Origin of the sequence: Burkholderia sp. Ax-1719, assembly GCF_011753055.1 — a bacterium.
Lineage (GTDB): Bacteria > Pseudomonadota > Gammaproteobacteria > Burkholderiales > Burkholderiaceae > Paraburkholderia.
The window spans coordinates 1-57,503 of sequence record NZ_VWWJ01000026.1 but is presented as its reverse complement, the minus strand read 5'-3'; the positions used below and the strand labels follow the sequence as shown (position 1 = coordinate 57,503).

General features: G+C 64.3%; 50 protein-coding genes and 1 rRNA gene (1 of these 51 running past the window's edge). 13 read left to right on the top strand and 38 right to left on the bottom strand.

The genetic code is table 11. The annotated features are described in order from the left end of the window. Positions 1–182: the 3' portion of an acyltransferase family protein gene (locus tag F3J17_RS30500; RefSeq protein WP_167068293.1), read on the top strand. 1,006 nt of this gene lie to the left of the window's left edge; 182 of the gene's 1,188 nt are visible here — the last part of the coding sequence; its start codon lies off the left edge, out of view; it ends in the stop codon at positions 180–182. Between the two features lie 40 nt (positions 183–222). Continuing rightward, positions 223–1,266, top strand: coding sequence for an acyltransferase (locus F3J17_RS30495; RefSeq protein ID WP_167068289.1), 1,044 nt, complete (start codon positions 223–225; stop codon positions 1,264–1,266). Positions 1,267–1,297: 31 nt separating this feature from the next. Here F3J17_RS30495 and F3J17_RS30490 read toward each other — a convergent pair whose 3' ends face one another. From F3J17_RS30490 to F3J17_RS30480, 3 genes are all read right to left on the bottom strand, one after another. Continuing rightward, complete coding sequence (locus tag F3J17_RS30490; protein ID WP_205195035.1) at positions 1,298–4,882, bottom strand: hypothetical protein; 3,585 nt, start codon at positions 4,880–4,882, stop codon at positions 1,298–1,300. 65 nt (positions 4,883–4,947) lie between these two features. Continuing rightward, positions 4,948–5,481 carry a DapH/DapD/GlmU-related protein gene (locus F3J17_RS36510; protein WP_275692934.1) on the bottom strand — a complete coding sequence of 178 codons (534 nt, stop codon included), beginning with the start codon at positions 5,479–5,481 and terminating at the stop codon, positions 4,948–4,950. Continuing rightward, positions 5,478–6,797 carry an oligosaccharide flippase family protein gene (locus tag F3J17_RS30480; RefSeq protein ID WP_167068283.1) on the bottom strand — a complete coding sequence of 440 codons (1,320 nt, stop codon included), beginning with the start codon at positions 6,795–6,797 and terminating at the stop codon, positions 5,478–5,480. The genes F3J17_RS36510 and F3J17_RS30480 overlap by 4 nt, the downstream gene beginning before the upstream one ends. A 114-nt stretch (positions 6,798–6,911) precedes the next feature. Here F3J17_RS30480 and F3J17_RS30475 point away from each other — a divergent pair, with 114 nt between their 5' ends. Beyond that, a complete protein-coding gene (locus F3J17_RS30475) occupies positions 6,912–7,325 on the top strand; it encodes a hypothetical protein (RefSeq protein ID WP_167068280.1) in 414 nt (137 codons plus the stop codon). Between the two features lie 34 nt (positions 7,326–7,359). Here F3J17_RS30475 and F3J17_RS30470 read toward each other — a convergent pair whose 3' ends face one another. From F3J17_RS30470 to F3J17_RS30405, 14 genes are all read right to left on the bottom strand, one after another. Next, positions 7,360–7,914, bottom strand: a complete 555-nt coding sequence (locus F3J17_RS30470; RefSeq protein WP_167068277.1) for a putative colanic acid biosynthesis acetyltransferase — start codon at positions 7,912–7,914, stop codon at positions 7,360–7,362. 17 nt (positions 7,915–7,931) lie between these two features. Then, positions 7,932–9,083 (bottom strand): glycosyltransferase, encoded by a 1,152-nt coding sequence (locus F3J17_RS30465; protein WP_167068274.1) that lies wholly within the window; start codon positions 9,081–9,083, stop codon positions 7,932–7,934. Next, the gene (locus F3J17_RS30460; protein ID WP_167068271.1) at positions 9,080–10,231 is read right to left on the bottom strand and encodes a glycosyltransferase family 1 protein; all 1,152 of its coding nucleotides are present in this window, start codon (positions 10,229–10,231) and stop codon (positions 9,080–9,082) included. Before F3J17_RS30460 ends, F3J17_RS30465 begins: the two co-directional genes overlap by 4 nt. Beyond that, the gene (locus F3J17_RS30455; protein WP_167068268.1) at positions 10,228–11,583 is read right to left on the bottom strand and encodes a hypothetical protein; all 1,356 of its coding nucleotides are present in this window, start codon (positions 11,581–11,583) and stop codon (positions 10,228–10,230) included. Before F3J17_RS30455 ends, F3J17_RS30460 begins: the two co-directional genes overlap by 4 nt. A gap of 3 nt (positions 11,584–11,586) precedes the next feature. Continuing rightward, a complete protein-coding gene (locus F3J17_RS30450) occupies positions 11,587–12,801 on the bottom strand; it encodes a glycosyltransferase family 4 protein (RefSeq protein ID WP_167068265.1) in 1,215 nt (404 codons plus the stop codon). Further along, complete coding sequence (locus F3J17_RS30445) at positions 12,798–13,817, bottom strand: hypothetical protein (RefSeq protein ID WP_167068262.1); 1,020 nt, start codon at positions 13,815–13,817, stop codon at positions 12,798–12,800. The genes F3J17_RS30450 and F3J17_RS30445 overlap by 4 nt, the downstream gene beginning before the upstream one ends. A gap of 20 nt (positions 13,818–13,837) precedes the next feature. Continuing rightward, entirely contained in the window at positions 13,838–14,848 is a 1,011-nt protein-coding gene (locus tag F3J17_RS30440) for a GDP-L-fucose synthase (protein WP_167068258.1), read from the bottom strand. Between the two features lie 42 nt (positions 14,849–14,890). Further along, entirely contained in the window at positions 14,891–16,006 is a 1,116-nt protein-coding gene (gmd, locus tag F3J17_RS30435; RefSeq protein ID WP_167068255.1) for a GDP-mannose 4,6-dehydratase, read from the bottom strand. 44 nt (positions 16,007–16,050) lie between these two features. Further along, positions 16,051–18,318, bottom strand: coding sequence for a polysaccharide biosynthesis tyrosine autokinase (locus F3J17_RS30430; RefSeq protein ID WP_240161220.1), 2,268 nt, complete (start codon positions 18,316–18,318; stop codon positions 16,051–16,053). Then, complete coding sequence (locus F3J17_RS30425; protein ID WP_240161219.1) at positions 18,315–19,472, bottom strand: polysaccharide biosynthesis/export family protein; 1,158 nt, start codon at positions 19,470–19,472, stop codon at positions 18,315–18,317. The genes F3J17_RS30430 and F3J17_RS30425 overlap by 4 nt, the downstream gene beginning before the upstream one ends. Before the next feature lie 221 nt (positions 19,473–19,693). Beyond that, a complete protein-coding gene (locus tag F3J17_RS30420; RefSeq protein ID WP_167068252.1) occupies positions 19,694–21,121 on the bottom strand; it encodes an undecaprenyl-phosphate glucose phosphotransferase in 1,428 nt (475 codons plus the stop codon). 57 nt (positions 21,122–21,178) lie between these two features. Then, entirely contained in the window at positions 21,179–22,636 is a 1,458-nt protein-coding gene (locus F3J17_RS30415; protein ID WP_167068415.1) for a mannose-1-phosphate guanylyltransferase/mannose-6-phosphate isomerase, read from the bottom strand. Between the two features lie 304 nt (positions 22,637–22,940). Further along, entirely contained in the window at positions 22,941–23,792 is an 852-nt protein-coding gene (locus F3J17_RS30410; RefSeq protein ID WP_345891269.1) for a helix-turn-helix domain-containing protein, read from the bottom strand. A 322-nt stretch (positions 23,793–24,114) separates the two neighbouring features. Further along, complete coding sequence (locus tag F3J17_RS30405) at positions 24,115–24,333, bottom strand: hypothetical protein (protein ID WP_167068247.1); 219 nt, start codon at positions 24,331–24,333, stop codon at positions 24,115–24,117. A gap of 464 nt (positions 24,334–24,797) precedes the next feature. Between F3J17_RS30405 and F3J17_RS30400 the strand changes: the two genes are divergently transcribed. Together F3J17_RS30400 and F3J17_RS30395 are read left to right on the top strand one after the other, a co-directional pair. Continuing rightward, the gene (locus F3J17_RS30400; protein WP_167068244.1) at positions 24,798–25,508 is read left to right on the top strand and encodes a hypothetical protein; all 711 of its coding nucleotides are present in this window, start codon (positions 24,798–24,800) and stop codon (positions 25,506–25,508) included. A gap of 134 nt (positions 25,509–25,642) precedes the next feature. Then, on the top strand, positions 25,643–26,947 hold the full coding sequence (locus F3J17_RS30395; RefSeq protein ID WP_167068241.1) for a glycosyltransferase WbuB: 1,305 nt from the start codon (positions 25,643–25,645) through the stop codon (positions 26,945–26,947). Positions 26,948–27,103: 156 nt separating this feature from the next. Here the strand turns inward: F3J17_RS30395 and F3J17_RS30390 are convergent, their stop codons facing one another. The 3 genes from F3J17_RS30390 to F3J17_RS30380 form a co-directional block, all read right to left on the bottom strand. Further along, on the bottom strand, positions 27,104–27,259 hold the full coding sequence (locus F3J17_RS30390) for a hypothetical protein (RefSeq protein WP_167068239.1): 156 nt from the start codon (positions 27,257–27,259) through the stop codon (positions 27,104–27,106). Between the two features lie 201 nt (positions 27,260–27,460). Beyond that, positions 27,461–28,495 (bottom strand): hypothetical protein, encoded by a 1,035-nt coding sequence (locus F3J17_RS30385; RefSeq protein WP_167068236.1) that lies wholly within the window; start codon positions 28,493–28,495, stop codon positions 27,461–27,463. Positions 28,496–28,710: 215 nt separating this feature from the next. Further along, entirely contained in the window at positions 28,711–29,397 is a 687-nt protein-coding gene (locus tag F3J17_RS30380; RefSeq protein ID WP_167068233.1) for an MgtC/SapB family protein, read from the bottom strand. A gap of 141 nt (positions 29,398–29,538) precedes the next feature. Here F3J17_RS30380 and F3J17_RS30375 point away from each other — a divergent pair, with 141 nt between their 5' ends. After that, complete coding sequence (locus F3J17_RS30375; protein ID WP_167068230.1) at positions 29,539–30,627, top strand: AGE family epimerase/isomerase; 1,089 nt, start codon at positions 29,539–29,541, stop codon at positions 30,625–30,627. Between the two features lie 79 nt (positions 30,628–30,706). On the opposite strand, the gene F3J17_RS30370 is transcribed toward F3J17_RS30375, so the two are convergent. Next, positions 30,707–32,338 (bottom strand): methyl-accepting chemotaxis protein, encoded by a 1,632-nt coding sequence (locus F3J17_RS30370; RefSeq protein WP_167068227.1) that lies wholly within the window; start codon positions 32,336–32,338, stop codon positions 30,707–30,709. Between the two features lie 296 nt (positions 32,339–32,634). On the opposite strand from F3J17_RS30370, the gene F3J17_RS30365 reads away from it, so the two are divergent. Beyond that, a complete protein-coding gene (locus F3J17_RS30365; protein WP_167068224.1) occupies positions 32,635–33,075 on the top strand; it encodes a PaaI family thioesterase in 441 nt (146 codons plus the stop codon). 82 nt (positions 33,076–33,157) lie between these two features. Here the strand turns inward: F3J17_RS30365 and F3J17_RS30360 are convergent, their stop codons facing one another. The 9 genes from F3J17_RS30360 to F3J17_RS30320 form a co-directional block, all read right to left on the bottom strand. Beyond that, positions 33,158–34,006, bottom strand: coding sequence for an ureidoglycolate lyase (locus F3J17_RS30360; protein ID WP_167068221.1), 849 nt, complete (start codon positions 34,004–34,006; stop codon positions 33,158–33,160). Positions 34,007–34,059: 53 nt separating this feature from the next. Further along, positions 34,060–34,803, bottom strand: a complete 744-nt coding sequence (locus F3J17_RS30355) for an SDR family oxidoreductase (protein WP_167068218.1) — start codon at positions 34,801–34,803, stop codon at positions 34,060–34,062. Between the two features lie 122 nt (positions 34,804–34,925). Further along, the gene (locus tag F3J17_RS30350; protein WP_240161218.1) at positions 34,926–35,789 is read right to left on the bottom strand and encodes an amidohydrolase family protein; all 864 of its coding nucleotides are present in this window, start codon (positions 35,787–35,789) and stop codon (positions 34,926–34,928) included. 8 nt (positions 35,790–35,797) lie between these two features. Further along, positions 35,798–36,853, bottom strand: coding sequence for an aldo/keto reductase (locus F3J17_RS30345; RefSeq protein WP_167068212.1), 1,056 nt, complete (start codon positions 36,851–36,853; stop codon positions 35,798–35,800). Between the two features lie 61 nt (positions 36,854–36,914). Next, positions 36,915–38,222: a UxaA family hydrolase gene (locus F3J17_RS30340; protein WP_167068208.1), complete on the bottom strand. Its 1,308-nt coding sequence runs from the start codon at positions 38,220–38,222 to the stop codon at positions 36,915–36,917. After that, on the bottom strand, positions 38,219–38,548 hold the full coding sequence (locus F3J17_RS30335) for a UxaA family hydrolase (protein ID WP_167068412.1): 330 nt from the start codon (positions 38,546–38,548) through the stop codon (positions 38,219–38,221). The genes F3J17_RS30340 and F3J17_RS30335 overlap by 4 nt, the downstream gene beginning before the upstream one ends. A gap of 31 nt (positions 38,549–38,579) precedes the next feature. Continuing rightward, positions 38,580–39,623 (bottom strand): ABC transporter permease, encoded by a 1,044-nt coding sequence (locus F3J17_RS30330; protein ID WP_167068205.1) that lies wholly within the window; start codon positions 39,621–39,623, stop codon positions 38,580–38,582. After that, on the bottom strand, positions 39,613–41,187 hold the full coding sequence (locus F3J17_RS30325; RefSeq protein WP_167068202.1) for a sugar ABC transporter ATP-binding protein: 1,575 nt from the start codon (positions 41,185–41,187) through the stop codon (positions 39,613–39,615). Before F3J17_RS30325 ends, F3J17_RS30330 begins: the two co-directional genes overlap by 11 nt. Beyond that, positions 41,184–42,251: a sugar ABC transporter substrate-binding protein gene (locus F3J17_RS30320; RefSeq protein ID WP_167068199.1), complete on the bottom strand. Its 1,068-nt coding sequence runs from the start codon at positions 42,249–42,251 to the stop codon at positions 41,184–41,186. The genes F3J17_RS30325 and F3J17_RS30320 overlap by 4 nt, the downstream gene beginning before the upstream one ends. 240 nt (positions 42,252–42,491) lie before the next feature. On the opposite strand from F3J17_RS30320, the gene F3J17_RS30315 reads away from it, so the two are divergent. Beyond that, on the top strand, positions 42,492–43,337 hold the full coding sequence (locus F3J17_RS30315) for an IclR family transcriptional regulator (protein ID WP_167068196.1): 846 nt from the start codon (positions 42,492–42,494) through the stop codon (positions 43,335–43,337). A gap of 6 nt (positions 43,338–43,343) precedes the next feature. On the opposite strand, the gene F3J17_RS30310 is transcribed toward F3J17_RS30315, so the two are convergent. Then, positions 43,344–45,374, bottom strand: coding sequence for a tetratricopeptide repeat protein (locus F3J17_RS30310; protein ID WP_167068193.1), 2,031 nt, complete (start codon positions 45,372–45,374; stop codon positions 43,344–43,346). A 195-nt stretch (positions 45,375–45,569) separates the two neighbouring features. Between F3J17_RS30310 and F3J17_RS30305 the strand changes: the two genes are divergently transcribed. After that, positions 45,570–46,115 carry a hypothetical protein gene (locus F3J17_RS30305; RefSeq protein WP_167068190.1) on the top strand — a complete coding sequence of 182 codons (546 nt, stop codon included), beginning with the start codon at positions 45,570–45,572 and terminating at the stop codon, positions 46,113–46,115. A gap of 28 nt (positions 46,116–46,143) precedes the next feature. On the opposite strand, the gene F3J17_RS30300 is transcribed toward F3J17_RS30305, so the two are convergent. Beyond that, a complete protein-coding gene (locus F3J17_RS30300) occupies positions 46,144–48,507 on the bottom strand; it encodes a GNAT family N-acetyltransferase (RefSeq protein ID WP_167068187.1) in 2,364 nt (787 codons plus the stop codon). 104 nt (positions 48,508–48,611) lie between these two features. Between F3J17_RS30300 and F3J17_RS30295 the strand changes: the two genes are divergently transcribed. Together F3J17_RS30295 and F3J17_RS30290 are read left to right on the top strand one after the other, a co-directional pair. Then, on the top strand, positions 48,612–48,785 hold the full coding sequence (locus F3J17_RS30295; RefSeq protein WP_167068184.1) for a hypothetical protein: 174 nt from the start codon (positions 48,612–48,614) through the stop codon (positions 48,783–48,785). 67 nt (positions 48,786–48,852) lie between these two features. Then, the gene (locus F3J17_RS30290) at positions 48,853–50,028 is read left to right on the top strand and encodes a GGDEF domain-containing protein (RefSeq protein ID WP_167068181.1); all 1,176 of its coding nucleotides are present in this window, start codon (positions 48,853–48,855) and stop codon (positions 50,026–50,028) included. Positions 50,029–50,085: 57 nt separating this feature from the next. On the opposite strand, the gene F3J17_RS30285 is transcribed toward F3J17_RS30290, so the two are convergent. The 3 genes from F3J17_RS30285 to F3J17_RS30275 form a co-directional block, all read right to left on the bottom strand. Then, positions 50,086–51,687 (bottom strand): peptide chain release factor 3, encoded by a 1,602-nt coding sequence (locus tag F3J17_RS30285; RefSeq protein ID WP_167068178.1) that lies wholly within the window; start codon positions 51,685–51,687, stop codon positions 50,086–50,088. 604 nt (positions 51,688–52,291) lie between these two features. After that, positions 52,292–52,591, bottom strand: a complete 300-nt coding sequence (locus F3J17_RS30280; protein ID WP_167068175.1) for an H-NS histone family protein — start codon at positions 52,589–52,591, stop codon at positions 52,292–52,294. Positions 52,592–52,730: 139 nt separating this feature from the next. Then, positions 52,731–52,958: a hypothetical protein gene (locus F3J17_RS30275; protein WP_167068172.1), complete on the bottom strand. Its 228-nt coding sequence runs from the start codon at positions 52,956–52,958 to the stop codon at positions 52,731–52,733. Between the two features lie 414 nt (positions 52,959–53,372). Here F3J17_RS30275 and F3J17_RS30270 point away from each other — a divergent pair, with 414 nt between their 5' ends. Beyond that, positions 53,373–54,575: a helix-turn-helix transcriptional regulator gene (locus F3J17_RS30270; RefSeq protein WP_167068169.1), complete on the top strand. Its 1,203-nt coding sequence runs from the start codon at positions 53,373–53,375 to the stop codon at positions 54,573–54,575. A 55-nt stretch (positions 54,576–54,630) separates the two neighbouring features. Here the strand turns inward: F3J17_RS30270 and F3J17_RS30265 are convergent, their stop codons facing one another. Together F3J17_RS30265 and F3J17_RS30260 are read right to left on the bottom strand one after the other, a co-directional pair. Further along, the gene (locus tag F3J17_RS30265) at positions 54,631–54,918 is read right to left on the bottom strand and encodes a hypothetical protein (protein ID WP_167068166.1); all 288 of its coding nucleotides are present in this window, start codon (positions 54,916–54,918) and stop codon (positions 54,631–54,633) included. A gap of 108 nt (positions 54,919–55,026) precedes the next feature. Beyond that, positions 55,027–55,578, bottom strand: coding sequence for a BON domain-containing protein (locus F3J17_RS30260; protein WP_167068163.1), 552 nt, complete (start codon positions 55,576–55,578; stop codon positions 55,027–55,029). A 191-nt stretch (positions 55,579–55,769) separates the two neighbouring features. On the opposite strand from F3J17_RS30260, the gene F3J17_RS30255 reads away from it, so the two are divergent. After that, positions 55,770–57,170 (top strand): GntP family permease, encoded by a 1,401-nt coding sequence (locus F3J17_RS30255; RefSeq protein ID WP_167068159.1) that lies wholly within the window; start codon positions 55,770–55,772, stop codon positions 57,168–57,170. Positions 57,171–57,387: 217 nt separating this feature from the next. Here the strand turns inward: F3J17_RS30255 and rrf are convergent. Then, positions 57,388–57,501 (bottom strand): 5S ribosomal RNA (gene rrf / locus F3J17_RS30250). Positions 57,502–57,503 lie beyond the last annotated feature (2 nt).

Here is a 57,503-nt window from a genome sequence, read left to right as displayed (position 1 = left end):
CCGACGCACGCGGCATCGCGCTGTTTGCCGCGGCGGTCGTGCTGGTCTACGTCTACTGCTACACCGTTTCGCTGCTCGCCGAGCGGCACACCCCACGCGTGCGTCACGCACTCGATACGCTGTTGCGCGCGCGCCCCGCCTTGCAGGTCGAGCCGTCGCGCGCCCCCGCATCCGAAGCCTGACCAGGCGGAAGCGCGGAGGATCGCTCCAGGAGAGAAAAAGATGGCGCCAGGTACTCTGCGGTTTTTGCTCGCGACCCTTGTCGTGGTGTTTCACTACACCAGCTTCGGCATCGGCCATATGCCGGTCTATCTGTTCTTCGCACTGAGCGGCTATTGGGTCTTCACGATGTGGCAGAACAAGTATTCGGCCACACGCGAGCCCTACACCACCTTCATCGTTTCGCGCGTGTGGCGGCTTGCACCCGTGTTTCTGCTGTGCAGTTTCGCGGCGCTCACGATCTTGTTCGTGCTGCCGCTGGTCGTCGCGCCTGCGGTGCCGGTGACGCCGCCCGACCCGCTCGCGCTGGTCTCCAGCATCGTCATCCTCGGCTATAACACGGCGGTCAACGCACCGCTCGTGCCCGCCTGGTCGCTCGATATCGAATTGCAGTTCTATCTGGTCGCGCCGATCCTGATCGCGCTGCTGCAACGGCGCGCCCTGCTCGCCGTCGCGCTGTGCGCGGGTGTGAGCGTCGCGTCGTTCGCGCTCTTCCACGATCGCGCCGCGACGTCGTATCTACCGTGGTTTCTCGCGGGCATGCTGGCCGCGCGCTTTCCTGCGCTGCTGCCGGGCCGCCGTGTGGCGCTCGCTTCGGGCGCGATCACGGTGGGCGCGATCCTGCTGTTTGCCAGCGTTCCGGCGCTGCGCCCCGTGTTGTTTGGCGGCGCCCATCGCGGCGAGATTTATCTCGCGTGGAATCCGCTTCTCAATGCGGCACTTGCCGCCGTGGCGCTGCCTTTTGCGCTGGGTACGCTGAGCGTGCGAAGCGGCAAGCTCGATCGTTTGCTATCCGACGCTTCGTATTCGCTTTATCTCGCGCACTGGCTGCCGTTGCTCTTCGTTTCGTATTACGTCCCGCAGATCGCGGCACTGTCGCACTTTTCACGCGCGCTCGCTACGCTGCCGCTCGTGCTGCTGGCCTATGCGGCTGCCTTCGCGATTACCGTTTATGTGGACCGTCCGTGCAGTCAGGCGCGCGAGCGCTTCGTCAAGGCGCGGCGTGCAGCCCGCGAAGAACCCGCTGCTGCGACGCTCGCGCGTTGAATTTTCTGTTCGACTGCATGAGCGACTTGCGTTACTGACTCGCCGCATCGACGAATCGCAGCTTGCCCCATAGATTCGGCGTCAGTTCTGCCTCGCCTGGCAAGTCGCTGACCAGGCCACCGGCCTTGTTCGACCAGTAGGCCCGCTGCAGCGTCTGAAAGCCATTGCCGCGCAGCACGCCAATATCGCCAGCCAGCGTGCGCCCCGCCGTCGCATTCAGACCTAGCACGTTCAGCGGCACTGACACCTTGTACAGCACATCCGCCGCAGCTTGCCCCGCAGTCTGGCCATTCGCCGCCTGCTGACGCTCGATCGACACATCGACCTTATCGCTCACCTCGTCGACGCGATCGAAATGAATCGTGCGCAGCGGCGAGCTGTACGTGATCGGCGCAAGGCCATCGGAAGCCGCCACCGGACGATAAAGCATGGCCCGGGTCATATCGTGCACGCGCGAAACCACCAGACGTTCATCGCCTTTCACGGCGTTGCTGCGATTCGGGTCGGCGTCCGCGTTCGCGCCGAGCATCAGATCGATGCCACCGCCCGTGGCGAAGAGATTCTGCAAAGCCTCGCCGCTATTGTCGAGCAGCGTGGGCGTATCCGTCTTCACCGCGATATAAAGCCGGTCGCCGAATATCGCCAGCGCGGCCTTCGTTTCGCTATCCTGATGACCCCAATCGCCCACCTGGACTGATCGCGTGTCGATGCTCGCCCATTGCGTGGCCGAATCGGGCCAGTTCTGCGCACTCGCTTCGGCATGTATCGCGACGTCCAGAACGGTGTTGCCTGCGCTCGCACCGGCCACGCGCGCGGCAGATTCGCGTGATTCGCGCTGCGCGTCCACGAGTTGTTGCGCGCTCAACGTAATCTGCTGATCCGGCAAACGCCGCACACCATCCAGCCCGACGATACGCAGCAATGGCGCGGTAGAACCGGCTTGCATGTAGACGTTGCCGTCATCGGCGCGCACGATGGTCGGATGAAAGCACTCCGGGCCGAGGCTCGTGGCGGCAAGATCGAGACCGCGCGTCGCCTTGGGTGGCGGCGGCGCGGTATCAAGACGCGTGTCCTTGAATAGCGTCGCCACGAACAGGCCATCGGTCGTGAAGAGATAGACGCTGCCCTCGTTGCCGTTGATCGCCCACAGTTGCCCTGCGTCCGAAGGCGCGGGCGCGTCGAACGGATTGCCCAGCACGCGCGTGGTGCCGATCAATTCGCCGGGCTTCGCCGGCACTGGCGCGGCGTGCGAAGCGTGCAAACCCGGCCACAGACTCGGATATGACCACGCGCCACCCCGCGCGTTCATGCCCCCGACGCCTTGCGACGCGAAGGGTGCGGGCGGCGTGGTGAAGATGGTCCAGCCGTCGCGCGCCACCAGCATCTGGCCGCCGCCCGTGCTCACAGGCGCCTGCACATTGCTTGCGAGCGTTTTCGCATGTGCGAGATCGTAGACGGGCACGCCGTGCGCGCCAATCGACGTAGCGGGCACCATCACCGCGGCGTTGCCCGCATAGGCAATCGCGAACGAAAGATCGTCGAGTACCGTGACATTGCCGAGCATCGCCGCGTTGCCGCGCGCTTCGCCTTGTGGCTGCCAGAAGGTCACTTCGTCCGGCGATAGACGACCGTCGCCGTTCGTGTCGCGCCAGAGGAACAGCAACGCACGGTGCTGCGGATCACTGCCGGGCGGCATGCGCGCGCGCATCGCGTCGGTGCCGAAGGCGGGCAGCAACTTGCCCGCGCTGTCGAAGGTACTGCCCGCAGCCGCCACCGCATGCGCGACGCCATCCGCGCCCAGATGCCAGACGATCGCACTCGGCCTGCCCGTCACCTGGGCGCTGTGCGCATTGGTCAGATAGCGCTCGTTGCCACGATAGAGCGGATAGTCGGGCATGCCGCCGGTATCGTTGCCGCTCAGGCCGAGATCGTCGCCATCGGCACGGTAGGGAATCGCCGATGGCACGCTCGTGCCATGCGTCCAGTCCAGCTTGAATTCGATCGCACCCGCTTCGTCAGCGTAATCAAAGCGCGTGCGGTCGCGCGGATCGAGCGTGCCACCGCCGCCATAGCGCGGCGGCCCATAAAACGCGTTCACGAGGCGGCCACTGGCGACGTCCCAAACGCTCACGCGTTTGGGCGTCTTGTCGTTTTCGGCGACCCAGAGATGCCCGTTGCCATCGAGCGAAATGCCCGCGGGATGATTCATATGCTGCGGATCGTAAGGCCCCACAGCGGGAGCGGCCGCGCGGCCGATCACGCGCAACAGCTTGCCCGCAGCATCGAAGACCTTCACCTGATGGCTCTTGCCCCAGTCGCTCACATAGATCGCGCCGCTCTGATCGACGCATAGCGATTGCGGATCTTCGAGCCCCGCGGCGATGACCGCTTGCGGCGCGGACGCATGCAACTGTCCGCTGCCGTCCAGGCTCGCGTCGAGCCGCACCAGACGCTGGCCCGATAGCGCCAGCAAATGCCCCTGCGCATCGAACGCAAGCCCGCGTGGATCAGTAAGAGCCACACGTTGCACGATGCGATGCCGCGTAGCATCCACAAACAGCAACTGATTCAGCGCCCGCAACGACACGACGACGAGGCCATCGCGAGCAGCCAGCCCGGACACCGCAGCGTGACGCTCGGGATATGGATCGTCCGCCGACGGCTTCACCGTATCGGGGGGCTCATCGATGCGATAAGCAGGCGTGAGCACGGGCACGTCCTCGCCAGTCCCCAGACGCGCATCGGCCGGCGCGTTGCGTTGCGCGCCCGCCGTCATCAGCGCGCTCAAACGCAGTTCACTGTAATGGTCCCCTGGCTGATCGCCTCGCCATGAGGTGGCTGCGTAGGCATACACCCCAGGCGCGGCATGCGCGCCCATATCGCGCGCAAGCTGCGTCGCGCCGGTCCACACGCCCCCCATCCACGTCTGGCCCCAGCGCTTCCTGCCTTGCGTATCGAGCCACGCAAGACCGCTGCCGCCTTCGGTGACAAAACTGCCGACGAGGAGCACGCCATCCGCACCCGCATGCGGCGAACCGTTCGCACCACCCGGCACGAACAGCACCGCCGAAGGCGCGGCATGATTGGCCAGCCATTCGCTGTCGCGCTGCGCCGTCTTCCACGGCGGCTGCCCCGGATCATAGGGATTGAATTCGTAGAGCGCCTTCAATGCGGGTCTCACGAGCCCACGCACGCGATAGGTGCCCGGCGCAACGAGCCGACCAGGAATACGGTATTGCGCGTGCGCCGCCGCATCGGGGTCCCGTCCCAGATCGTCCAGGCCATCCCACCATGCTGTGTTATCGCCGGCCGGAAAGGGCGTTTCGCTGATGAGATTGCGCACGCGGCGCCCGTCCGTCGTTTCGACGACGAGCGTCACGTAACCCGGCTGGGCAAGGGAAAAGTGAATCGCGATGGGTGGATGATCGCTCGCAGCGTTGGCGGACGTGGAGCCGGCTTGCCCATTCGATGCGCCCGCAACGTCCTTCGCGGACGCTGTGTTCGCTTCGCTCGCCGCACTCACTGCGTCGGCCGCCTGCACCACCGCGGAAGAACGCATCATGTCGAGTGCGATCCACGCGGCGTAACCCAGCGCGATGGCCGCGCAAATCGACATACTCCAACGCGCGATGCGTCTGCGCGCCGCCGTCCGTTCGCCGTGTCGTGAGCGCCGCCGCTGCATCATTTGAAAAGCTGCCGGTGACGCGCGCCGCCATCGAGCTGATCGTAGCGCCGCCCGATTGCGCGCGCGGGCACGCCCGCCACGATCGCATACGGTTCAACCGATGCCGTCACCACCGCGCCCGCCGCCACCACGGCGCCCTCGCCGATCATCACGCCCGGCATGATGAGCGCATTCAGGCCGATCCACGCGTAGTCGCCAATCACCACACCGCGTTCGTAGCCCGCCAGGCCCGCCCTGCCCGGATCGCGCGAGGCGGTGAGAATCGTCGCGCGCGAACTGATCGATACATGGCACCCGAGCACGATGCCGCCGCGCGTATCGAGGCGCGCTTCTTCTTTGACGACGGAATTAGCACCCATCGCAAAGCCGCGCCGCGCATCGAAGGTGACGCCCATCAGGATCGACGAACTGGGCGCGACGCTGAAACCCATGACATTGCGATACCAGATGCGTCGCACGGCATGCCAGGGGAAACGGTTCGCCAGGAAATTATTGATGTAAACAAGCAGTCTGCTGAAGACGGTTTTCATCCTTCCATCCTGCCGAAATGAAGCACGGCCGAAGCCAGATAAACGGCGATCGACACCACCGGGCTGATCGACGAAAAGATCACGACGCGCGCAATCGTGTCGATCGGCATGAAGCCGAGCAATACGGCCTGAAACGCTAACGTGACGACCACCTGAATCCACGAAGGCGTGATCCACGCGCGCGCCATATTGAGCGAGTAGATCAGCGCTTCAATCACGTAGAGCGCGGCGGAGCCGAGAATCAGCAGCAATTCGCCGTGCATCCCCGCATACTGGCCGCCGAGCACCGACAACACCGCACCAGGAAATAGCCACGCCACACAGAGAAACGCCGCGATCAGCGCCAGGAACGCAGCCAGCGCGAGCACGTACTTGCGCTTCATATCGGCCTTGTCTTTCAGCACGGCAAAACGCGGCATGACGATACTGGAGAACACCGACTGCGCCACCATCAACAGCGCCGAAATACGCCCCAGCGCGCCCAGTTGCGCAACCTGCGTGGCGCTGCCGAAATAGCCGAGCAACAGTACGTTGAGCTGGCCTTGAATGCAGAAGTAGATCGACGCCGGCGCCTGCCGACGCGCGACTTTCGAAAACTCCGCGCGCACGTCATCGAGCGGGAACTGCATGTCCTGATCGGCGATGTCATAACGACGACGCAGCGCCCACGCCTGCCAGGCCATGGCGACCAGCGCCGCGCACAATGCGGTGAGCGTATTGGCCGAAAGGAGCAAAGCGGCCAGCAGAACCAGCCGCAACGCCGCGCCTGAAATCGCGATCTGCTGTAGCGCCTTGAGGTTCTGTTCGAGCTTCGGCAGCACGGAAAGCAGGCTGAAATTGAGCTGGAAGAAGGTGGCGGCCACTACGCACGCCATGATCGCCGCGGCCCATAGCCAGGAAGCCTGCGCTCTCAGCAGCAGAAAGAAGCCCGCGGCGAATACCGCCGTGCCGAACAGCAAAAAGAATTTCGTGCGTGCTTCGTACGCCACCGTGAAGATCCGGTTCACCTTGGGGCGATCGGGCCACCACCGTCCAGCCAGACTGATGAGCGCGGCGCTCACGCCCATATCGCTCAACACGGCGCCTGCTCCCAGCATGGTGATGGCGATGGTGTACCACGCGTATTCGTGCACCGTGAGCGCACGCACGACACAGATGCCGCCAACGAAGTTGAGGCCCTGCACCAGCGCCTCGCGCGAGAGAAACTTCGCTACAAAAACAGGCAGGCCGCCAGACTTGCGCGCAGCGCGCGCGGGGACGGTGTCATCGGCCAGATAGTGCGCATCGCCAGAGGTCTCGCTGTGTGGAGTGCTCATCGTGACCATCGTTCCCGGAAAGGGTTTGGTTTGCCGACCGACGATGCCTATAATCGTGGCGATCGGCTTCGGATTCTTTCGCTCAACGTTTGACTTTATTTAATTCGGACTGCGATGAAAAACTCGACTCTATCGATTGCGCTGCTTTCTGCCTCGGCCATCATGCTGAACTGCGCGCATGTATATGCCGCTTCGGGCGATAACACGGCTCACGCGGAAACGGCAGGTGCTACGGCCTCGCCCGCGCTTGAGACTGCGTCGCCCACGAGCGACAGCGGCCTTGCGACCGAAGACGCGTCGCGCGAAAACGAACAACAACTCCTGGGCTTGCCTCGCGTGCCGAAAGACACCCATTTGGGCGATTCCGGCGATGATGACGCCACGTCGACTACGCGCGTTGCGCTGCGCCGCTCGACGCCAACGCGCATGGCCTCCGCCACGAAAGGCGCGGAAGTCTTCCCCGCCCCCTTCCCGTCGTCCATCTATCCCAACGGTGCAAACAGCGCCGTCTACAAGGCACCCTGGTAAGCGCAGCGCTTCGCTGCCGCGCTCCACTGCCCGATTACTGCGGCTGCGGCACGCGCCGCCGCACCGGCTGGCAAGGATGGCCGAAACACACCATGCCCTCGGGCATATCGCCGAACACGCTGCTGCGCGCGCCCACGATCGTCCCTCGGCCGATCGTCACGCCCGGCCCCACGAATACATCCGACGCCACCCACGCCTGATCCGCCACGCGGATATCGCGCGCGCGAATCGGAAAATTCTCCAGCGTGGCATCGTGGTCGCCCGCGCACAGATAACAGCCCTGCGAAACCACCGCGTGATCGCCCACGACGATCTCGCCCAGGCTGTACAGCACGGCGTTATCGCCAATCCAGGCGTAATCGCCAATGCTGACCTTCCATGGATACGTGATCGTCACTGAAGGCCGAATCACCGTATTGCGCCCCACGCTCGCGCCAAAGCGGCGCAGCAGCCACGCGCGAAATCCATAGGCAAATTGCGGCGAGGGCTTGAACAGCAGCGCCTGCGCTATCCACCAGCACTGCACGAACCATTTCGAGCGACCGCGAAAACCCGCCGGCACGCTGAATTGCGAAAGATCCTGGTACATGGCGCGCTCCGTCGGGTTCAGGCGAAGCGCTCGACGGCGTCGATCAGGCCATGCGCCATCGCCTTCACCGTGAAATGCGATTCGTAGAGCGATTGCGCGCGCGCTTTCATGCGCTCCTTGTCGCCCAGTTTCAGACGCAGCCAGCGGTCGAGGCTATGTTCGACGCCATCCACCGTGTCGTCGCTGACGAAACCGGCCTCGTTTTCCAGCACCTCGCGCCAGATATTGACCTTGTTGGTGATGAGCACCGGCAACTGGCAGGCCAGCGCTTCCGCAATCACAATGCCGAAATTCTCCTGATGCGATGGCAGCACGAACACATCGCTCGCGTAGAACGCGGCCCATTTGTCATTGCCTTCGAGCATGCCGGTCCACGTAATGCGCTCGCTCAGGCCCAGTTCGCTCGCGCGTGCGCGCAGGCGCTCGCCCAGGTTGCCGCTTTCGGGTCCGGCCACCACGAGTTGCCAGTCAGGATGCGCCTGCGCGCGACGCGCAAATGCCTCGATCAGAAGATCACAGCCCTTCTTCGGGTGCACGCGACTCAGGAACAGCATCAGACGCTTGCCGCGCAATTGCGGATGGCGCGCGAAGAACGTATCGCGCAGCGATTCGCCTTGCGCAGGCGGACTGGCGGTTCCGCACGGCACGATGTGCTCCTTCGCGCGATACAACCAGAACGAATCGCGCGAGAGCAGACGTTCTTCTTCGCTGGTAAACAGCACGGCGCTGGCATCTCTGAGCAACCGGTACTCGGACCACGGCCAATAAAGCCACTTCTTCAGATGCTTGAGCGGATAGGTGCGCTTGAACCACGGATCGAGCATGCCGTGCGTGAACACGAAATACGGCACGCGCGAGCGCCGTAGCGCGCGCCATGCGCCAAAGCTGTGGTATTGCCACAGCCCGTTGATGATGACCGCGTCGTAACGCTGCGCATTCGCACGCAGCCACGGCACAAGGCGCGAGTTGTAGCGATAGTGCCCCGCCGAAGGCCCGATTGCATGCACCGGCAGCGAGAACGCCGCAACATGCGCCTCGCCCGGATCGTCGAGCGACAGCACGTCGACGGTGTGGCCTGCTGCGCAAAGCCACGCACCGGACTGGCGCACCGCTTCCACCGTGCCGCCCAACTGGGGATTCGTCGAAGGCAGAATGTGCAATATCTTCATGCGTGCGTCCCTATGGATTCCTCATGGATAACGGCAGACCGCGTTGCGTGCAGGCCGAGCGTCGCGATAAGCCGGCGGGTCATCTCCTCGATGCTGAAACGCGCTGCGTTATCCAGCCCGGCCAGCGTCATACGCTCGAAGTTCGCGGCGGCCACCAGTTCCGCTGCGCGCGCCGATTCGGCGGGATCGAAATAGACAGCCGCCGCGCCGCCCACTTCGGGCAATGGGTCGATACCCGAAGCAAACACCGGACAACCGCACGCCTGCGCCTCGATCACGGGCCAGCCGAAGCCTTCGTTGAGCGAGGGAAAGATCATCGCTTGCGCACCGGAATAAAGCGCCACGAGCAGATCGTGCGACACGTCTTCGATCGAATGCACGCGCGCCGCGAATCCGCCCGTTGCAATGACTTCGCGCATGGCGGAATTGGGCGGCGGGCCGACGAACACCAGTTGCGCATCCGCGAAACGCGGCAGACGCTGCAGATGCGCGAAGATGCGCGTAACGACCACACGATTCTTGCGCGGATGCTCGGAGCCAACATGCAGAAAATACGGGCGCTCGCCCAGCGCTGCGTAGCCGTTCGCGGCGAGCGTAGCGCGCCAGCCTGCATCGGGATGAAAGGCGCTGTGCAGCGCGTTGCGCACGACAAACGAACGCTCAGCGAAATCCTCACTCAGATCCAGCAGATGCGCGCGCGTGAGATCCGACACGCAAACGATGCGACGCGCGCGCGCCATGCCGTGAAAATTCAGCGCCTGCAGCACCTTGCCCGTAAAACGCGTACGCCAGCCATCGACCAGCCCGCGCGCCGCCTGAATCGCAATCACGTCATGGCAGGTGATACTGCTGCGCTCGCGCGGCAACCAGAACAGGTACATGCCGTTCGAGTGGTCGCAGACATGCGTGCGATCGACGCGACGTGCCGCACGCGCGAGGGAAAACGGAAAAATCACGAACTTGTCGATATAGCCGATCCACTTCGCGAGCCCCTCTTCCGACGCATTCGCGCGCAACAGCACGGCGCGCGGCGCAATGAACTCCACGTCCACGCCCGCGGCGCGCAGCCCGCTCAGGAGCATCTGCGCGTAGGCGAGCATGCTCTTCTGGCCATCGGCGGGATAGTTGCCTACCAGCAGCAGTTTCATGAACGCGCTCCCCAGTTGAGCACCGGTTCGTTGAGCGGCAACGTCACCGGCAAGTCTCTCGTCGAGCACAGCGCCAGCCCCAACGCGATGTAGCCGAACGCGTTCGCGCTCACCTGCCCGCTCACCGGCCACGACGACATGCCGTATGCCGTCGTCGCCCACATCAGCAGCGGCAAGGTCTCGCTGCAACGCACGAGCCGCACGAGGCTACGCGACATGCCCACCGCGAATATCAGGCACTTCGCGAGCAGCCACGCAAAGCCCACCACGCCCATTTCCAGCAGCACACGCGCGGGTTCGGACTCGGCCAGTTCGAATGCGTTCTCGCCGGTCAGCAGCACCGATCCCGCATTGGTGCCCGCGCCCAGCCCGTGCCCCACGAAGGTCATTTCCTTGCGCGCTGCCGGTTCGCCCAGCAATTCGGTTTCGATACGGCCGATCACGTCTTCATCGGCGGCCGCGGTCTGAAAGCGCTCCTGGGTGGCGACCAGCGCATCGCTAAAGAGTCCGAGCGTCACCACGAGCGCCACCACGGCCAGCACCGTGCGCGCAATCGACTGCATCAGCGCCTTGCCCGTTTTCGCCGCGCCAAAGCCCGCAAGCGTCTGCATCGCGAGCAGGCCGCCGAAGAACATGATCGATGCGCGCGAGCCGCTCACCAGCGTGGAAATCGCCACGGCAATAAACGCCACCACCGCGAGCCAGCCGTGCCGGTACAAACGAATGCCCTGCCATGTCGTGCTGATCGCAAGCGGCGAAACCACCGCGATGAAGCACGCAAAGCCCATCGTGAACGTGAAGGTGCCGCTCACGCGCACGATATCGGCACTCACGCGAAAGATGGCGTCTTCGTCGGTATCGGGCTGCACGTTGAGCGGCGATGAAGGCGGCAGAAAATGTTGCAGCATCACCAGCGGCGTCATGACGATGCCCAGCACGATCATGAGGCGCATCACGCGCACGACTTCCGCATTCGTGAGCGTGCAGGCGATCGCCAGCGCCATCCAGAAGTACAGCAGCCAGAAGCGCAGACCCAGCAGGAACAACACGATCGGCCCTTGCAGCACGATGATCTGGAACAGCCCCCAGCCCGCCACCACGAAGGTCCACGCCAGCAGGCATTGGGTCGCAAATGGCATCGCTGCGAAGCGGCCACGCAGCGCACAGCGCATCACCAGTACAAACGCGGCAGCGTCACGGCAAAGCAGCAACGGGCTCGTCAGACCGGGCGCAATCCATTTGCGCACCGCACCTTCGAACACCGTCACGAGGATCACGGTCAGCACGAGCATGAAATCGAAGCGCAGCGGCTCGCGCACCACGGCATTCGCATAGGGCATAGGCAGGCGCATCGGCTACTCCAGCGTTTCGGCGATCAGGTCCGCGACGCGTCCGCGATACGCGCGCCACGTGAAATAGCGTGAGGCCGCGAGTGAACTCTCCGACGCCTCGCGTATCGAAGCGCGGTTCGTGACTTTCTCGCGCATCGATTGATAGATCGCCTCTTCGGTCGGCTCGACCACCCAGCCGCTACCGGGAAAACGCGAGATGACTTCGCGTGCGCCCGTCATCGTCGAAACGATTGCCGGCGTGCCGGTCGCCATCGCTTCCACCACGACCATGCCGAAAGCGTCGAAGCGCGAAGGCAGCAGCAGACAATCGGCGTCGGCAAACAAGGCGTAAAGCTCTTTCTGCGGCACGCCCGCGAGGCAGCGCACATGCGGCACCTGCTTCGCGAGCGTGAGCCATTGCGGCTCCTCGCTGCCACCCACGAGCGTGAGATCGGCGCAATGACGTTCGGTATTCAGGCGTGCGAACGCATCGAGAATCAGATCGATCGACTTGCGCGAAGATAGCGTGCCCGCAAAGATGAACTGCACGGGTCGCGCCGTTTCGGAGCGCCGCGCAACGCCCGCCGGCAGCTCCGCGCCCAGCAGCACCGAACGCACCTTACGTTCGTCCACGCCCGCGCGCAGATACGATTCGCGCGCCATATCCGAGCAGGTAATGACGAGATCGGCCAGCTGCACTTCTTCGTCCTTGCGGCGATTGATCTCGTCGATATAGCCGTTCGAGGGGACCTCGATCAGGCGCTTCGCATCTTCATGATGCAGCGAAGGCGCGTCGAGGATGCAGGTCGCGCCCACTTCGCGCGCGGCCTTGAAGGTATGCCATGCCGAATTTTCATAGCCGACCACAGCGGCAGGCTTTAACGCGCGCACCTGTTGCGCGACCCACCAGTCGAACCAGTGAAATACGCGATGCGCGTAGTCGTGGCGCGTTGGCGCGGTACGCGCGAGCGAGCGCGCGCGCAGCAGCATCTGCCACCACATGGGATGGCGTCGCAGCGCCTGCGGAACGGCGGTGCTGCGTATCTTCTTGCGCCACTGCGCGGGTATATAGGCGGGCGGCTTGTCATCCACGCATTGCACGGGCACGCCGGACCAGAACGTCTGCAGCATGCCGCGCTCGTAAAGCCCCCAGGCAAGCTGATGCGAATGCTGCAAGCCCGGATGAAACACCGCGACTGTCTTGTTGCGCCGCGCGCCGCCAACCGCTGCACCGTTCATGAGGTTATCTCCACGATCTTTTCGATCAGTTGGGCGCTGCGCGCATGCTCGGCGAAGACGCGTGCGCCAATCGCCGCAGAAGTCGTATCGAGCGCATCGCCCGCTTCGCGAAACGCGTTGCGCGTGAGGAAATGCCGCTCCGGCAGGGGATAATTCGTCGGCACCGGATAGTTGCCCACACCGTCGAAGATCGACACGGGCGCCACACCGTGGCATGCGTACGCCGCATACACGCTGGATTTCGACGCCTGGCCCCACGGCGTGTTGAACAAGCCCCACTTCGCACGCATCAGGCGTTGCGAAATCGCTTCGGATGGCAGCGGGCCTGTCGCTTCGAAAGGCCAGGGCATGAACGCCTGCGCCACGGTGTCGAGCCACGCGCCGCCGCTGCCGATGTCGATCACGCGCTCGATGTGCCCGCGTCCCAGTTGCTCCGTCAGCGCGGGCAAGGCTTCGCGATAAATCTCTTCCCGCGTACGCGCCGAGCCGAACACCACCGCCACATCCTCGCGATCGCGCCAGGCGTTCACCGCCTCGGGTTCACCCACGTTGGAGAAGGTGGGCGCGTAGATCGCGCGCTCGCCCAAACGTTCGACGCCCCATGTATAGGCCCAATCGGTATTGAAGAACGCGTAATCCGCGAGTTCGGCAATGCGTTCGCAGATACGCCGCTGCATCGGCGCGAGCCAGTACGCGCTCGATAAACCGCGTGCGACCAGTACCCAAAGCTCGTGAAAGTAGACCACCACCTTCACGCCGCGCGCGCGCGCCGCATCGACGAAAGCCGGCAGCCACAACGGCACGCCTTTGCGGCTAAAGCCATAGATAGACAGTTGCAGGATCCACACATCGCCCGCCACTACGGGGACGGTGCGCGCGGCAGCGCGGTTGGGCACCGCGTAGCGTTGCGCCTCCCGCTCGCGCTCGCGCAATAGCCGCACGAGCACGCCGGAGTGATCCGACACGCCGCAACCGTGCTCCTTGATCTCGGGTTGAACGATGCGAAAGCTGGTCATATGCGTGGCATTCGTCGGATTCAGGCACTCACCAGACCGCGCACGGGCAGCGCGTCGTGCGTTTCGTGAGCGCCAAGGAACGCGTGATAGGCGCGTGCGAGACCATCCACCAGCGCGACGGTCGGCTGCCAGCCGAGCGCGCGCAGGCGTGCGCTGTTCATCAGCTTGCGCGGCGTGCCATCCGGCATCGAGGCGTCGAACTGCACCTCGCCGTCGTAATCGACCACGCCCGCAATCGTCTGCGCGAGTTCGGCGATCGTCACATCGCTGCCAAAGCCCACGTTGATATGGCTTTGCATCGGCGCGGTGCATTGCCCATAGAGCGCACGATCCATTTCCATCACATAGACGCTCGCGGCCGCCATATCGTCGACATAGAGGAATTCACGGCGCGGACGGCCCGATCCCCACACCTGCACCGCGCGATCGCCCTTGCTGCGTGCTTCGTGAAAGCGGCGGATCAGCGCTGGCACCACGTGGCTCGTCTGCTGGCTGTAGTTGTCGCCGGGTCCGTAGAGATTGGTCGGCATCACGCTGCGATAATCGGTGCCGTGCGACTCGCCGAACTGGCGGTTATAGCTCTCGCACAGCTTGATCCCCGCGATCTTGGCAATCGCATACGGCTCATTGGTCGGTTCGAGTTTGCCGCTCAGCAACGCGCCTTCGTCGATGGGCTGCTCCGCGAACTTCGGATAAATGCAGCTGGAACCAAGAAACAGCAGGCGCTGCACACCCGCGCGCCACGCTTCGTGAATCACGTTCGCTTCGATCATCAGGTTCTGATAGATGAAGTCGGCGGGATAGTGATCGTTGGCGAAGATACCGCCCACTTTCGCCGCGGCGAGATAGACCTCATCGATCGATTCGTCGCGAAAGAAGGCCCGCACCGCCTCCTGGCTCGTCAGATCCAGCTCAGCGTGCGTACGCGTGATGAGTTCGACGTCGGGCCGCATCGCCAGAATGCGCGCGATGGCTGCGCCGACCATGCCACGATGGCCCGCGATGTACACGCGCTTGCGTTTGTTCTCCATGATCCGCTCCTTGCTCTTGCAGTGATTCGTTATCACTCGCACTCATTCGTGATAGTCGTAGGCGACGTAACCGTGCTCTTTCACCAGTTCATCGCGCCCGGCCAGCTCGTAATCGGACCAGACCATTTCCTTCACCAGTTGCTCGAAGCTCGTGGTCGGCTCCCAGCCCAGTTTCTCTTTGGCCTTGGTAGGATCGCCCAGCAGCGTTTCCACTTCGGTCGGACGGTAATAGCGCGGATCGATACGCACGATCACGTCGCCTGGCGTCACGTGCTTGCCGTCGCGCACGCTGGCCACCGTACCGATTTCCTGCGCACCTTCACCGCTCCATGCGATCTCGATACCCATCTCCGTCGCCGCCGCGTCGACGAAATCGCGCACGCGATACTGCACGCCCGTGGCGATCACGAAATCCTCGGGATGTTCTTGCTGGAGCATCAGCCACTGCATCTGCACGTAATCGCGCGCATGACCCCAGTCGCGCTTGGCGTCGAGGTTGCCCAGATAGAGCGTCTTCTGCAGGCCCAGCTTGATGCGGGCAATGGCGCGCGTGATCTTGCGCGTGACGAAGGTTTCGCCGCGATTCGGGCTTTCGTGATTGAAGAGAATGCCGTTGCAGGCGTACATGCCATAGGCTTCGCGGTAGTTCACCGTGATCCAGTAGGCGTACAGCTTGGCCACCGCATACGGGCTGCGCGGATAGAACGGCGTGCGCTCAGTCTGCGGGATTTCCTGCACGAGACCGTATAATTCCGACGTCGATGCCTGATAGAAGCGCGTTTCCTTAGTCATGCCAAGGATACGGATGGCCTCCAGAATGCGCAGCGTGCCCAGACCATCGGCATTGGCCGTGTATTCAGGTTCTTCGAACGACACCGCCACGTGGCTCTGCGCCGCGAGATTGTAGATTTCCGTTGGGCGCACCGTCTGGATGATGCGAATGAGGTTGGTCGAATCAGTCAGGTCGCCGTGATGCAGCACGAAGTTGCGGCCCTTCTGATGCGGGTCTTGATAGAGATGGTCGATGCGGTCAGTATTGAACAGCGAGGCGCGGCGCTTCACGCCATGAACCTCATAACCCTTGTCGAGCAACAGTTCCGCGAGATAGGAACCGTCCTGCCCCGTAATGCCCGTGACCAGTGCAACCTTGCGTTCCATGATGGCGCTCTCCAGTGTGCGCGCACGTCCCGTGCGGTGTGATTTCAGTGCAATTCCACGGCATCCGCCGCGTAGGTGGGGAAATTCGATCCGTAGCCGAAGGGGCCGCGCGGCACGTCGGTGAGCACCACGCCCTTCACGGCAATGCCGCCATGACGCAGTCGCCGCACCGTTTCGCCGATACCGGACAAGGCATCGCGGCCATGACGGCAGACCAGCAGCGTCGCGCCCGCCCGGCGTGCGATCAGCGCGGCATCGGTCACGGCCAGCACCGGCGGCGTATCGATCAGCACCACGTCGTAGCGCGCAGAAAGCTCGTCCAGCAGCGAACGAAAGCGCTCGCTCATCAGCAATTCGGAAGGATTGGGCGGCACGGTGCCTTGCGGCAGCGCGTCGAGCCCCGGCAGCACGTTGCGGATCAGCGCGCTATCGAGATCCGCGCCCGCGATCACATCGGAAAGACCAGGCCGGCGGCGGATGTTGAGATACTCGTGAATATCGCCGCGCCGCATATCGCCGTCGACGATGACGGTGCGCTTGCCGCCCAGCGCGAGCACGGCGGCAAAGTTCACTGAAACGAACGACTTGCCGACCTTGTTGCGTGGCCCCGTGATCGCGACGATATTGTTGCTGGCCGCAAGCAGTCCGAACTGCATGGCGGTGCGCAGATTACGGATGCCTTCGATCGCCACATCGTGCGCCGCGCAACCGGCGAGCACGTGCTGGGCGCGCGTGCCGCGCTTCATCGCTTCGTAGATCTTCAGTTGCGCCGGGCTGCGCGGCACCACCGCATAGACCGGCACGCCGATAACATGCTCGATCTCCTTCGAGTTCTCCACGCCGCCAAACACCATCTTGCGACACAGCGCGATGCCCACGCCGACGAGCACGCCCAGCAAAGCGGAGAACAGCAGAATCACGGAGCGATTCGGCCGCACCGGATATTCAGGCGTGGACGCGTGATCGACCACGCGCACGCTGCCCACCTGCCCGGCCTTCACCACACGCAACTGCTGGGCGTTGTTGAGCAGATTGGTATAGAGCTGCGTGTCCACGCGCACGTCGCGCATCAGGCGCAGCGCGTTCTGCTCGGTGTCGGGCATCTTCTCCACGCGCGCGGAGAGATCGGCCATCTGCTGCCGCAGCGTGCCCATCTGCGCGTCGAGCGCGGCGACCGCCGGGTGCTTCGGCGTGAAGCGCTGGATCATCTCGTCGCGCTGCTGCTGGAGGTCGACGAGCTTGGTCTTGTCGTCCACCACCTGTTGCAGCAGCAGACGGCTTTCCTCGCTCAAATCGACCGAGCCGTTTTCATTGCGAAAGCGGTTGTACTTCTCTTCGGCGTCTTCGAGTTCCGCGCGCAGTTGCGGCAACTGCTGCTCCAGGAAAGCGAGCGTATGCTCGGCTTCGCCGGAGCGGCTATCGATGTTCTGTTTGACGTATTGCTCGGTGATCGTGTTGAGGATGAGCGCCGTGCGCGCGGCGTCGTTGCCATGCAGACTCACACCGATCATGCCTGACTGCTTGGCCCTTTCCGCCACCGTGAGATGACTCTGCAACTCGCCAGTGGCATGTTCGAGCGACACCTTGCTCACGCCGAACTGCGCGCCCGGGCGTGCCACGAGCGTATCCACGCGCATCGTCACCGTATCGCCGCCGAATTGCGCAGTCGCCGTCGTGCCCGCACGGCCATTGAGCACGAGCTGTCCGCCCTTCGTGACGAGGCTGTACGCATTGCCGCCCTGCGCGACCAGCACCACGCCTTCGCGCATCAAACGCGGCGGCAGATCGAGCGCGCTGATCGCCACCTGCTCGCCGCCCCACGCGTATTGCGAGAGACCGAAGCGGGGCGGCGCAAGCTCGCCGGCCGGCACATGCCGTGCGAGCGCCGCGCCGATCAGTGGAAAGTAATGTGGCTGCACATCGATATCCAGATGCAGCCGCGAAACGGCCTGGCCGACCACGAGATCCGAGCGCAGCAACTCGATTTCAGCCGCGGCCGTCCCGCTCCTGTCGAAGATCGAAGCCAGCTCGCCCAGCGAATCGCGGTCTTTCGACGACAACTCGTTGTCGAGAATCTGGATCAGCGACTGCGCTTCGTACACAGGCGTCGCGACGAAGGCATAGAGACCGCCCAGCAGCAAGGCGAGCACGGTCATCGCGAGAATCAGGCGCCAGCTTTCCGCGATGCGCGAAAACCACATCGATAGCGGCACATCCATTTGCGCGGCGAGCGGCTGCGTTTCCACCGGCGGCACGGCGCTCAGGTGTTCGGCAGCGGGCTCTCGAACGAGGCGAGGAGTAGGTGCGTTCATTTCGTCAACACCGCTGCGGTAAGGCCCGCGTTAATGGCCGGTAGAAGGAGATTCAGCACGCGCGAAAGGCGTACGAGCCCGTTGCTGTCGACATAGACGACATCGTTCGATTGCAGCTGGAACTGGTTGGCGAGAATCATCGACACCGGCGAGCGCGCGTCGAGGTGATAGACCTGCGGCTGGGTGCCTTCCGCGCCGCGAATCACATAGAGTTGCTGCGGATCGGCGGTATTCGAATCGATGCTGCCCGCCTGCGAAATCGCGTCGCTCAGCATCAGCTTGCCGTTGCGCATGGGCACCGCCGTCACGGGCTTCGACACTTCGCCCATCACGTAGACGCCGTTATCTTCTCGCGCCACCACACGCAGCAGATCGCCGTTGAGGAGGCGGATGCTCGCGGGGTTTTCGTTGCGAGCGAGCATGGCGGGCAGATCGAGCCGATACGACTTGCCGTCGCGCACCAGCACCATCTGGCTTTGATCGGCGTTCTTCGTGAAGCCGCCCGCACGCGCGACGGCCTGATAGAGCGTCATCGGCACGTCGTTGATAGCGAGCGAACCGGGCGACTGCACTTCACCGTCCACATAGATCTGCTTGGAGCGATATGAAACGATGCGCACCGTCACCTGCGGCTTCTGGTAGACCTCGGAGAGCCGCGTTTGCACGAGACGCTGCACGTCTTCGATATGCATGCCCGCCACATGCTCGCGGCCGACGTATGGAAACTGTAGATAGCCATCCTGATCAATCACGAAGCCGGGTGCCGGATCCGCCGAGCGTTGCGCCGACACGCTATTGGCCTGACCGCTTTGCGCGGCGATCAGCTCCGGGTGATCCCAGACGGTAATGTCGAGCACGTCGCCCGCGCCCAGCGTGTAATGCGCGGGCTGGCTGGAGGCTTCGAGCATCGTCCAGGTGTTGTCCGGCGCGGCGGCCGCGCGCAATTGCTGGATCAGCCGCAGATTGATTTCGGTGATGGGAATCTGCTCCTGAGCCTGTGCGGCATCGTTATCCGTGCCCTCGCCGGTCGGCAAGGTGGCGGGTTGCGACATCCGCATACCCGGCGCGGTCGAGCAGCCCGCGAGTGCGCCCGCAAGCGCGAGAATGGCAATGAGCGCCGCCAGTCCGCCGCGGCCCAGGCGGCGAGACAGCATTGAACGACGTAAAACGCGGCGCGCCGCGCGCATCGCGCCGCGTGCTCTTTGGCACGCGTGCAGGATGACGGCAACGATAAACCCTTCCAGCATCTGGATGAACACGATCATTCTTCCCCAACGTTGAGAGGAAACTCAGGACAACGATCGAAGACCCCGGATCAGACGCGATTTCCCCCCGCGCCCGCCATTTCCCGATCGCTGCAACCATGAAGGCGCGATCAATACGCGTTGCGATGCACGAGCCCCTTGAGAACGGTGGCCGCCACGATGCGCATGTCGAGCGCAAACGACCAGTGGTGAAGGTAGTAGAGATCGTGCTCGACGCGGCGCTCCATCTTTTCCACGCGATCGGTCTCGCCGCGATAGCCATTCACCTGCGCCCAGCCCGTGATGCCGGGCTTGATGCGGTAGCGATGGATATAGCCGTTGACGACCTTGCGATAGAGTTCGTCGTGCTCGATCGCGTGCGGACGCGGGCCGACCACGGACATTTCACCGCGCAGCACGTTGTAGAACTGCGGCAGTTCATCCATGCTCGTGCGGCGCAGAATGCCGCCGATCCTGGTGATGCGCGAGTCGTTGCGTGTGGCCTGCACGACCTGGCCCGCTACTTCGGTGTGCTGGCGCATGGTGCGGAACTTGTAGATGCGAAATACGCGGCCATCGGCGCCCATGCGCTTTTGCGTAAAGAACACCGGTCCCGTCGAAGAAAGCTTCACGGCAATCCCCACCGCGATAAACACAGGCAGCAAGGCGAACAGCGCTGCTGCCGCGAATACGCGGTCGAAAATCTCTTTCTTCGCAAGCGCATGAGCAGGCATGGGCGAGGCGACCAGATTCATCGCCGGCATGCCGATGAGATCGATCATGGCGCTGCCGAACAGCGCCATGCTGCGCACGTCCGGAATGAAGCGCACGTTCACCAGGTCGTCGCGAAACGCATTCACGCATTGCAGAATCGCCTGCTCCTCGCATAGCGGCAGCGCGAGCCACACTTCCTGAATGCCGTTACGTCGCACGAAATCGACGAAACTCGCGAAGTGATCCGGGCCTGCGAAGGCCGGCACGCCGATGATCGAAGCGCCACCCGCAGGCTTCGCATCGTAGGCCGCCATGGCGCGAAAGCCCGTGGCGGGCGCCTGCTGGATACGCTCGACGATATGCTGGCAGTGCTCGCCGCAGCCCACGATCGCCACGTTGCGCAGGTTCATGCCTGCATGACGCGCACGCGACAGCGCCGCGCGCACGATCAGCCGCGCCCCGACCATCGCCACTGCCGTGTAGCCGATCCACCAGCTAAACCACAGGCGCGAGACGGCATCGGCGCGATGGACCGCGAACATCATCACCAGTGCGCAGACGTCCACCACCATCCACGCCAGCACGACCTGCGAAACAAGCCGCAGAATCGAACGGCCGCGCCACGATTGATACACGCCGAACACGGGAAACACCGCCAGCGTGAACGCACAGGCGAACAGGGCGAACGCGCCCTCCACACCCTGCGAGATGCTATCGGTGGCGTGCAGGCTCGTGGCGAGCCGCGCGCAGACGACGATCAGCGTGACGTCCAGCACGCGCGCCAGTACGCCTTGCACGCCGCCGAACGAGGCCGGGGATTCCGGCACGAACTCGATGGTACTCATGGCCCGACTCTCCAGTTGCGAGCGCAACGAATGCGCTCATTGCCTGCTCGGGTGCATTCAGGCCCGGCCGTAGGTGTCATCGAAGCGCACGATATCGTCCTCGCCCAGATAGGCCCCCGATTGCACTTCGATAATTTCGAGCGGCAATTTGCCGGGGTTTTCCAGACGATGGCGCACGCCGATCGGAATGAAGGTGGACTCGTTCTCGCTCAACATGAACTGCTCGTCGCCGCGTGTGACCAGCGCCGTGCCGCTCACCACGACCCAGTGCTCCGCGCGGTGGTGATGCAGTTGCAGCGAAAGCTGCGCGCCGGGCTGCACGACGATGCGTTTGACCTGGAAGCGCGCGCCCTTGTCGATCGAGTCGTAATAGCCCCAGGGGCGGCGCACCTTGCGGTGCGTGTTGGCCTCGGGCGCATGCAGCGCCTTGATCTTCGACACCAGGCCCTTGACGTCCTTCACCTGTGACCGGTCGGCCACCAGCACGGCGTCGTCGGTTTCCACCACCACCACGTTGCTCACGCCCACGCAGGCCACCAGACGCCCTTCGGAGTGCGCGAGGCTCGAAGTCGAGTTCTCGAACATCACGCGGCCGCGCCCAACATTGCCGTCCACGTCTTTGTCGAGCGCGTCCCACACGGCGTCCCACGAGCCCAGATCGGACCAGCCCGCATCGAGCGGCACCACCACGCCAGGCGCAAGCGCCGGATCGGTGCCCAGGCGCTCCATCACGGCGTAATCGATCGAGTCGGACGGCGAGGTCTTGAAGTAATCGCGATGCGGGCGGAAGAACGCGCCGTCGTGCTGACCCGATACATAGGCTGCCATACAGGCCTCATGCATCGCGGGTTGCAGATGCTGGAGCGTGTCCAGCCAGACCGATGCGCGAACAACGAATATGCCGCTGTTCCACCAGTAATCGCCGGTATCGACATAGTGCGCGGCCAGTTCCGCAGCGGGCTTTTCGACGAAGCCCGCGATATTGCGCGCGCCGTCTTCGAGCGGCTTGCCCAGGCGGATATAGCCGAAGCCGGTGTCGGGCCGCGTGGGCGGCACGCCCAGCGTGGCAATGGCGCCCGCCTCCGCGTAACGCGCAGCGCGGCTAACCGCTTGCTGGAACGCCGCCAGATCGCCAATCGCATGATCGGCTGGCATCGCCACGACGATGGCGTCGCTGCCTTGCGAACATGCCGCGGCGCAGGCCAACGTCAACGCGGGCGCGGTATCACGTCGTTCCGGCTCGACGATGATGGCAGCCTTCGCGCCGCCGGCGCGCGTCTGTTCGGCGGTGAGGAAGCGATGCTCGTCGCCGCAAACGACGATCGGTTCGGGCACGATCTCCCACGGCGTCGGGAAGCCGTCCAGACGGCGCATGGTCGATTGCAGCAGCGTGTCCTGCCCGATCACGCCAATCAGTTGCTTGGGGAACTGCTCGCGTGACATCGGCCACAGTCGCGTACCCGCACCGCCCGCCAGCACCACGGGCACGATACGCAGCGTAGGCACATGTGTCATCGGCGCGCCCGGCGTACTCACATCGAGTACGTCGACGGTCACGAACACCGGTGCCGCCTGGAATCCCGCACGAGCGGTTTCCACGGGCTTTGCGATTTTTCCGTAATCGATTTCCATCGCTTCGTACTCCTATCATGTATAGCGAGTTGAAACCGCCGGGGCAGCGCTGCGCTTACGCGCAGGCGCCTCGCCCGTCGTCGAAATGGAATGCGTGTGCTGTCTTCGCCTCGCACGGCGTTGCGCCGCGCGTTACGTACAGTTAGCGCTGGACCGCGCTATTCAGGTGAGTTCGCCAGTGCGGCGCTCATTGACCAATCGCGTCGTCCACCCGAACGCGGTGACGGCTGCGATATTCGGTGGGCGACACGCCCAGCCGGCTGCGGAAGACCTTCGAGAGACGGTCGCCATCGCGCATGCCGCTGCGACGCGCGATCTTGTCCACTGGCAGATCGGTGTTGACGAGCAACTGGCAGGTCAGTTCGAGCCGCACTTGCAGCAGGTAGTCCGAGGGCGTCATGCCGAGCACGTCCTTGAAACGGCGCAGGAAATTGCGTTCGCTCATTGCGAAAGCCTGCGCTGCGTCCGCCACGGAAATCGCGCGTTCGCAGTTCTCCTGCAGCCAGCGCGCCGACGCCCAGACCTTGTCGCCCGACGTGGGCCGCGAGGCATCGGCAAACAGCGCCGAAAGCCGCGTGGAAAGACTCGGCAACGCGCGCTCGCCCACCTTGCGCGCGGCGTCCGCGCCCATGTCGCGGCGAATCAGCACGAGCGCTGCGCGCAGCGCTTCGTGGTGGTCGTCGGCGGTCGCGTCGTCTTCCGGACCCGCGAGACGCACGCGCTGACCGAACGGCGCACCGCCCTGCTCCGATTCGAGACCGGCCGCTTTCAGCAACTGATGGCCTTCGCCAATCGCGCGCACTTCGTCACTCGCCGGCACCACGCGATGCAGCCATGCCTTCAGGCGAGCGTCGCCCAGTGCATTGGCCACCGCACGACCACCGCCGATAAAAAGCGCGTCGAAACCGCGGATGCACGAATCGCCCACTTCGTCGATCGCGGACGTCGCCAGCTTGAGCGACGACGAACAGGCCACGGCGCCCCCCTCTACCGAGAGCAACCACACGCGATACGGCAGGGTCCTCGCGCCTTCGGACATTGCAATATCGTTGGCCAGCTGAAATACCTCTGCCACCATCCCCGCGCCAAGCAGGGAAAAACCTTCAAACAACACAATCCCGATTTGCCGAGTAACACTTTCCCGGGTGACTCGCGTCGCGGTGTTTCTGGCCGATAGCGACGCGGCCGAACCTCGATCATCTATAACGACGTATGCCATGACTGTTCCCCAATGTGGACGGTCCGCTGGCTCCCTTGTTTCGCATTCCGCGATGCGATTTTATTGTTCCGTGTGCAGTGCATCATAGCTGTTCGAAATGCATTGCGCGTGACGTGACCGAATATGGCGAGGTGTTGGCGGATCAATAAACCGGATATTTATGTGCGGCTTCGCACATTGATAAGACGAGTGCCGGGCGCAATCCGCTGTTAAAACAACCGAAAGTGATTCGATAAAAAAGCGCTCGCTGGCACAGTTGCGGCATCGGAATTTCGTGATTTTCCACCATCGTAATGGTGCGTCGCAACATCTCAAAACGAGCGATTTTATAAGGCTTTTTGGCCGATTTCACCTGATTCATGACGCATCAGAGCAGAGAAATCTATTTGTCTGATTAAAATCGCGAAGCTGCTTTCGGTTTGTCGAAAAGAACGGATTTTGACCGTCTAAGCAGTAACTGTTCCATTCAGAGCCATTCTTTCCAATTTTCATCCGAGGAATAAAGTTATCAATCGAAATATAAAAGCGGGTTTTCCCGTACTTTTCCTTACCGCGTCGATAAAGTGCGAAAAAACCACGGGAAAATTTGCTTTTGTATGGTGCATGGCAAAAAAATTACGGGCACATTTACCGTTCGCGGTCGCCGTGGATGGCCGATTACGCCGAAGACTTGGCGACGGAGGCATTCACGCGCGTAGTAAGGTGGGCCGAAAACCTTGAAGCGGGCCGCGTCCGATCTGGCGTGGCCATTCCTGGCGGCGCACCATCGCGTAACGAAAAAAAGGCCCGGCGATGAACACAGGGGTAAGGACTGAGAGCGGCCTCATGGACGAATTCGTCAGGGAATTCGTTGGCGTGGTGCCGGCGGATCTCCTCGCGAGCATTAATGCAGCCATCGAAGCCGCGCGTCACGAATGGCAGCCACCCGATGGGCGGCGAGCATCGGCGGCCGCACGTCAGTTCGCCGATGCGATGCGACTGCACGATGCCTTCAGCGCGATGGAGGCGCAGGTTTGCGCGGCGGCGCGACTGTGGATCGGCCAGACGATGGCGCGAGAGCCAAACGACGCGCCCCTTCATGTGCTGCGCTGTGTCGGGCCTCGCATGGCCGCGCAGAGTTATCTGCGCCATTTCGATTCGCATGTGCTGACCGTGCTGATTCCGCTGCAACGCGCCCCCGACGGCGATCAAAATGGCGATCTGATCGTGCACGTGCGCCGCAACGAACCGCTCGCTCCGCTCATGCATCTAGTCACCAAGGCCTGGCTCTTTTTCGAACATGGCCTGCCATTCGCCATGCGCCGCGCGCTCGTCAATAGCGGCTTCGGCATGCGTCATTGCCGCCGCATCCGGTGCGAGCCGGGCAATGCCTATGTGTTCAACGGCTTCGTCACGCTCCATCACAATCTGCATGTCGCGGACGGCGAGCGCCGCTCGCTCATCATTCACCACTACGACGCGGGTCTCGAAGCCAGACTGCGCACCATGCTGCGCATCGTGCGTCACGTGCGCGACCGTCTTGCTGGGTACTCCTGATCGATTAATCCCCTTCTCCCGGCGATTGTCCGATCGCCGCGAGATCGTGGCGGGCGCGCCGGCGTTTTGTCGCTCCATAATCGGCCACTCATGAGCGATGGTCCGGTAGTTCCCACAGCGCGCACGGAGGCCCAGTGAAGATCCTGATCTACGGCATCAACTACGCACCGGAAATGACCGGGATCGGCAAATACACTGGCGAGATGGCCGCGTGGCTGGCCTCGCGCGGCCATGAAGTGCGCGTGGTGACGGCGCCACCCTACTATCCCGAGTGGCGCGTGACACAACCGTACTCGGCGAACCGCTATGCGAGCGAATTGCGCGACGGCGTGCGGGTTTCGCGCGCGCCTTTGTGGGTGCCGTCGAAGCCACGCGGCAAGGGCCGTCTCGTGCATCTCGCGAGCTTCGCGCTGTCCAGCCTGCCGCTCATGCTGCGCTTCGCCTTCTGGCGTCCCGACGTGGTGTTCTGCGTCGCGCCCAGCCTGCTCAACGCGCCGACGGGCTGGCTTGCGGCGCGGCTGTGCGGTGCGCACGCCTGGCTCCATATTCAGGACTTCGAAGTAGATGCCGCATTCAAACTCGACATCCTGCGCGGATCGTGGCTCAAGCGCACGGCGCTGGCAATCGAGCGCACGCTGCTCAAGCGCTTCGACAGCGTTTCGACGATCTCCGGCAAGATGCTCGAACGTGCAGCCGACAAGGGCGTGCGTGCCGCGCAACTCGTGCGCTTTCCCAATTGGGCCAGCACGGATGCGATATTTCCGCTCGAACGCACGAGCCGTTTGAAGGCGGCGCTGGGCCTCGCACCCGACGCCGTGGTCGTGCTGTATTCGGGCAATATGGGTCTGAAGCAGGGCCTCGACGTGCTGACCGACGCCACGCTCGCGCTCAAGGATCAGCCGGATCTGGCTTTCGTGTTTTGCGGCAGCGGCCCGGCGCGCGCGGCTATTGAAGCGGCTTGCGGCAAGTTGCCGAATTGCCGCGTGATCGACCTGCGGCCCGTCGAGGAACTGAACGAGCTGCTCAATCTCGCCGATATCCACGTCCTGCCGCAGCGCGCCGATGCCGCCGATCTGGTGATGCCGTCCAAGCTCACCGGCATGTTCGCGAGCGGTCGCGCGGTGATTGCGATGGCCAGCGCCGGAACCGAACTGCACGACGCGGTCGCGCCACGCGGCATGGTGGTGCCGCCCGGCGACGCGCGCAGCCTCGCCCAGGCAATCCGCGCACTGGCCGACGATCCGGCTCGGCGTGAGAAATACGGCCGCGCAGGCCGTGCGTTCGCGGTGGCGTCGCTTTCGCGCGACGCGGTGCTGGAGGATTTCGAGGCGCGGCTACGCGCGGCACGGGCCGCACGCAGGCAACCGGGGATTGCGCGTGCCGAAGTGGAAAGTCCGCCCGCGCTGGAACCGGCGCATGACGCAAAACGTTCGGGCTGAGGGCAGACGGCGCTTTTTCAGGCGCCAGATGCAACAAAGCCGGCTCTTTGACAAGAACCGGCTTCGTTCGCTTCGTTTCGATCAACCAGCAGATGGGCGGTCAGTGCCCCGATTGCGGTCAGATCGTCGTAGCGATGGACAACAGTGATGAACAGCTTAGTCGCGCGGCAGACCGAACGGTGCGTAGTGCGAGCGGCGGATGCGTTCGGCTTCGCGGGCACGCGCAGCGTACGAATAATCGGCATCCATCGGCAGGTAGGGCGACGCGAAAAAGTCGTCCACCTTCTGGAGCAGTGCGAGGATAAAGCTCATGATGACTCCTGGTTAGGCGGAAGTTAAGGGTTTTCCCTGACTGAAAGCATTATAGGGTTTTCCCTGAGCCAACACCAGTGCAGTGCAACAAAAAAACCGCGGCGCGGCGTCGCAGTCCGTCAGTAGGCCTGCCTATGCGTTGCGTCGAGGCAACACATAGGCATCCTGCTATTTAGGGGTCGGAAAGAAACGACGGATCGTTCAGTTTTTCGGCGTCTGACGCGTGCCCGACTGGGCGTGAGTTTTGGCTGCGGCGCGAGAGGCAGCCTTCTCCTTCTCGGCCTTTTCAGCGGCTTTGGCCTTGGCGGCGTGCGCGGCGTGGCGCGTGGGAGCCGATGCCGATTGCGCGCGAGCCGGCGCCGCAGCGGCCGGTGTCGCAACCACCGGGACCGCGGCCTCGACCGGCGGCGGCGCATCCAGGCGCGCCGTGAGCTTGTCCAGCGCGGCCTGCTGGTTCTGCAGCAACAACTCGATTCGTTGCTGCTGGGCCTGCGAATCGGCGGAAAAGTTGGCCAGCATGGTGGTTTCCACCACCGCCACGACCGTCGTCACCACGAGGGCCGCCACGGCCGCCGTGAGCATCCACTTCGTTCTGCGCGCCTGTACGGCCAGCGAGCCGGCAAGATCCGCAGGCGAGGTGTTATCCGCGTGCTCGTGGACCGGACCATGCACCGCCGCCTCGAAATCCGGGGCGTGCACGACCGAGCTCAAGTGCGCCGGACTGCCGCTTGCGCTCGTCGGTGCGTAGGAGAAGCCGCTTGCGGGCTTCGCGGCGGCCTCGGGCGGCACTTCGGCAGGTATGGGTGGCTCGACCGTCTCGGCGGCTGCGGCCTGAGTGGACACAACGGCTTCCTCGGCTGCAACGGCGGTTTGCGCGGGCGCATCGGGTTGCGGCGGATCGACGTGGAAGTACGGCTCGGCGGGATCGGCCAGCGAATCGAGCGCCGCTTCCTGCCCGAGTGGTGCGGTTTTCTGCCGCGCGGCGCGGCGGGCGGCAGGCGACGCCATCGCGCGGCTGATTTTCGGGCTCACCCCCTGGGCCGAGCCGATGAGCTCAGGCGCGGGGCCGTCTCCAAATAGATCGAGGGTGGGTTCGGCGGGCTGGGCGTCCAGTGCGGCGCTGGTTGCGGCGTCAGGTGACGCTGCGCGCCGGCGGGAAGTCGTGCCGCGCGCACTGCGCCCGGCTTCCGACGATTCATTCTCTGCGTTGTCTGCGTAATCTGCTTGATCGGCCATGGGTCAACGATGAGGCTCGCTTCGGATGAACTCGCGTCGCGCGGCGGTCTAGCCTGGCCGCAGCGCGACAGCCGCGATCGCTCTTCGGGCGCCCGTCCGTCGACCCCGTCGATCGGCCTTGCGCGCCCTGGACAGGCATCTTAGCCGCAAACGTTGCCGGTGTGCGTCCCTAAAATATGAAGTATCCATGACGCATCGACGCAATCTTCAAACCGTCAGTTCTGCGGCCCGTCCTCGCGAAACTCCTTGACGACGTCCAGCTTGCGCAGCGCCGTGCAGATCGCCTCGTACTCCATCGACGACACGCGCGCCAGCACGATCATCACCTCGTCCAGCTCGGGCGAATCGTCGCTTTGCTGCACCACGAACTGCTTGACGCGCGGGCTGGAAGTCCCGAGCGCGTCGTGCAGCGAATGGAAGGTAAGCGTGCCGCGCTGGACCAGCAGCGAGATCTGCCGACGCTGCCGGAACGTGATGAAGCGGCGTTCCAGCGGTTTGATGCCCGCAAGAATGATGAGGATGATCAGCGTTGCCGCGATCGAGGCGGTATAGAGACCGCCGCCCACCGCCAGGCCAATCGCCGCCACCGACCACAGGCTCGCCGCCGTGGTCAGGCCGCGTACGATCTCTCCGCGCAGCAGGATCGAGCCCGCGCCCAGGAAGCCGATGCCCGAGACGACCTGCGCCGCCATCCGCGACGGGTCGAGCACGACGTGATCGGCGCTGAGCACATCGGCGAAACCAAACGCCGACACGATCATGATGAGCGCCGACCCCACGCACACGAGCATGTGCGTGCGCAGCCCGGCGGCCCAAGAAAGCCGTTCGCGTTCGAAGCCGATGACGCTGCCCAGCGCCGCCGCGATGATGAGCCGCGAGATGAGTTCCCAGTTGTTCAACATGGTGTCGTTCTCCTTGTCGTTGACTTTGTTGCTTTGTCGGCCTGCTTTGCGGAGCAAGCTTTAGAAAGGCATCGATTCGAGACGGATCGCGCCGCAGCGTACAATCGGCGCCAACGAATTCGCCTTGCGCACACGCTCTTCATGAACGCATTCACCGGCGCAGCCAGCCTGCGCGATCACTACGACCGCACCATCCTGCCGCTGTGGCGCGGCCCGGGCTTCAATGCCACGCTGCGTCTGCCGCACGAGGCCATCGACGCCACGGGCGCGGCAGCCTTGCCCGACGCGCGCTATCGCGCCATGGCCTGCGCCCGCCAGCTCTTCGTGTTTTCGCAGGCCGGCGATGCCGCTCACGCGCATACGCTGTTCGAATCGCTGCGCCATACCTTTCAGGACCGCACACGGGGCGGATGGTTCTACAGCGTCGATCCGCAAGGCGCGCCGCTCGACACAACCAAAGACCTCTACACGCACGCCTTCGTGGTGTTCGCGTGCTCGGCCTATGGCCAGCGCTTTGGCGTAAGCGAAGCGCTCGATACGGCGCGCGAGACCTCCGCGCTGATCCTCGACCGCTTCAAGGCGCCCGACGGCCTGCTGCAATCGGCCCTCGACGCCTCGTTCGCGAACGTCACCGGCGGCCCGCTGCAGAACCCGTTGATGCATCTGACCGAAGCCTGGCTCGTGGCCCGCGACGCCACCGGCGACGCCGCCTTCGACACCGCCATCACGCGGCTGTGCGAAGCGCTTGCACGCGGCTTCCTGCACACGCCCACGGGCTGTATCGCCGAATTGCCGCTCGGCGCGGCAGGCAACCGGCTGGAGCCGGGACATCAGTTCGAATGGTTCTGGCTTGCGGCGCAGGCCGGCGAGAAGCGACTGGGCGAGTCCGGGCTACAGGACGCCCTCGTGCGCGCCTTCGCCTTTGCCGTGAAGCACGGCGTGGACCCGCTCACCGGCGCGGTGGCGGCGGCCACCGATGAAAGCGGCCGCGTGACCGACGCCACACAGCGCATCTGGGCGCAAACGGAATATCTGCGCGCGATCGCCACACATGGCGATACCGTTGTGCGCGCAACCTTAAGCGGCCAGATCGAAAGATTCGCCGGACGTTTTCTGACGCCGCAAGGCTGGATCGAATGCCGCAGCGCGAACGGCGACATCGCCCGCGCCGATATGCCGTCGACCACGCCCTATCACCTGCTCACGGCATACAGCGCGCTGGGGCGATAAAACGCAAAAAGGGCGGCTCACTGTCGTGGCCGCCCTTTCTTCAGGCTGAAGCGCTGACCGTCTAAACGGTCTGAAAAGCTCAGGCCGTCGCGAACGCCCCGTCCGGCTCCTTGCGCGACGCGCTAGCCGTCATCTCGGCGAGATGACGTCCTTCGGCCAGCACCGCCGGCGAAATCTCGAACGCCGCCACGGCTTCGGCAAGCTGGCGCGTCTGCTGATGCAGCGAAGCCGCGGCCGCCGCCGCTTCCTCCACCAGCGCCGCGTTCTGCTGCGTCATCTGGTCCATCTGCGACACAGCCGTATTCACCTGATCGATACCCGCGCTCTGCTCCAGCGACGAGGCGCTGATGCCCGCCATCATCTGCGTGGCGCGCGAAATCGAGGTCGACACTTCGCGCATCGATTCGCCCGCGCGCTCGACCAGTTCCGAACCGCCGCGAATCTGCGAGACCGACTCGCTGATCAGCGTCTTGATTTCCTTGGCCGATTGCGCGCTGCGTTGCGCGAGACCGCGCACCTCGCCCGCCACCACGGCGAAGCCTCGGCCCTGCTCGCCCGCGCGCGCCGCTTCCACCGCCGCGTTGAGCGCCAGAATATTGGTCTGGAAGGCGATGCCGTCGATCACGCCGATGATCTCGGCGATCTTGTCCGAGCTTTGCGCAATCGCGTGCATGCGCTCGACCACTTCGCCCACCACCGCGCCGCCGCGCGAAGTCGCGTCGAGCGCGGCTTCGGCCAGTGCGTTGGCTTCGCGGGCGTTTTCGGCGGTGTTGCGCACCGTACCCGTGAGTTCTTCCATGCTGGCCGCCGTTTCTTCGAGCGACGCGGCCTGCGACTCCGTACGGGCCGACAGATCGGCGTTGCCGGTGGCGATTTCGTCCGCGCCCACGTTGATGCCGCCCGCCGTTTCGCGCACCGTATGCACCGTGCGCGCAAGGCTCGCCTGCATCATCGCAATGCCGCGGAACAGCCGGCCGATTTCGTTATCGCCGCGCGCGGCCACGGTTTCGTCCAGACGCCCGCGTGCGATGCGGTCGAAGTGACGGCCCGCCTCCTCAAGCGGCTCGACCACGCCGTTGCGCAGCCCGAAGTGCACGCCAGTCGCCAGGGCGATCAGCCCGATCAGGATCACGATGCCCACGCTCTGGAACACGGCGAGGCGCGAATCGATCGACTCCAGCGAGCTTTTGCTGGCCGCTGCGCTGAAACGCGCGAATTCCTGCAGCTCAGCCAGGTAAGCGTCCTGATAGGACTGCGTCGGCTGGTCGAGGAAGGCCTGAATGTTGTTGGCGTTCAGGTCGTCGACAAGCTCGGCGAGCGCCTTGTGATAGACCTGATAACGCTGACCGAGCGCCGCCACGCGGGTGCGGTCCTCGTCGTTGATCGGCTCGACGGCGTTGAGCGTGGCGAACGACTGGTCGGCGGCCGTCAGCTGCTCCTGGGCGTGGCCGATGATGTCGGTCGGCGCTGCGCCGCCGCCTTTGATCAGTCGGGTGCCCGCGCGCGACAGGTTGATGCGCGCGTCCATCAAATGCTGGGTGGTTTCGTTGGCGGCGCTGGCCTGACGCAGCGCGACTTTGGAGAGGTCCTTGACGTCGTCGTGCGTGCGGGTGAGCGACCAGAAGCCGAGCCCCTCGGTCACGAGCTGAAGTACGCAGAATGCGACTAGAACGCATAGAAGGCCGGATGCGACCTTGATCTTGCTGAACATCTTGAACACCTGGGATGGCAGTGAGTGTGGGATCGGCGAACGCATGGGTGTCGCGCGCGCCTGCACTGGGGTTTACGGCAGGGGCAAACGTTGTATTGAGCCTAAAAGTGTGAAATTTCAGCATCAAAACAGCGACAGATCGTTTCAAAACGGCAATCCGCCTGCTTTCTCGACGATTCCCTTCGTTTCCCGCAACAATTCCTGAGGCAACGGCCTCCGATTCACCTTGCGCCGCCGCAACTCGCGTCCTAGTGTGGTTATGAATTGATGCGGGCGCAGTCCCGGGGAAGGCTTCCATGACCGATCTGGTTGACCGCGCACGCGGCGCGCTGATGGCGCAGCCGTTCAGCATGTTGCTGGGCACTGAATTGATGCACGTCGGCCCCGACGAGCTGACGCTACGCCTGCCCGTACGCGACGATCTCAAGCAGCAGCACGGCTTCGTGCACGGCGGCGTAATCTCGTATCTCGCCGACAACGCGCTGACCTTCGCGGGCGCGCTGGCCCTCGGGCCGCGCGTCGTCACGGGCGAATACAAGATCAACTACCTGAGGCCGGCGCTCTCGGGCACGCTGATGGCGCGGGCGCGCGTGGTCCACGCGGGGCGTCAGCAGGCGACCTGCCAGTGCAGCGTGTTCGTGATGGAGGACGGCGGCGAGCGGCTGGTCGCGCTCGCGCAGGGAACGGTCAGCAGGATGGGCGACGCGAACGGCGAAACGGTGCATTCACCCGTGTGACGGACGCTGCAAGGCGAAACGTGTCTGAAACGAAAACGGCCGCGAAACTTCGCGGCCGTTTGTCCATGTGCGCAGGAAGGCGTTATTCCGCCGCGCGCGTCTTCTGCTGCTGCACGCCCAGGCCTTCGATGCCCACGCGCACGGTCTGCCCCGCCTTCAGGAACACGGGATTCGGCTTCACGCCCATGCCGACGCCCGGCGGCGTGCCGGTGGAAATCACATCGCCCGGCTGCAGGCTCATGCACTGCGACACGTACGACACGATCTTCGCGACCGTGAAGATCATCGTGCGCGTATTGCCGTTCTGGTAGCGATGACCGTCCACTTCGAGCCACAGCGATAGATTCTGCGGATCGGGCACTTCGTCGCGCGTGACGAGCCACGGCCCGGTCGGGCCAAAGGTGTCGAAACCCTTACCCTTGTCCCACTGGCCGCCGCGCTCGATCTGCCATTCGCGCTCGGACACGTCATTGACGATGCAATAGCCCGCCACATGATCGAGCGCCTCGGCCTCGCTCACGTTCTTCGTGTGCTTGCCGATCACCACGCCCAGTTCCACTTCCCAGTCGGTCTTGGTCGAGCCACGCGGGATCTCGATATCGTCGTTCGGGCCGACGATGGCGCTCGTCCACTTGTTGAAGATGACCGGCTCGGCGGGGATCGGCATGTTCGATTCGGCGGCGTGATCGGCGTAATTCAGGCCGATGCACACCATCTTGCCGATGTGGCCCACGCAGGCGCCGATGCGCGGATCGCCCTCGACCAGCGGCAGCGTTTGCGGATCGATCGTGCGCAGTTGCGCGAGGCCCGCGTCGGAGAGCACGTCGCCCGCGATATCGGCCACATTGCCCGAGAGTGCGCGGATACGGCCCTGGGCGTCGACCAGACCCGGCTTTTCGTGCCCCTTCGGGCCATAGCGAAGCAGTTTCATCGTCTATCTTCCTCGTCTCTTCACAGATTCTTTTTGCGCACGGCAGCGCGGCTTCAATTCGACCAGCCGCCGTCGATCACATGCGCCTGGCCGGTCGTAAACGCCGATTCGTCCGACGCAAGATAGAGCGCCAGCGCGGCGATTTCCTCGGTCTTGCCCACGCGGCCCATCGGCTGACGCGCGACGAAGGCGGCGCGCGCCGCGTCCACGCTGGTGCCCTGCGCCGCCGCCTGTGCGGCGATACGCTCCTCCAGCGAGGGCGACGCCACGGTGCCCGGACAGATCGCATTGCAGCGGATGCCGCGCGTCACGAAATCGGCGGCCACGGCCTTGGTCAACCCTATCACAGCGGCTTTGGACGCGCCGTAGACGAAGCGGTTGGGCACGCCCTTCACGCTCGACGCCGCCGACGACATATTGATGATCGAGCCGCCGCCCGCCTCCAGCATCGCGGGCAGGAACGCGCGAATGGTGCGAAACATGGCCTTGGCGTTCAGATCGAAGGCGAAGTCCCAATCGGATTCGCTCGCTTCGAGGATCGATCCCGCGTGCACGAAGCCCGCGCAGTTGAACAGCACGTCGATGGCGCCCAGTTCCTGCGCGAACGAGGCGATGGACGCGCTATCGCGCACATCGAGCGTACGCGCTTCGACGGGCAGTTTCGCGAGTGCGTCGATACGCACGTCCGTCGCAATCACGCGCGCGCCTTCGCGTGCGAACAGTTCTGCGGCCGCGTAGCCGATGCCCTGGCCCGCTGCGGTGATCAAGGCCGTCTTGCCGGCCAGTCGTTGTCCCATCGTCCACTCCGGTCGATACGGTGAAAAACGTGAATCCCGCGAATGCGGCCATTATGGCGAGCCGCTTTGCGTCGCGGCGCTTTCGGCGGCCTTGTCTAACCGGCTGGACGGCGGCGGAGACGCTACGCCGCCGCGCTCAAACGATAAAAAGCCGCCGCGTTGCCGCCGAAAATCGCCGCACGTTCGTGCGCGCCGAGATGGGCGAACACGCGCTGGGCGCTGGCGTGCCAGCGCGCGTAATCGCCGTTGAGATTGAGCACGGGCCAGTCGCTGCCCCACATCAGACGATTCGCACCGAAACTCGCCAGCAGATGCGCGATGTAAGGGCGCAAGCTGTCATCGTCCCAGCCGGGCCCAGCTTCGGTGGCGAGGCCCGAGACCTTGCCGCACACCTGCTCGAAACGCGCGAGCCGCGCGATGGCGTGCGCCCAGGCGTCGAAACCCGCTGCGCCGTCGCGGATCGGCGGCTTCGCGCCGTGATCGATCACCACGCGCAGCGCGGGATAGCGCGCAAGAAAACGTTCTAGCGCCGCGGCATGACGCGTGAAGATCAGCGCGTCGAAAGCGAGGTCGTGCGCGATAAGCGCCTGCACGCCCCGCGCGATATCGGCGGTGGCGATCCAGTTGTCGTCGGGCAAGTCTTGCAGCATCGGGCGCACGGCGCGCAGCTTGGGTTCTTGCGCGAGATCCGCGATGATTTCCGGCGCCTGCGGGTCGTCGAGCGGGACCCAGCCCACCACGCCCGCAATTGAAGCGTCGGCGCGCGCGAGGTCGAGCAGATAGCGCGTTTCTTCGAGCGTCGGCGCGGCCTGCACGACCACCGTGCGCGCCACGCCGCAACGCGCGCGCAGCGGCGCAAGATCCTCGGGCAGAAAGCGCCGATAAAGCGTGGTGAGTTCGGGCGTGAGCCAGCCATAATCGCCGCGCGCCGGGTCCCAGTAATGCTGATGCGCGTCGATGGGTTCGGCGTCTGCTTGAGCGGTCATCGCAGCGGTCATCGCGACGTGCATCCCGTTCCGGGCAGCGGCGCGCGCGCATCGATCAGTCCTTCGTCGCGCAAGGCCAGCCAGAACACGCGCGGCAACGGCGTCTCGAACGACGCCGCGTTCTCGCGCAGTTCCATCGCACTGCGTGCGCCGGTCAGCACCGTCGCCACGGCAGGATGCGCATAGGGAAACTGCAGCGCCGCCGCCGCGAGTGGCACCTTGAAGCGACGACATACGGCGTCGAGTTTCGCCACGCGCGCCACGACGTCCGGCGGCGCATCGCCGTAATTGAATTTGCGATCGCCCTCCAGGCCGCGCGCGAGAATGCCAGAGTTGAACGCGCCGCCCAGCAGAATGCTCACGCCGCGTTCGACGCACTCCGGCAGCAGATCGTCCAGCGGCGATTGTTCGAGCAAGGTATAGCGGCCCGCCAGCAACGCGCAATCGAGATCGAATTCACGCATTGCATCGCGGATCACTGCGCGCTCGTTCACGCCAAAACCGACCGCCTTCACCGCCCCCGACGCCCGCAGTTCGTCGAGCGCGCGAAAGCCGCCGCCTTCGCTCAGTTGCCGCCAGTAGTGCGCATTGCGTTCGCCGTGCGTGAACGTGCCGATGTCGTGCACCAGCAGAATGTCGATATCGACCATGCCCAGACGCTGCTGGCTATCTTCGTACGACCGCAGGATGCCCTCGTGCGTGTAGTCGTAGATCGCCTCGAAAGGCAGCGGATTCTGCCACCCCTCGCTGCCGTCATACGCATGCGTGCGCGGCACGAAGCGGCGGCCCACCTTGGTCGACAGCACGTATTCATTGCGCGGATAACGCCGCAACGCCGCACCCAGCCGGTGCTCGGCTCGGGTGTGGCCGTAATGCGGCGCGGTATCGAAAAAGCGCACGCCGACGTCCCACGCGGCATCGACGGTTGCCTGCGCCTCTTCATCGGATAGATCGCGGTAGAGACCGCCGAGCGGCGCAGTGCCAAGACTCAGCGCGCTCACTTCCAGCTTTGTACGGCCGATGCGACGGCGTTGCGCAATATGCGGGGCGTGCTGCGGCGTCATGCGGGCGAACTCCTTGCGATGCGTGTACTCGCGTGTACTCAGACGTGTGCTCAACTCAGTGTCAATGCGATGCAACGACGGGAATCGCCACGCGCGCGCTCGCCGGCAGGCACGCAGGCCCAACCGGCTCGAAAGTCTTGTAGGTGAGGATGAATTCCTGATGCCCGAGCGATTCGGACTTCGAGCGCACGCCGCGCGCCACCTCCAGCGTGACGTCGAACACCTCGCGCCCGACGTCCTCCAGCGTGGCGCGGCCTTCCAGGATGCGGCCCGCGTCCACATCCATATCGCCCGCGAGATTGCGATACGTGAGCGGATTTGCGCAAACCTTGATGACCGGCGAGAGCGCCGAACCCACCACCGAGCCGCGTCCGGTCGTGAAGAGAATCACATGCGCGCCGCACGCGATCAGCTCGGCGATTTCCGCGTTATCGCTGATATTCGGGAAGCCGAACCGTGGCTCGCCATCCGGCACCACGTCCAGTAGATAGAGACCGCCCGTGGGCGGCACATCGCCCGGCTTCACGATGCCGACAATCGGCGATGCTCCGCTCTTCGCATAAGCGCCCAGCGACTTTTCTTCCTGGGTGGTGAGGCCGCCATCGGCATTGCCTACCGCGAACGAGCCGTGCCCGAGGATCGAGTAATAGCGCGCCGCCTTCGCCACGCACGCGACGATTTCATCGCCCAGTTCGGGCCGCGCGGCACGGCTTTTCATGTGGTATTCGCAGCCCACCAGTTCGCCCGTTTCCTCGAACAGACAGGCCGCGCCCGCCTCGATCAGGCGATCGAAGGCGCGCCCCACCGCGGGATTCGCCGTGATGCCGCTCGTGCCGTCCGAGCCGCCGCAAATGGTGCCGACGACCAGTTCGTCCAGGCGCATCGGTACTTTCTTTTGCAGCGCCAGTTGCGCACGCGCCTCGCGCACCCAGTCCATACCGTACTGGATCGTGCTGCGCGTGCCGCCTTTTTCCTGGATCGTCAGCACTTCAACGGGCCGGCCGCTCGCGCGCACCTGCTCGACGAGATAGTGCTTGTTCATGCTCTCGCAGCCCAGCGAAACAAACAGCACCGCGCCCACGTTCGGGTGCGTGGTGAGGCGCGTCATCATCTTTTCTGCATAGCCATTCGGGTAGCAACCCGGAAAGCCGATCAGATGCACGGGGGCTTTGCTGTGTGCCTCTGCGTCGACGAACGCATCGAAGGGCTCACGAAACTGCGCGACGATTTCGCGCGCCACATGATGTGCGCACTCGACCAGATACGCGACAGCGACCACGTTGCGGATGCCCTTGCGGCCATCGCTGCGCAGCCAGCCTTCGAGCATCGGCGACGATTCATTCGGCGAACTGACGTGCGTTTCGCTCATGATGTTTCCTGGTGCGAGATGAACTCGTGGCCTGCGTCGTGCGTATAGGTCGGCAGATAATCGCTTTCGAGGTTGTGCGTATGCAGATGCTCGCCGCGCGCTACATCCATCGTCACGTGGCCGATGCGCGCGCCATATCGCAAGACCTTTTCGTCTTTGACGAGCGCGCGTCGGGCAACCTTGTGGCCAAGCTCGATGGTCCTGGCGAGCGTCACGCGTTCGCCCTCGATGTCGAGCGTCTCGCCAGCAGGCAGGCGCGCGGCTGCGATCAGGCAGTTGTCGTCGGGCGCGAGCAGGATGAGGCGCGCATCGGTGCTGTGTGTTATGACGCGATCGGTCAAGGCTCGTCTCCTGGCTTCAGTTCTGGGCTTCGCCGCCCGCGAGTCGCGCCACCATCAGCGAGCCAAGGATGATCGCGCCGTAGATCGCCTGCACCCAGAACGACGGCACCTGCGCGAGCGTCAGCAGGTTCTGCACCACGCCAAGCAGCAACACGCCCAGCAGCGCGCCGAACATCGTGCCCTTGCCGCCGTCGAGCGAAATCCCGCCGATCACCGCCGCCGCGAACACGGTGAAGATCATGCCGTTGCCCTGGTTCGCGTTGATCGCACCCACATAGCCCGTCACGATCAGCCCACCTAACGCCGCCAGAATGCTGCCGAGCACGAACACGCCCCACGTGATGCGCTCCACGCGAATGCCCGCCGCGCGCGCTGCATCGGGATTGCCGCCGATCGCGTAGAGCGCGCGGCCAATGCGGTGATAGCGCAGCATGAACGCCGCCAAGGCAAACGCCGCTGCTGCGAGCCACACCGAAAGCGGCAAGCCCAGCACGATCGTCGTCGCCAGCGCGAAAAACGACGGCGGCATGTCGAACAGCGTGCCGCCCTTGGTGGCCCCGACCAACATGCCGCGCAGCACGATCAGCATGGCCAGCGTGACGATGAAGGCGTTCAGGCGCAGCCGCACGACCAGAAAACCGTTGACGAAACCGATCAACGCGCCCACGGCGACAATCATGAGCAATCCTGCCAATGCGGGCCATTGCGTGCCGAATCCCGCCGACGCGGCCGGCATCACCAGCATCGCGCCCACGGCAGGCGCAATGCCCACTGTCGATTCGAGCGAAAGATCGAACTTGCCAGTCAGCACGATCAGCGATTCGGCCAGCACCACCAGCGCGAGCGCGGCCGAAGCGCCCAGCACGCTGATCAGATTCGCCTTCGTCAGAAAGCTCGGGCTGACAAAGCCGCCAATCGCAATCAACAGCACCAGCGCGGGCAACAGCGCGAGATCGCGCAGGCGTGCGAATTCGATGCGCGGTCTGGCGCGGCGGCCGCCCGTGTATGCCGCATCGGCTTGCCCCGCCGCGAGCGCCGGAGTGGAAAGACTAGGCTTCATGAAGATCGACTCCTTCAACCGATGCAATCAGTTCGTGGTCCTGCCAGCCCGCCGCGAATTCCGCCACCACGTTGCCGCGAAACATCACGAGCACACGGTCGCAGGTGCGCAGATCATCGAGTTCGCTCGATACCACCAGCACGGCCTTGCCTTCGTCGCGCACGCGGTCGACGACCGAAAGCAGCGCCTCTTTCGATTTCACATCCACGCCCGCCGTGGGATCGATCAGCACGAGCACTTCGGGATTGCTCGCCAGCGCACGCGCCATTACCACCTTTTGCTGATTGCCGCCCGACAGCCCCGACACCACATGGTCCGGTCCCTGCGCGACGATGCCGAGCGCTTCGATCATGCGTCGGCCAACGAGATGCTTTTTCGCGGGCGGCGCAAAGCCCAGACGCCCCAGCAAGCCCGCAATCGTCATCGACGCGTTTTCGGCGATGGATTGCGTGAGCACGAGCCCTTCGTGATGGCGATCCTTCGGCACGCAGCCGACACCGTGTGCGAGCGCGTCCGGCACGTCGCCGGGTTTAAGCGCCGCACCGTTCACGCGGATCTCGCCCTGCGTTTGCGCGCTGAGGCCCGCGATCGCTTCGCCCACGCTCGTGCGCCCGCTGCTGGTCGCGCCCGTCAGGCCCACGACTTCGCCGCGCCGCACCTGAAACGACACGCCGCTGTAATCCGCGCCGCCAATGCCGCGTACGTCCAGCGCGATGCGCGCATCGGCAGGCAAGGCCGGGCGCGCCGCTGCATCGGCGACATTGAGGCCGCCGCGCTCGCCTGTCATCGCTTCGATCAGACGTTCACGCGGCAATTCGGCCACGCTCGCGCTGACGATGTGGCGCGCATCGCGCAGCACCGTCACCGCCTGGCAAATCTCGTACACCTCCTGCAGATGGTGCGAGATGAACAAAAACGTCACGCCCTCGCGCTGCAGTTCGTCGATACGGCGAAAAAGCCGCTTGATCTCTTCGCCGTCGAGCTGCGCGGTGGGTTCGTCGAGGATGATGAAACGCGCGCCGTACGAAAGCGCCCGCGCGATCTCCACGAGCTGGCGCGCCTCCACCGTGAGATCGCCCGCGCGCGCGTCCTCGCGCACGTCGATGCGCCAGTGATCGAGCAGCGCACGCGCATCGCGGCGCATGGTGGTCCAGTCGATCACGCCGCGCTTGGTGGGCTGACGATTGATGAAAAGATTCTCGGCGACGGTGAGATCGCGAATGATCGTCGAGTGTTGATACACGCAGGCGACGCGCTCGCGCCACGCGTCGCGGTCGGCGATGGAAGGCGCGGCTTCGCCGTTGAAACGCACCGTGCCTTCGTCGGGCTTGCGCAGACCCGTGAGGATCGACACGAGCGTCGATTTGCCCGCGCCGTTGCGCCCCACCAGCGCGTGCGATTCACCCGCCATCACGCGCAGGCTCACATTCGAGAGCGCCGCCGTGGAGCCGAAACGCCGCGTCACGCCGCTCGCCTCCACCACCGGCGGCAACGCTTTAGCCGCGCGCTCGCGTGAAAGCGAGAGCGGCGCGGCGTCCAGACGATCCTGGCTTCGATCGCTCATTTGATCGTGTTGCCCCAGAGGTTCTTGTCGTCGACGTTCTGCTTCGTCACGAGCGGCGCGGGCAACTGGTCTTCAAGCACGCCAGGCTGCAACTGGATGATGTTGCTGTCGTGATCGGTCTTGCCCGGCTTGAAGGTTTTGCCCTCCAGCGCGGCCTTGATGTAATAGAGGCCGTATTTCGCGTAGAGATCGGCAGGCTGCGAAACCGTAGCGTCGATTTCGCCCTTGCGGATTGCGTCGTACTCCTGCGGAATGCCGTCATTGGAAACAATCACGATGTGCTTCGCATCGCCTGCGGGAAACAACAGTTGCTTGCGTCGCAGCGTCTGCAAGGTGGGCGAGAGATAGACGCCGCCCGCTTGCATATAGATCGCCTTGAGATCCGGATTGGCCGTGAGCAGGCTGTCCAGCGCGCTCGCGGCCACATCGCCCTTCCAGCCCGCCGGAATCTCCAGTAGCGAGAGATTCGGATAACGCTTCAGGCAGGCACGAAACGCCTCCGAACGATCGCGCCCGTTCACCGAAGCGAGATCGCCCATGATCTGCACCACCTTGCCCGACTTCACATGCTCGCCGATGTACTGGCAGGCCTTTTCGCCGTAAGCGCGATTGTCGGCGCGCACCACCATCGCCACGGTGCCCTGCGTGGGCGCGACGTCGACGGCCACCACCTTGACGTTCTTCTGCGCGGCGTTATCCAGCGCGCGGCTGATGGCGGCCGAATCGATCGGCCCCACCACGATCCCCTTCGCGCCCAGATTGATCATGTTGTTCATGTCCGTGATCTGCTGCGCGGGGTCGTTGTTCGAATTCACGGGCGCGAGAATGTCGATGCCCATCTGCTTCGCGTAGACGCCGAGGTAGTTGTTGTACGACTGCCAGAATGGCGAAGTCAGCAGCGGCAGGCCAAGCCCGACCTTGCCCAGGTCGGCGGCGCGCGACGCAGCGGGCGCGGCGAGCGTCGCAACGCAGGCGGCGACGGCGCAGAACGTCTTCGCGAAAGCGCGCGCATGGCGCCTGGAAGTGGAGCGGCGGGCCGTGGGAAGCCCGGATGCGAACGCCATGACTGTCTCCTGTCGACGCTGATTTCGTCGGTTCTTTCGTTGTGGAACCATCCGTGTGCGCCGCGCCCGCGAGATAAAGCGAAGCACGCCTGCGGCGCTGCGACTGCTCTTTCCTTTTCAGACGACGCTGGTGTATGTTCACCAGTGAACCTATTATTCATATACGCACGACACAAGGTCAAGGAATGTGCGCTGCAGCAACCGTCCGTGATTTCCCTGGGACAAACAAAGAATCGACACATGAAAACCAACTCACGCAAGCCACGCGACGAAGCGCCCTTGAGTGCGCCGGAAACATCGGAAGCCGGGGAAAGGGACGACGCGGACCGCTATCGCGCGCCCGCGCTCGACAAAGGTCTGGACATTCTGGAACTGCTGGCGGAGCAGCGCGGCGGCCTCACGCGCGCGGAGATCACCAAGGCGCTCGGGCGCAACGCCAGCGAGATCTACCGGATGCTGGAGCGTCTGGTGGCGCGCCAGTACGTGATGCGCTCGGAAGCCGGTGATCGATACGCGCTCAGCCTCAAGCTCTTTGCGCTGGCGCATCGCCATCCGCCGATGGAGCGCCTGATCGCCGAGGCGCTGCCGCTCATGCAGCGCTTCGCCAACGACGCCGAGCAGTCCTGTCACCTCGCCGTGTACGACCGTGGCAATCTGCTCGTGATCGCCCAGGTGGACGGCCCGGGCACGTGGGGGATCGCGGTGCGGCTGGGCTCGCGCGTGGGTCTCGTGGATACGAGTTCCGGGCGCACGATCCTCGCGTATCAAAACGCGGAGCAGCGCGCCCTGATGCTCGCGGAACATACCAAGGTGAAGGGCGAAGTCGCCATCGACCATGCCGCATTGGAGCGCGCGTGTGCGCAGATCCAGGCGACGGGGTTTTCGCGCAAGGACAGCCAGCAGATTTTCGGCGTGACCGATGTGACGTTTCCGGTCCTGGGACCGTCCGGGCAGGCCATTGCTGCGCTCACCTGCCCGTTTCTCAAGCGCATCGACGATTACGTCGCGCCATCGCTCGAAGAGGCCACGCAGATGCTGGGGCAAACCGTGCAGGCGTTGTCGATGTTTCGGGAAGGGGAGGCTTGAGACGCCTCACCCCACGGTCACCGCCCCCTCGCCCCCTTCCACCTCACGCTTCACGATCGCGCGATACAGCCGCTCCAGATCGCGCGTGAAGCGCAGCGTATCGAACAGCGGAGCCTCACTTCTGGCCTGCGCAAGACGCTTGCGAATCTGCGCGTACCACGCCGGATCACTCGCCAGCGCCAGTGCGATCTGGAAATACCCGTCGAGGTCACGCGCGATCAGTTCATCCAGCCCCGCCGCATGCAGCAGGCTCGCGCCCACGCGCCCCGCGAACAGCGCGCCAATGGCCGACACCATCGGCACCCCGGCCCACAGCGCGTCGCTACCGGTGGTGTGCGAGCCGGTCGGCAAGGTGTCCAGCGCGAGATCCGCCAGTTGCAGCCGCGCGAGATGGGCTGCCTGAGCAAGACGCGGCGCGAAGATCACCCGTTCGCGCGCCACGCCCTTCGATTCGAAAAAGACGTGCAGATTGGCACGCGCGCGGTCGCTGCCAGGATCGAGCAGCCACAGCACGCTCCCTGGCGTCGCGCCTAGCAGACGCGCCCAGATCGACGCCACCTGCGCATTCAGCTTGAAGGTCTGATTGAAGCTGCAGAACACGAAACCGCGCTCAGGCAAGCCTGCCGCGCCGCGCGTGGGCGGCGGAACATCGCGCTCGCGCCGGTGATCGTGCGGCTGGTAGCAGTGCGGCATCAACGCCAGCGTTTCGCTGTAATGCGCCGTTGCTTCAGGCGACGTCACCACCGCATCGCTGATGAGGTAGTCCGCCAGCCGTGGCGCACCCAGCGAGCCCGGGTAACCCAGCCAGCTCACGATTACCGGCGCAGGCCGCAACGCCGTGATGCCCATGCGCGTATCCGTGGTGTAGCCCTTCAGATCGACGAGTAGATGGATGCCGTCGCTTGCGATCTGCGCGGCCGCCTGCGCGTCGGTCAATCCGCCAATCGCGTGGAAGGTCGCGGTCAAGGCGCCCAGTCGGGCCTGCCAGAATGCATCGGGCGCATGAATTCCATAGGAATACAGATGAATGTCGAAGCGCGAGGCGTCGTGCAATTCAAGCACGCCCGCCAGCAGGCGCAGCGTGGCGTGCTCGTGAAAATCGGCGGAAAGATAGCCGATGCGCAGGCGCGCGCCCGGCTCGCCAGCCGCCAGCGCCGCTTCGATCTGCGCGAGACCCGCGCCGCGTTCGACGAGCGGCGTGGCAGCCAGTTCGCCGCGCCAGCGCGATTCGGCGAAGCGACGGCCGGCTTCGCGATGCAACCCCGGCGTGAGTGCCGGGATACCTAGCAGCCCCCACGGCGTGAGGTTTTCCGCCGCGCCTGAACCAATCATCTGAAGCGCCGCTTGATCGATGCGATCAAGGTCTTGCCAGTGCGCCACGCGCCGCCGCACGAATTGCACCGATTCCCAGCGTCCGCCCCGGCAATACGCCTCGTCGGCTTCGTCGAGCCGGTTCTGGCGTTCGAGCAGGCCGCCATAGCACAGCCAGAAGTGCGTGGCTTTCGGATCGAGTTCGAGCGCTTTTTTCAGGCTCGCCTCGGCGGCTTCGAACTGGCCCGCGTCCTGCTGCAGCATCGCCAGGTTGCCGTGCGCAAGCGCATAGGCGGGATCGGCGTCGATTGCCGCGCGATAGGCGGCTTCGGCCCGCGCGGTCTCGTTGTGCTTCTTGAGGAGGTTGCCGAGGTTATTGAACAAACGCGCGTCGCGCACGCCTTGATGGATGGCCGAATAGTACGCGGCCACCGCTTCTTCATCCCGGCCTTGCCAGAGCAGCGCCCACGCCAGATCGCGCTGGAGTTCTCCGCTGTCGTGCAGCGACTGCGCGCGGCGCATCGCGGCTTCGCCCTGCGCGAACTGCTGCTGGCGCGCAAGCGTCACGCCAAGCTGATGCCAGGCCTGCGCGTGATGCGGGTCGAGCGCCACGATCTCGCGAAAGAGCGCTTCGGCGAGCGTGTAGTGTTCGGCGTTCAGGTGATCGATGCCGCGCTTGAGCAGATCGGCGGAACGGGAGGAAATGGTCGGTTGGGAGATTTTCATCCCCCGATCATAGAAAGCGTTTTGGGGCGCGAACATCAGACCGTTCCTGGTTTGGCGCGACAGTTCGGCGCGCATGCGGAACGATCCGGGCAACTGGAAGCGCGCCGCGCAAACCGGGTAAAATGGCGGCCCTCTCAAATTCCGTCCGACGCGCGACGCCAGCCTGGCCGACGCACGGACGCGCACGCAAACCTCATGGCGAAACTTCTCACCGATCACGAATTCCAGCGCTTTTCCGAGCTTCAGCAGAAACAGGCGAGCTTCACGATTTCGGCCGAGGAAGCCGACGAGCTGCGCGATATCGTCGCGCGCGCGCAGAAAAAGCGCGACGACCGCGCCGACGCGATGAAGACCGTCGAAACCGCGATCGCGCAATTCGAGATCACGCCGGACGAGCTGTTTTCGGCCGAGCAGATCGCCGAAGCCGCACGCAATTTCGGCCTGATCCCGGCGACGCGCAAGGAGCGCGTGCTGCCGCCGTCGCTGACGTTCAACGGCAAGACGCACCAGTGGACCACGCGCGCGCTGCCGGAAGAGATCCGCGCGCCGCTGTTCGAGGCGTTCCAGGGCGGCCAGTCGGTGAAGGCCTTCATCGCCACGCCGAAGGACGCCGCGCGCTGCGCCGCGACCATCGCGCGTCTGGAAAAGGAAACCGGCGCGCAATACGCGCAGGCCTGGCTCGAAGAGCTGTCGGTCACACGCGCCCAGATCGACGAAGCGCTCGCAAAGATCGCCGCCTGAGCCTTCGCGCATCAGACCGGATGCCGCTTTAGTCGAGCGGCATCCTGAACCCCACCACGCCCGGATCATCCGTCGGCGTCACCGTGAAGCCCATCGCGCGCGCGAGTCCGATCATCGGCGCGTTTTCGCGCAGCGCCTCGCCCAGCAGCCAGTGCGTGCCGCGCGAGCGCGCGTAGGCGATGATGCGGTCCATCAGCAGGCGGCCCAGCCCGCGTCCCTTGAGCGTCGAGAGAATCGCCACGGCGAATTCGGCGGTCTCGTTGTCCGGGTCGGACACCGCCCGCGCCACACCGAGCGTGCGCGGCTTGCCGTCCTCGCCCACCACGCTGGCGATGAGCGCCATTTCCCGGTCGTAGTCGATCTGCGTCATACGCGCGAGCTGCGAATGATCGAAGCTGCGCACCGCCGAGAAAAACCGCAAACGCAAATCGTCGGGCGTCATCGATTCGACGAAGGCGCGGTGCATTTCCTCGTCCTCCGGCCGGATCGGCCGGATCGTCAGACGTTCGCCGTGCCAGTCGATGGTCTCCTCCAGACGGCGCGGGTACGGCATGATCGCGAAGCGGCTGCGCTTTTCGGCCAGCCTGATGCGCGGCGCGGCCAGCGCCACGCCGCCCGGCCGCACGCGCAACGTCAGATGCAGCCCGATGATCTCGCGCACCTCGCACACCGTTTGAGACAGCTCCGTAAGCGCGCGCAGCGCAGGTTCCGGCGCGACGCGCCGCGCGTACGGCGACTGCGCGATGATGTCGCGCGAAAGCACCGGATTGAGCGGCGGCAGGCTGTAGACGCGCAGCGGCGGCGAATAGCCGTCTGGCGAGGGCGCGGCGAAGCGGAAGACGGGGCCGAAGTTGTCATCGTCGCGAAACTCCACGCTGACATCGACGATGGTGTCCGGAGGTGGCTCGAACTGCGTCACGGTTTCCAGCCCGAACGCCGCGAATAGCCGCGCGGCTTCCTCGCCTTCCAGCGCGTCGCGCCCCGCCGCCAGCGCCGTGCGCGCGATGCCCTGAGCCGCCTCGATCGCCGCCGCGCCCTGCGCGGGCGAGCTTTCCGGCGTCTGCATCAGCAACTGGCGCCCCAGCCGGTAATCGACCAGACGCGCGAAGGCGCGCGCAAGACGCCGAGGCGTCGTATGCACCGGGATGCCGTGCGCGTGCAGCGCGTCGCGCGTCGCTTCGTCCACGCCGCCGAAAAAGCACGCCAGCATGCCGCGATAAGCAAAGCGCTGATGCTCGATCAGCGTGCGCGCCACCGCGTCCACCGGCGCGCTGTGCGTGGGCGCGTGCACCACGAAGGCCGTGCCGCTCGAACGCTGCGAGGCCAGCGTCTGCAAGGCCAGGCCGAAATGCTCGGGCTTCGCCGTATCGCCGAGCACCAGCGGATTGCCCGCCTGCGCGTGCGGCAACGCGGCCTCCACGGCCGCGCGGGTTTCGTCGCTCCATTGCGCGAGGGTGTCGCCGGCCTTGTTGAAGGCATCGCGCGCGAGCGTCGCCACGCCGTGGTCGCTCGTGATGAGCGTGGCGGTATCGCTCGCGGCCACGCGGCCCACGCCCAGGGTTTCGATTTCGTCGAGGAGGTCGTCGAGTGTATCGACGCGCACCAGGCCCGCGCGCCGGAAGGCTGCCGTGTAAAGCGCGTCGCCGGGCTCGTCGCGGCCGCTGCGCAGCGCCAGCACCGGCTTGTTGCGGGCCGCCGCGCGCGCCGCCGACATGAACTTGCGCGCCGCACGGATGCTGTCGACTTCGAGCAGGATCGCGCGCGTCGACGGATCGCTCGCCAGATAGTCGAGCACGTCGCCGACGTCGATATCGGCTTCATCGCCCAGTGCGACCGCGTGCGAAAAGCCCAGGCCGCGCGCATCGGCCCAGCGCAGCACGGCGTTGGTGAGTGCGTTCGACTGCGAGACCCACGCCACGCCGCCCTTGCGCGCGACCGTGGCGGCCGCGCCCAGTTGCGCGTTGAGCGCCGGCGTGAGCGCGCCGAGACTGCCCGGCCCGAGCACGCGCAGCAGGTGCGGGCGCGCCGCCGCCAGCGCGTGGCGCAGATCGGCGCGGTCTTCCTCGCTGCGCACCTCGCCGACGATGATGGCCGCGCGCGTGCCCATGCCGCCCAGCCGATGCACTAGCGCGGGCCAGCTCGACGGACGCGTACAGATGATCGCGACACTGGGCGCTTCGGGCAGATCGCCGGCATCGGCAATCACGGGACGGCCGTCGAAATCGGCGGCTTCGCCGGCATGGCGCGGATTGACGGCCCACAGCGGCCCGGCGAAGCCGCCTTCGATCAGCCGCTGCCAGACCATCTGGCCGATGCTGCCCTCGCGCTGCGAAGCGCCGATCACGGCCACCGACTTCGGCTGGAATATCGCGTCGAGATTGCGTACGGTCACTGCCCCTCCTCGTTCTTCTCAATATGCGGCGCGGCGTGCGAATCGCCGCGACCCATCGTGACGATGAGGATAGGCGAATCGGTGCCCCCATGCGTCGATCACGCGTGGATATTGCCGCCTGGCGACCCCGATGCGGCGGCGGCATGGCGTCGCGGCGCCTGAGTGATTCAAAACGTGTGCAAAAAGACCGGCAAAAAGCGGAAAACGTTACCGGTATCGCAGACCGTGCCGCGCTTTATCTGTTGCAAATTCGCAGCCTTCTGACGCGATCATTCTGATATCGCAAAATCATCGTAAAATGCGCCAGCCGCCGGGATGTAACGGCGTAGCGCTTTTACGCCCGCGATGCACGTCGACCTTCTCACCCTATATTTCCTCGCGATCGGAACCCTACTCGCCAGCTCCGCGATGACCTTCTGGGAGGTCCGCACTCACCCGCTGCGCAGCAAGGAACTGAAAATACTCGCCGCAGGTTATGCCACGCTCGCCATGGGCTGCGTGGGCATCATCTATCGCCTTAAATTGCCCGGCGTTTGGGGATCCGCGCTCAGTAATCTGGTCGTCCTTTCCGGCTATCTGATGATCGCGCAGGGCGTCGCGGTCATGAACGGGCGCAGCTATCGCAAATCCGCAGTCGCCATCCTGCTGATCCAGGCGCTCGCCTGGGTGATTTCGGGCACGCGCGGGCTCCAGCCGATGTGGATGTATATCACCGCGTTTCCGCTGTCGCTGGCTTCGGCGATGGCCGCGCGCGAGCTGCTGCGCGGCGACGGACGCAAATGGGGACACGCGCGCAATATCGCGGTGCTGGTGACGGGCGTCCATGCGGCGCTCTATGCGTTTCGCGCGGGCATCCTGCCGTGGCTCGCCGCGCACTACGGCCAGGCGATCCTGCCTGCGGCCAGCAAGATCACCATCTACGAAGGCGTGCTGTACTCCGTCGTGCTGCCGATGACGCTGCTGCGGCTCGTGCGCGAAGAGACCCATAGCCAGCTTTTGCAGGAATCCCAAACGGATTATCTGACCCGTCTGGGCAATCGCCGCTGGTTCTTCGAGGAAGGCGCGCGCGTGCTCGGCCACGCAGGCAAACATGAGCCGGTCGCACTGCTGGCCTTCGATCTCGACCACTTCAAGGCGATCAACGACCGCTACGGCCACAAGACCGGCGACGAAGTCCTGAAGTCGTTTTCAGCGATTGCGCGCGGTGTGGTGGGGCCGCAGGCGCTGCTCGCGCGCATCGGCGGCGAGGAATTCGCGGCGCTGCTGCCGGGCCTCGAACGCGCGCCTGCGCAAGCGATGGGCGAGCTGATCGTGCGGCGCTTCGAGCAGACGGCCGCGCTCGGCATCGACGGCGTGGGCATGCGCACGACCGTGAGCATCGGCCTCGCGTGCCGCGACGGCCATCCGGCGATGCTTGCCGATCTGCTCGCCGCCGCCGACAAGGCGCTCTATCGCGCGAAATCGTTGGGCGGCAATCGCCTGGAACACGCGGATAGCGATACGCAAACCACGCACGCATAAAAAACGGGCCGCTGGGACAAACCCCAGCGGCCCGTTTCACATCAGCGGTCGGCCGTGTTAAATCGACTTCTTGAACGGCGCGCCCGAGTGTTCGCGCAGTTCGTTGAAGACGATCTTCGGCCAGGCCTTCTGCGCGACATCGATTTCGGAGACGTGCGAAGCGAGATACGTCGGCGCATTCGATGCGTCATAGGCCATACGGGCCTCGTACGAATCGGTGAAGCGGCGCAGCTCGACCGGATCGTCGCAGGTGACCCAGCGCGAGAGACGATAGCGCGCCGGCATCAGGCGCACCGCGACCTTGTATTCAGCCGCGAGGCGGTGCGACACCACTTCGAACTGCAGCTGGCCGACCGCGCCCAGAATCGTCGCGCCGCCGTGGATCGGGCGGAACACCTGGATCGCACCTTCTTCGCCGAGCTGCTTGAGCGCTTCGCCCAGCTGCTTGGCGCGCATCGGATCGACCACTTCGACGGTCTGGAAAATCTCCGGCGCAAAGAACGGCAGACCCGTGAATTGCAGGTCCTCGCCTTCGGTGAGCGTGTCGCCCAGGCTCAGCGTGCCGTGGTTAGGAATACCGATGATGTCACCAGGGTACGCCTCGGCCACGGTTTCGCGGCGCTGCGACAGGAAGCTCACCACGTTGTTGGCGCGGAAGGTCTTGTTGTTGCGCGTGACCTTCAACTGCATGCCGCGCTCGAAATGGCCCGAGCACACGCGAATGAACGCCACGCGGTCGCGGTGCGCGAGGTCCATATTGGCCTGCACCTTGAACACGACACCCGTGAACTTCGGCTCGTCGGGCGAAACGGCACGCTGCACGGCTGCGCGCGGCGACGGCGGCGGTGCGAGATCGACCAGCGCGTCGAGAATTTCCTTCACGCCGAAGTTGTTGATCGCCGAGCCGAACAGCACCGGCGACTGCTCGCCCGCGAGGAAGGCGTCGCGATCGAACGTGGGCGTCGCGCCCGTGATCAGCTCGACTTCTTCCTTGGTGCGCTTCCAGTGATAGCCGAAGCGCGCTTCGCCATCGGCGTCGCTGATGTTCTGCAGCGTTTCGACTTCTCCGCCGAGCGATTGTTCGCCCGCGCGGAACACGCGCACCTGGTCGCGCTGGACGTCGTAGACGCCCTGGAATTCCTTGCCCATGCCGATCGGCCAGGTGAACGGCACCGCCGCCACGCCCAGGTGCTGCTCGATTTCGTCGAGCAGGTCCAGCGGCTCGCGCACTTCGCGGTCGAGCTTGTTGATGAACGTAAGAATGGGCGTCTTGCGGCTGCGGCAAACTTCGAGCAGCTTGAGCGTCTGCGCTTCCACGCCGTTTGCGCCGTCGATCACCATCACCGCCGCGTCAACGGCAGTCAGCACGCGGTACGTGTCTTCCGAGAAGTCCTCGTGGCCCGGGGTGTCGAGCAGATTGATGACGGCGTCGCCGTACTCGAACTGCATCACCGAGCTGGCGACCGAAATGCCACGCTGTTTTTCGATCTCCATCCAGTCGGAGGTCGCAAAGCGGCCGCTCTTCTTGCCCTTCACGGTACCGGCGATCTGGATCGCGCCCGAGAACAGCAGCAGCTTTTCGGTGAGCGTGGTCTTACCCGCGTCCGGGTGAGAAATGACCGCGAACGTGCGGCGGCGTCTGAGTTCGGCAACTGACATGGATGGAGCGGGTATCACGGATGAATTCGGGCAACCTGCCGCGCGGCGGGGGTTGCGGATGTGGCCGGCGCGTCGGCGGCGGCCGGCCCGGCGGCCAGCGCGGCAGCATGGCCGGCTGCGGCACGGCAGGCGGGCAGCCTGCGCGTCGCGGCCTTCGAGGCGAATAGCACGATCGATCTGAAAAACACGATCGACGTCCGCAGCAGGAAGGCGCCGGGGACGAATGATACACGGCATTACCGCCCACGACTAAGAGTTCGCTGCACAGGCGTGTGAAGCGGCATGCGTGGAGAAGCGCTCAAGGTGAGCTTTTACGGGAGAGATGCGAAAGAGCGACGCAACGGGGCCGGATGCAGAAGCCCACGTGAGTCAGGCATCGAGCGGATTCTGCGGAAAACGAATGGCAACGCGGCGGCACGCCAGATCGGCCTTCGGAAGAAACCGTTCTGGTTCAGCGACTTAGACGTTTTGCCGCTGAGAAGGACTGAAACCGGGGGAAGCGCTCCTGACGCCGCACCGACACGGCGCCAGGCTGGCTGCGGCGCGTTCGGCAGGCCGCGCGCCGCGCAAAGGTGAGGATTTACGGGACGCTAGCGGAGCGCCCTTATTCCTTGATCAGGAAGCGGTCGCGGTTCTTCACGCCCGCGAGCCACGCCGGGGCGCGGCCACGGCCGCTCCAGGTTTCACCGGTCTTGGGGTTCGCAAAGCGCGCCGGCAGTGGCGTCTTTTTGCGCCCGGCCGCTGCGCCCGCGCTTGTAAAGCCGAGTTCTTCCGCCGTGATTTCATATTCAGCGATCTTTTCCTTGATTTCGGCGATCGCCTGCTCGACTTCCTTTTCGCGTGCCGCGGCAACTTCCTTATGCAGCTTTTCGAGTTGGGCGGTCAGTTGCTTATAGCTCGGCATGAATAGAGGTCTCCAGAAGGGATACAGATGGCTATTGTGGCCCTTCTCGCGCGCGAAAGTGCCAAATTACGCGTATTTTTCGCTTATTTCCGTCAAATATTGCCGTTTTTTACACGCGCAATTTGAAGTCATGTGTTCGCTAACGAACGGTTTCGTAATCAGGACAGCCCTTCGCACGCCGCTCCAGGGCGCACAGCGCCTCGGAAAGGCGTTTGACGCGCTGCAATTGCGACGGCACGAGATCGGCGCCCGACACCGCAGCAACACGGCCACGCCAGTAAGAAAGGGGAATGCGGTCAGTTCCGGAGAGTCTTGCAACGACCTGCTCTAGATGCTCAATATCCTTTTCGAGTTGATGATGATTCATTCCTGGCCCCGGGATTCATCCAACGTCAGAAAGACGCCATTCAAACGGCGTCAGCGCATTCAATGCGGCGCGAAGAAAAACGATTAATTCGGCGCATTGTTCTAATTTCGCCGGATTGCAGAATGGAGACAGGCTCATTGGCCTGATTTTGCGGTCATTTCTCTGCGAGCACGCTGGTGCAGCGATTTTCACCGGCCTCGCCGATCGAGATTAAAACGGGAGTGCCCGACCATCCGTTGCCTACCGCACGGAACACCATGAGCGGTTCGTCCAATCTGGCGATAATTAGTCACAAACAAATCGAAGATTAACGGCAGCTGAAACAGCTGTATATTCCACAGTTGTGCAAGGAATATGCGTCACGCATTTTTTAGACGACCGGATCTTCGCGGTGGGTTTGAAAACGGGGTCGGCGTGAAATCGAATGAATCGGAATACGATTGCCTGTTGCACGGCATTTACGCCACGCTCGAACGACCCGCGGCATGGAAGGATTTTTGCGCTGAGTTGCGCGCCGCGCTTGGGGTTGCCTCGATCCAGCTGAGCGCATTCGATCGCCAGCGCGAGCTGTTCTCCTGGGCCGACGGTTTCACGCTGATGGAAACCGAACCGCTCGAATTCATTCCCTCGCTGTATCGCGACGACGCCCGCCTTGAATGGCTGCGCGCCTGTGCCCCCGGCAAATGGCTCTATTGCTGCACCGATGCCGGCCACAGTCACGGCCAGGCGGTGTTCGAGCCTTGCGTGCTGGCGGGCGGCGGCCGCTTCGTCTCGCTGTGCAAACTGATCGATAGCGGCACGCTCACGGCGATGATCGCCTGCCGCCGCAATGAGGCCGACGGCCCGCTCCCCGAAGCCGGGCGCGCGCTGCTTGAGCGTCTGACGCCTCACATGATCCGCGCAATGCGCTTGAGCCTGCGCCGCCTGCTGCCCGACGCCGACTCGCTCGCGGGCCAGGCGCGCCCGCCCGCCATGCTGGTCAGCGCGATGGGCGAAGTCCTGCACAGCAACGAGCCTGCGCAACGCCTGCTGCGCGCGACCTCGCTGGTGCGCGTGCGCAGCAAGCGCATCGCGCTGGCGGCGCCATTCCAGACGCGTTTTCTGGAGGATGTAGCGATCAGCGAGGCGCGCCTGAAGAACCATGTGAGCGGCGCACGGGCCGCGGCGGCGCGACTGCGGGCGCTGCGCATCGTCAGCGCGGCGGATCGCGCTGTTGCGAAGGAAAGTAGCGGCGACGAAGCCGGGACATCGCTGCCGGCCGCTCCGGAAGTGCTCTACGCGTTTTACAGCGTCGTGACGCCGGGCGAGGCCTCGACAGCCGATCTGCGCGCCATGGCGGCGGTGACGTTCTATCACCCGAGATCGGCGCCCGCGGTGGACGAACAGGTGCTGGCGACCGCTTTCGACCTTTCGCCGGCCGAATGCCGCATCGTGCATCTGCTGGTGGACGGCTTCACACCCAAGGAAATCGCCGCGCGCGTGAGCGTTCAGTACGACACGGTGCGCAAGCAACTACAGTCGATCTATCTCAAAACCGCCACGCGGCGGCAGCCCGATCTGCTGCGCCTGTTGATGAATCTGCCGGCGCGCGGCCGGCCTGGTGCGGACACGCACTGACGCCGCCCAGACACATCCCCGCCGCGCGGCTGTCCGGCTCGGCTATCAGGATGTCTTATTTGCCCTTGCAGGCGAACACGAGCGTATAGGTGTCGCCGGTCGTCGAGGTATCGACGGTGTCATAACCCGCGCCTGCGCAGCGCACGCGCGCCTGCTGCACGCACGAATCGCGGTCGCCGCCCGCCGGGCATTGCACCTGGATCGTGGGGCGCCCATCGGAAAGGAACAGCGGCGGACCGCTGCTGCACGCGGACAGCGCCGCGAGCAAAGCGCAGGCGCCCGCCGCAAACGGCAGCCTGCGAAGGGACGACTTGCAAGACGACAACGAAGCAAAACGAGTCATGGAGTACCCCGGGGGCGTTCTAGTTTTTCGACGTTGCGATTGTGCCATGCCGCGTGACGCCTGAGCGCCATGCGGCTGGCATTGGCCGCGCTTGACCACCCGGCTCTGTCAACGCGAAGGCGGCATCGTTTTGTAAGGCGGCGGGGCATGCGGATCGACGCTCACGCGCACGAACACCTGCTCGACATCGGCGACCGCCGACAGCCGCCGCTCCAGCGCCGCACGATCGAATTGCGCACCGGCGCAGCCCTCGGCGTAAACAAAGCGCCGCTGCACCGTGATCCACAGACTCGTGCCGGCGAGGCTCGCATCGTCCTTGAACTGCGTGCGGATCGCCTGGGCAATATCGGCATCGTAGAGATAGGAGTTCGGCTTCGAGCACTTGTGCGCGAGCCAGCAGGTGGTGCCACGCTCAACGCGATAGTGGGCGTCATCGTCGGCGTCGGCTTTGGTCATGCGTGGGCCGAGCGGCTGCGGGCACGCGTCGACCGCGCTCGATAGCGCGAAAAACGGGTCGTTGTACCAGTTGCGGATTTCGTTCGGATCGGCGGTCGTGGACTGCGCGTTCGCTGCCGCGGAAACGATGACGATAATCGCCAAGGCGAGCGTCGCGGCCCGAACCGCTGGCGCGATCCGCCCAACCGCCTTGTGTTTGCGCATGGCCGTCTCCCCCAGTGCCGATTCCGTCAAGATAGGGCCGCGCCGTGCGCGCCGCAATAGCGAAGCGTTCCTGAACGTTTCGGTACAATCGCTGCGGCGCACCATGCATCGAACGTGGGCCACGCAGCAAAAAAAGAAGGCGCAATACATAAGTGCATCGACGAAGTGCAACACGCCCTGCAGGAGACTCCATGTCGTTCATCATCGTTCTAGCCGCTCTAGCGTTTCTCATGCTTGCCGCCTATCGCGGCTACAGCGTGATTCTGTTCGCTCCCGTGGCGGCCCTCGCCGCCGTTCTGCTCACCGATCCCGCCGCTGTCGCGCCCGTCTTTTCCGGCATCTTCATGGAAAAGATGGTGGGTTTCGTGAAGCTCTATTTCCCCGTGTTTTTGCTTGGCGCCGTATTTGGCAAGGTCATCGAACTATCGGGATATTCCGAGGCGATTGTCGCGGCCGCCATCCGCTACATCGGCAGCTCGCGTGCCAATGCGGTGATCGTCGCGGTGTGCGCGCTGCTCACGTATGGCGGTGTCTCGCTCTTCGTGGTGGTGTTCGCGGTCTATCCGTTCGCCGCCGAGCTCTATCGCCAGAGTGACATCCCCAAGCGCCTGATGCCCGGCGCAATCGCGCTCGGGGCGTTTTCGTTCACGATGGATTCATTGCCCGGCACGCCGCAGATCCAGAACATCATCCCGACGACCTTCTTCAAGACCACGGCGTGGGCTGCGCCGGTTCTCGGCGTGATCGGTTCGCTCTTTATCATCGTGGTGGGTCTGACTTACCTCGAATGGCGACGCCGCAGCGCGATGGCAAAGGGCGAAGGCTACGGTACGTCGCTGGTGAACGAACCCGAGCACGTCAAGACCGACCATCTGCCGAATCCGCTGCTGGCCATTGCACCGCTCGTGCTGGTGGGCGTGGCGAATTTCTTTCTCACGCGCTGGATTCCGCAGTGGTACGGCGATACCTATACCGTGACGCCGGACGTGCTGCCTGGCGTCCATACGCCTGTGACCACTACGGTCAAACAGGTCGTGGCGATCTGGTCAGTGGAAGGCGCATTGCTGCTGGGCATTGTGTTCGTGGTCGTTACCGCGTTTTCGCGCGTTCGGGAACGCTTTGCTGTCGGCACCAAGGCCGCGGTGGCGGGCGCGTTGCTGGCGTCGCTCAATACGGCTTCGGAATATGGCTTCGGCGGCGTGATCGCGGCGCTACCCGGCTTTATCGTGGTAAGCAATGCGCTCAAGAGCATTCCGAATCCGCTTGTGAATGCGGCAATTTCGGTGAGTTCGCTTGCGGGGATTACGGGTTCTGCATCGGGCGGTATGAGTATCGCGCTGGCTGCGATGTCCGATACGTTTATCAAGGGCGCGCAGGCAGCGGGCATTCCGTTAGAAGTGCTGCATCGCGTAGTGGCAATGGCCAGCGGCGGTATGGATACGCTACCGCATAACGGTGCGGTGATTACGCTGCTGGCTGTGACGGGTTTGACGCACCGCGAGTCTTATCGGGATATTTTTGCGGTTACGGTGATTAAAACCCTCGCTGTGTTTTTCGTGATCGCGGTTTTTTATACGACCGGATGGGTTTAATCGATATGCAGTCTTTGGACTGCATTCAACTGGCGAGGAAGTTTCTCGCGCAGCGGTGAGGTTTGCGCTGCGTGGTCGCTGGAATGCAAAAAGCCGTCCCTTCGGGGACGGCTTTTTTCTTTGGCGCTTCTTTTCGCACGCCTGTTTTCAGCGCGTAAACGCCAGAACCCCGGTTCTCTTGCGGAGACACCGGGGTTCTGGACTTGCAGCATAAGGAGCCTGACGATTACCTACTTTCACACGGGCAATCCGCACTATCATCGGCGTGGAGCTGTTTCACGGTCCTGTTCGGGATGGGAAGGGGTGGGACCAGCTCGCTATGGTCATCAGGCA

Bases quoted from the DNA above. Each gene is read 5' to 3' on its own strand.
- F3J17_RS30375 (WP_167068230.1), top strand. From the start codon at position 29,539: ATGAACGCATTCACCGGCGCAGCCAGCCTGCGCGATCACTACGACCGC.
- F3J17_RS30370 (WP_167068227.1), bottom strand. From the start codon at position 32,338: ATGTTCAGCAAGATCAAGGTCGCATCCGGCCTTCTATGCGTTCTAGTC.
- F3J17_RS30320 (WP_167068199.1), bottom strand. From the start codon at position 42,251: ATGGCGTTCGCATCCGGGCTTCCCACGGCCCGCCGCTCCACTTCCAGG.
- F3J17_RS30330 (WP_167068205.1), bottom strand. From the start codon at position 39,623: ATGAAGCCTAGTCTTTCCACTCCGGCGCTCGCGGCGGGGCAAGCCGAT.
- F3J17_RS30495 (WP_167068289.1), top strand. From the start codon at position 223: ATGGCGCCAGGTACTCTGCGGTTTTTGCTCGCGACCCTTGTCGTGGTG.
- F3J17_RS30255 (WP_167068159.1), top strand. From the start codon at position 55,770: ATGTCGTTCATCATCGTTCTAGCCGCTCTAGCGTTTCTCATGCTTGCC.
- F3J17_RS30410 (WP_345891269.1), bottom strand. From the start codon at position 23,792: ATGTCCGAAGGCGCGAGGACCCTGCCGTATCGCGTGTGGTTGCTCTCG.
- gmd (WP_167068255.1), bottom strand. From the start codon at position 16,006: ATGGAACGCAAGGTTGCACTGGTCACGGGCATTACGGGGCAGGACGGT.
- F3J17_RS30405 (WP_167068247.1), bottom strand. From the start codon at position 24,333: ATGAATCAGGTGAAATCGGCCAAAAAGCCTTATAAAATCGCTCGTTTT.
- F3J17_RS30470 (WP_167068277.1), bottom strand. From the start codon at position 7,914: ATGTACCAGGATCTTTCGCAATTCAGCGTGCCGGCGGGTTTTCGCGGT.
- F3J17_RS30440 (WP_167068258.1), bottom strand. From the start codon at position 14,848: ATGGAGAACAAACGCAAGCGCGTGTACATCGCGGGCCATCGTGGCATG.
- F3J17_RS30430 (WP_240161220.1), bottom strand. From the start codon at position 18,318: ATGAACGCACCTACTCCTCGCCTCGTTCGAGAGCCCGCTGCCGAACAC.
- F3J17_RS30450 (WP_167068265.1), bottom strand. From the start codon at position 12,801: ATGAACGGTGCAGCGGTTGGCGGCGCGCGGCGCAACAAGACAGTCGCG.
- F3J17_RS30315 (WP_167068196.1), top strand. From the start codon at position 42,492: ATGAAAACCAACTCACGCAAGCCACGCGACGAAGCGCCCTTGAGTGCG.
- F3J17_RS30475 (WP_167068280.1), top strand. From the start codon at position 6,912: ATGAAAAACTCGACTCTATCGATTGCGCTGCTTTCTGCCTCGGCCATC.
- F3J17_RS30310 (WP_167068193.1), bottom strand. From the start codon at position 45,374: ATGAAAATCTCCCAACCGACCATTTCCTCCCGTTCCGCCGATCTGCTC.
- F3J17_RS30390 (WP_167068239.1), bottom strand. From the start codon at position 27,259: ATGAGCTTTATCCTCGCACTGCTCCAGAAGGTGGACGACTTTTTCGCG.
- F3J17_RS30465 (WP_167068274.1), bottom strand. From the start codon at position 9,083: ATGAAGATATTGCACATTCTGCCTTCGACGAATCCCCAGTTGGGCGGC.
- F3J17_RS30325 (WP_167068202.1), bottom strand. From the start codon at position 41,187: ATGAGCGATCGAAGCCAGGATCGTCTGGACGCCGCGCCGCTCTCGCTT.
- F3J17_RS30360 (WP_167068221.1), bottom strand. From the start codon at position 34,006: ATGAAACTGCTTCGCTATGGCCCGAAGGGGCACGAAAAGCCGGGTCTG.
- F3J17_RS30490 (WP_205195035.1), bottom strand. From the start codon at position 4,882: ATGTCGATTTGCGCGGCCATCGCGCTGGGTTACGCCGCGTGGATCGCA.
- F3J17_RS30280 (WP_167068175.1), bottom strand. From the start codon at position 52,591: ATGCCGAGCTATAAGCAACTGACCGCCCAACTCGAAAAGCTGCATAAG.
- F3J17_RS30425 (WP_240161219.1), bottom strand. From the start codon at position 19,472: ATGCTGTCTCGCCGCCTGGGCCGCGGCGGACTGGCGGCGCTCATTGCC.
- F3J17_RS30355 (WP_167068218.1), bottom strand. From the start codon at position 34,803: ATGGGACAACGACTGGCCGGCAAGACGGCCTTGATCACCGCAGCGGGC.
- F3J17_RS30365 (WP_167068224.1), top strand. From the start codon at position 32,635: ATGACCGATCTGGTTGACCGCGCACGCGGCGCGCTGATGGCGCAGCCG.
- F3J17_RS30420 (WP_167068252.1), bottom strand. From the start codon at position 21,121: ATGAGTACCATCGAGTTCGTGCCGGAATCCCCGGCCTCGTTCGGCGGC.
- F3J17_RS30385 (WP_167068236.1), bottom strand. From the start codon at position 28,495: ATGGCCGATCAAGCAGATTACGCAGACAACGCAGAGAATGAATCGTCG.
- F3J17_RS30260 (WP_167068163.1), bottom strand. From the start codon at position 55,578: ATGCGCAAACACAAGGCGGTTGGGCGGATCGCGCCAGCGGTTCGGGCC.
- F3J17_RS30340 (WP_167068208.1), bottom strand. From the start codon at position 38,222: ATGAGCGAAACGCACGTCAGTTCGCCGAATGAATCGTCGCCGATGCTC.
- F3J17_RS30415 (WP_167068415.1), bottom strand. From the start codon at position 22,636: ATGACACATGTGCCTACGCTGCGTATCGTGCCCGTGGTGCTGGCGGGC.
- F3J17_RS30290 (WP_167068181.1), top strand. From the start codon at position 48,853: ATGCACGTCGACCTTCTCACCCTATATTTCCTCGCGATCGGAACCCTA.
- F3J17_RS30345 (WP_167068212.1), bottom strand. From the start codon at position 36,853: ATGACGCCGCAGCACGCCCCGCATATTGCGCAACGCCGTCGCATCGGC.
- F3J17_RS36510 (WP_275692934.1), bottom strand. From the start codon at position 5,481: ATGAAAACCGTCTTCAGCAGACTGCTTGTTTACATCAATAATTTCCTG.
- F3J17_RS30275 (WP_167068172.1), bottom strand. From the start codon at position 52,958: ATGAATCATCATCAACTCGAAAAGGATATTGAGCATCTAGAGCAGGTC.
- F3J17_RS30445 (WP_167068262.1), bottom strand. From the start codon at position 13,817: ATGACCAGCTTTCGCATCGTTCAACCCGAGATCAAGGAGCACGGTTGC.
- F3J17_RS30455 (WP_167068268.1), bottom strand. From the start codon at position 11,583: ATGCGCCTGCCTATGCCCTATGCGAATGCCGTGGTGCGCGAGCCGCTG.
- F3J17_RS30265 (WP_167068166.1), bottom strand. From the start codon at position 54,918: ATGACTCGTTTTGCTTCGTTGTCGTCTTGCAAGTCGTCCCTTCGCAGG.
- F3J17_RS30460 (WP_167068271.1), bottom strand. From the start codon at position 10,231: ATGAAACTGCTGCTGGTAGGCAACTATCCCGCCGATGGCCAGAAGAGC.
- F3J17_RS30285 (WP_167068178.1), bottom strand. From the start codon at position 51,687: ATGTCAGTTGCCGAACTCAGACGCCGCCGCACGTTCGCGGTCATTTCT.
- F3J17_RS30480 (WP_167068283.1), bottom strand. From the start codon at position 6,797: ATGAGCACTCCACACAGCGAGACCTCTGGCGATGCGCACTATCTGGCC.
- F3J17_RS30350 (WP_240161218.1), bottom strand. From the start codon at position 35,789: ATGACCGCTCAAGCAGACGCCGAACCCATCGACGCGCATCAGCATTAC.
- F3J17_RS30380 (WP_167068233.1), bottom strand. From the start codon at position 29,397: ATGTTGAACAACTGGGAACTCATCTCGCGGCTCATCATCGCGGCGGCG.
- F3J17_RS30400 (WP_167068244.1), top strand. From the start codon at position 24,798: ATGGACGAATTCGTCAGGGAATTCGTTGGCGTGGTGCCGGCGGATCTC.
- F3J17_RS30305 (WP_167068190.1), top strand. From the start codon at position 45,570: ATGGCGAAACTTCTCACCGATCACGAATTCCAGCGCTTTTCCGAGCTT.